The organism is Bittarella massiliensis (ex Durand et al. 2017) (assembly GCF_001486165.1).
Taxonomy (GTDB): domain Bacteria; phylum Bacillota; class Clostridia; order Oscillospirales; family Ruminococcaceae; genus Bittarella; species Bittarella massiliensis.
Genome location: NZ_LN908975.1, coordinates 397672 through 453708, shown reverse-complemented (window position 1 = coordinate 453708; position 56037 = coordinate 397672). Strand labels below are relative to the sequence as shown.

Annotated in this window: 54 protein-coding genes, 1 pseudogene and 1 riboswitch (2 of these 56 cut by a window edge); of the genes and pseudogenes, 29 read left to right on the top strand and 26 right to left on the bottom strand. The window is 64.7% G+C overall.

What is annotated here, in order from left to right; genetic code table 11:
* On the bottom strand, window positions 1–92 hold the 5' end (the start) of the coding sequence (locus tag BN3266_RS02490; protein ID WP_059003502.1) for a thymidine kinase. The gene continues 469 nt to the left of window position 1, outside the view; the window shows 92 of its 561 coding nt (coding positions 1–92); its start codon is at window positions 90–92; its stop codon lies off the left edge, out of view.
* Between the two features lie 265 nt (window positions 93–357).
* Between BN3266_RS02490 and BN3266_RS02485 the strand changes: the two genes are divergently transcribed.
* A complete protein-coding gene (locus BN3266_RS02485) occupies window positions 358–978 on the top strand; it encodes a hypothetical protein (RefSeq protein ID WP_021658040.1) in 621 nt (206 codons plus the stop codon).
* An 82-nt stretch (window positions 979–1060) separates the two neighbouring features.
* On the opposite strand, the gene BN3266_RS02480 is transcribed toward BN3266_RS02485, so the two are convergent.
* The gene (locus BN3266_RS02480; RefSeq protein ID WP_059003500.1) at window positions 1061–2278 is read right to left on the bottom strand and encodes a cation:proton antiporter; all 1218 of its coding nucleotides are present in this window, start codon (window positions 2276–2278) and stop codon (window positions 1061–1063) included.
* Window positions 2279–2329: 51 nt separating this feature from the next.
* A riboswitch (Fluoride riboswitch) is annotated at window positions 2330–2402 on the bottom strand.
* Window positions 2403–2438: 36 nt separating this feature from the next.
* Window positions 2439–2828 (bottom strand): ACT domain-containing protein, encoded by a 390-nt coding sequence (locus tag BN3266_RS02475; protein ID WP_059003498.1) that lies wholly within the window; start codon window positions 2826–2828, stop codon window positions 2439–2441.
* A gap of 199 nt (window positions 2829–3027) precedes the next feature.
* Here BN3266_RS02475 and BN3266_RS02470 point away from each other — a divergent pair, with 199 nt between their 5' ends.
* The 5 genes from BN3266_RS02470 to BN3266_RS02450 all read left to right on the top strand — a co-directional run bounded on the left by BN3266_RS02470 (window position 3028) and on the right by BN3266_RS02450 (window position 8049).
* Window positions 3028–3948, top strand: coding sequence for an NAD(P)/FAD-dependent oxidoreductase (locus BN3266_RS02470; RefSeq protein WP_059003497.1), 921 nt, complete (start codon window positions 3028–3030; stop codon window positions 3946–3948).
* 85 nt (window positions 3949–4033) lie between these two features.
* Entirely contained in the window at window positions 4034–4348 is a 315-nt protein-coding gene (locus BN3266_RS02465; protein WP_059003494.1) for a thioredoxin family protein, read from the top strand.
* A 92-nt stretch (window positions 4349–4440) separates the two neighbouring features.
* Window positions 4441–5118: a Crp/Fnr family transcriptional regulator gene (locus BN3266_RS02460; protein WP_195891597.1), complete on the top strand. Its 678-nt coding sequence runs from the start codon at window positions 4441–4443 to the stop codon at window positions 5116–5118.
* A gap of 55 nt (window positions 5119–5173) precedes the next feature.
* Window positions 5174–7051: an aryl-sulfate sulfotransferase gene (locus tag BN3266_RS02455; protein ID WP_059003491.1), complete on the top strand. Its 1878-nt coding sequence runs from the start codon at window positions 5174–5176 to the stop codon at window positions 7049–7051.
* 311 nt (window positions 7052–7362) lie between these two features.
* Window positions 7363–8049 carry a response regulator transcription factor gene (locus tag BN3266_RS02450; protein ID WP_021658033.1) on the top strand — a complete coding sequence of 229 codons (687 nt, stop codon included), beginning with the start codon at window positions 7363–7365 and terminating at the stop codon, window positions 8047–8049.
* Between the two features lie 46 nt (window positions 8050–8095).
* Here BN3266_RS02450 and BN3266_RS14025 read toward each other — a convergent pair whose 3' ends face one another.
* Window positions 8096–9835, bottom strand: a complete 1740-nt coding sequence (locus BN3266_RS14025) for a hypothetical protein (RefSeq protein ID WP_059003489.1) — start codon at window positions 9833–9835, stop codon at window positions 8096–8098.
* 48 nt (window positions 9836–9883) lie between these two features.
* On the opposite strand from BN3266_RS14025, the gene BN3266_RS02440 reads away from it, so the two are divergent.
* On the top strand, window positions 9884–11893 hold the full coding sequence (locus BN3266_RS02440; RefSeq protein ID WP_059003487.1) for a sensor histidine kinase: 2010 nt from the start codon (window positions 9884–9886) through the stop codon (window positions 11891–11893).
* 1473 nt (window positions 11894–13366) lie between these two features.
* Here the strand turns inward: BN3266_RS02440 and BN3266_RS02435 are convergent.
* The 3 genes from BN3266_RS02435 to BN3266_RS02425 form a co-directional block, all read right to left on the bottom strand.
* Entirely contained in the window at window positions 13367–14047 is a 681-nt protein-coding gene (locus tag BN3266_RS02435; protein ID WP_242861702.1) for an HD domain-containing protein, read from the bottom strand.
* A gap of 13 nt (window positions 14048–14060) precedes the next feature.
* Window positions 14061–14432: a DUF3795 domain-containing protein gene (locus BN3266_RS02430; RefSeq protein ID WP_059003485.1), complete on the bottom strand. Its 372-nt coding sequence runs from the start codon at window positions 14430–14432 to the stop codon at window positions 14061–14063.
* Window positions 14433–14531: 99 nt separating this feature from the next.
* Window positions 14532–14789, bottom strand: a complete 258-nt coding sequence (locus BN3266_RS02425; protein WP_059003483.1) for a hypothetical protein — start codon at window positions 14787–14789, stop codon at window positions 14532–14534.
* A 166-nt stretch (window positions 14790–14955) separates the two neighbouring features.
* Between BN3266_RS02425 and BN3266_RS02420 the strand changes: the two genes are divergently transcribed.
* Window positions 14956–15678: a helix-turn-helix domain-containing protein gene (locus BN3266_RS02420; protein ID WP_059003481.1), complete on the top strand. Its 723-nt coding sequence runs from the start codon at window positions 14956–14958 to the stop codon at window positions 15676–15678.
* A gap of 80 nt (window positions 15679–15758) precedes the next feature.
* On the opposite strand, the gene BN3266_RS02415 is transcribed toward BN3266_RS02420, so the two are convergent.
* On the bottom strand, window positions 15759–16871 hold the full coding sequence (locus BN3266_RS02415; RefSeq protein WP_195891596.1) for an anaerobic sulfatase maturase: 1113 nt from the start codon (window positions 16869–16871) through the stop codon (window positions 15759–15761).
* Window positions 16872–17175: 304 nt separating this feature from the next.
* On the opposite strand from BN3266_RS02415, the gene BN3266_RS02410 reads away from it, so the two are divergent.
* Entirely contained in the window at window positions 17176–17382 is a 207-nt protein-coding gene (locus tag BN3266_RS02410) for a helix-turn-helix transcriptional regulator (protein WP_021658022.1), read from the top strand.
* 1 nt (window position 17383) lies between these two features.
* Entirely contained in the window at window positions 17384–17860 is a 477-nt protein-coding gene (locus BN3266_RS02405) for a hypothetical protein (protein ID WP_059003477.1), read from the top strand.
* Between the two features lie 95 nt (window positions 17861–17955).
* On the opposite strand, the gene BN3266_RS02400 is transcribed toward BN3266_RS02405, so the two are convergent.
* Entirely contained in the window at window positions 17956–19593 is a 1638-nt protein-coding gene (locus BN3266_RS02400; protein WP_075109649.1) for a sulfatase family protein, read from the bottom strand.
* 292 nt (window positions 19594–19885) lie between these two features.
* Between BN3266_RS02400 and BN3266_RS02395 the strand changes: the two genes are divergently transcribed.
* The 3 genes from BN3266_RS02395 to BN3266_RS02385 all read left to right on the top strand — a co-directional run bounded on the left by BN3266_RS02395 (window position 19886) and on the right by BN3266_RS02385 (window position 22805).
* The gene (locus BN3266_RS02395) at window positions 19886–20596 is read left to right on the top strand and encodes a Crp/Fnr family transcriptional regulator (RefSeq protein WP_154668941.1); all 711 of its coding nucleotides are present in this window, start codon (window positions 19886–19888) and stop codon (window positions 20594–20596) included.
* A 122-nt stretch (window positions 20597–20718) separates the two neighbouring features.
* On the top strand, window positions 20719–21477 hold the full coding sequence (locus BN3266_RS02390; RefSeq protein ID WP_059003473.1) for a glycerophosphodiester phosphodiesterase: 759 nt from the start codon (window positions 20719–20721) through the stop codon (window positions 21475–21477).
* Window positions 21478–21713: 236 nt separating this feature from the next.
* Entirely contained in the window at window positions 21714–22805 is a 1092-nt protein-coding gene (locus BN3266_RS02385) for a BMP family lipoprotein (RefSeq protein ID WP_059003470.1), read from the top strand.
* Between the two features lie 78 nt (window positions 22806–22883).
* Here the strand turns inward: BN3266_RS02385 and BN3266_RS02380 are convergent, their stop codons facing one another.
* Entirely contained in the window at window positions 22884–24521 is a 1638-nt protein-coding gene (locus BN3266_RS02380; protein ID WP_059003468.1) for a sulfatase family protein, read from the bottom strand.
* 84 nt (window positions 24522–24605) lie between these two features.
* Here BN3266_RS02380 and BN3266_RS02375 point away from each other — a divergent pair, with 84 nt between their 5' ends.
* The 3 genes from BN3266_RS02375 to BN3266_RS02365 all read left to right on the top strand — a co-directional run bounded on the left by BN3266_RS02375 (window position 24606) and on the right by BN3266_RS02365 (window position 27387).
* Window positions 24606–25319, top strand: a complete 714-nt coding sequence (locus BN3266_RS02375) for a Crp/Fnr family transcriptional regulator (protein ID WP_154668940.1) — start codon at window positions 24606–24608, stop codon at window positions 25317–25319.
* Between the two features lie 344 nt (window positions 25320–25663).
* Entirely contained in the window at window positions 25664–26755 is a 1092-nt protein-coding gene (locus BN3266_RS02370) for a BMP family lipoprotein (RefSeq protein ID WP_059003466.1), read from the top strand.
* A gap of 248 nt (window positions 26756–27003) precedes the next feature.
* Window positions 27004–27387, top strand: coding sequence for a metal-dependent transcriptional regulator (locus tag BN3266_RS02365; protein WP_059003465.1), 384 nt, complete (start codon window positions 27004–27006; stop codon window positions 27385–27387).
* 73 nt (window positions 27388–27460) lie between these two features.
* Here BN3266_RS02365 and BN3266_RS02360 read toward each other — a convergent pair whose 3' ends face one another.
* The 5 genes from BN3266_RS02360 to BN3266_RS02340 form a co-directional block, all read right to left on the bottom strand.
* Complete coding sequence (locus BN3266_RS02360; protein WP_021658007.1) at window positions 27461–28657, bottom strand: LL-diaminopimelate aminotransferase; 1197 nt, start codon at window positions 28655–28657, stop codon at window positions 27461–27463.
* 70 nt (window positions 28658–28727) lie between these two features.
* Complete coding sequence (locus tag BN3266_RS02355; protein ID WP_021658006.1) at window positions 28728–30353, bottom strand: CTP synthase; 1626 nt, start codon at window positions 30351–30353, stop codon at window positions 28728–28730.
* A 36-nt stretch (window positions 30354–30389) separates the two neighbouring features.
* A complete protein-coding gene (dapF, locus tag BN3266_RS02350; protein WP_242861701.1) occupies window positions 30390–31229 on the bottom strand; it encodes a diaminopimelate epimerase in 840 nt (279 codons plus the stop codon).
* Between the two features lie 19 nt (window positions 31230–31248).
* Window positions 31249–31818 carry an ANTAR domain-containing response regulator gene (locus BN3266_RS02345; RefSeq protein WP_059003463.1) on the bottom strand — a complete coding sequence of 190 codons (570 nt, stop codon included), beginning with the start codon at window positions 31816–31818 and terminating at the stop codon, window positions 31249–31251.
* 35 nt (window positions 31819–31853) lie between these two features.
* Window positions 31854–33107 (bottom strand): glutamine synthetase family protein, encoded by a 1254-nt coding sequence (locus BN3266_RS02340; RefSeq protein ID WP_059003462.1) that lies wholly within the window; start codon window positions 33105–33107, stop codon window positions 31854–31856.
* Window positions 33108–33665: 558 nt separating this feature from the next.
* Here BN3266_RS02340 and BN3266_RS02335 point away from each other — a divergent pair.
* From BN3266_RS02335 to BN3266_RS02320, 5 genes are all read left to right on the top strand, one after another.
* Window positions 33666–35765, top strand: coding sequence for a glutamine synthetase III family protein (locus BN3266_RS02335; RefSeq protein ID WP_075109648.1), 2100 nt, complete (start codon window positions 33666–33668; stop codon window positions 35763–35765).
* 277 nt (window positions 35766–36042) lie between these two features.
* On the top strand, window positions 36043–36189 hold the full coding sequence (locus BN3266_RS13700; protein WP_154668939.1) for a hypothetical protein: 147 nt from the start codon (window positions 36043–36045) through the stop codon (window positions 36187–36189).
* A 97-nt stretch (window positions 36190–36286) separates the two neighbouring features.
* Window positions 36287–36643 carry a DUF134 domain-containing protein gene (locus tag BN3266_RS02330; protein ID WP_059003460.1) on the top strand — a complete coding sequence of 119 codons (357 nt, stop codon included), beginning with the start codon at window positions 36287–36289 and terminating at the stop codon, window positions 36641–36643.
* Window positions 36644–36647: 4 nt separating this feature from the next.
* Window positions 36648–37499 carry an Mrp/NBP35 family ATP-binding protein gene (locus BN3266_RS02325; RefSeq protein WP_059003458.1) on the top strand — a complete coding sequence of 284 codons (852 nt, stop codon included), beginning with the start codon at window positions 36648–36650 and terminating at the stop codon, window positions 37497–37499.
* Window positions 37496–37888 carry a NifB/NifX family molybdenum-iron cluster-binding protein gene (locus tag BN3266_RS02320; RefSeq protein ID WP_059003455.1) on the top strand — a complete coding sequence of 131 codons (393 nt, stop codon included), beginning with the start codon at window positions 37496–37498 and terminating at the stop codon, window positions 37886–37888. The genes BN3266_RS02325 and BN3266_RS02320 overlap by 4 nt, the downstream gene beginning before the upstream one ends.
* 75 nt (window positions 37889–37963) lie before the next feature.
* Here the strand turns inward: BN3266_RS02320 and BN3266_RS02315 are convergent, their stop codons facing one another.
* Window positions 37964–38650 (bottom strand): phosphoribosylanthranilate isomerase, encoded by a 687-nt coding sequence (locus tag BN3266_RS02315; RefSeq protein ID WP_021657977.1) that lies wholly within the window; start codon window positions 38648–38650, stop codon window positions 37964–37966.
* 559 nt (window positions 38651–39209) lie between these two features.
* On the opposite strand from BN3266_RS02315, the gene BN3266_RS02310 reads away from it, so the two are divergent.
* From BN3266_RS02310 to BN3266_RS02300, 3 genes are read left to right on the top strand one after another with little or no spacing between them, the layout of a single operon-like run.
* Window positions 39210–39653 (top strand): NfeD family protein, encoded by a 444-nt coding sequence (locus BN3266_RS02310; RefSeq protein ID WP_059003453.1) that lies wholly within the window; start codon window positions 39210–39212, stop codon window positions 39651–39653.
* 21 nt (window positions 39654–39674) lie between these two features.
* A complete protein-coding gene (locus tag BN3266_RS02305; RefSeq protein ID WP_021657974.1) occupies window positions 39675–40580 on the top strand; it encodes an SPFH domain-containing protein in 906 nt (301 codons plus the stop codon).
* Window positions 40577–41248 (top strand): N-acetylneuraminate synthase family protein, encoded by a 672-nt coding sequence (locus BN3266_RS02300; protein WP_059003451.1) that lies wholly within the window; start codon window positions 40577–40579, stop codon window positions 41246–41248. Before BN3266_RS02305 ends, BN3266_RS02300 begins: the two co-directional genes overlap by 4 nt.
* Before the next feature lie 1199 nt (window positions 41249–42447).
* Here the strand turns inward: BN3266_RS02300 and BN3266_RS02295 are convergent.
* Window positions 42448–43467, bottom strand: coding sequence for a LacI family DNA-binding transcriptional regulator (locus tag BN3266_RS02295; protein ID WP_021657969.1), 1020 nt, complete (start codon window positions 43465–43467; stop codon window positions 42448–42450).
* A gap of 376 nt (window positions 43468–43843) precedes the next feature.
* Here BN3266_RS02295 and udp point away from each other — a divergent pair, with 376 nt between their 5' ends.
* On the top strand, window positions 43844–44626 hold the full coding sequence (udp, locus tag BN3266_RS02290) for a uridine phosphorylase (protein WP_021657967.1): 783 nt from the start codon (window positions 43844–43846) through the stop codon (window positions 44624–44626).
* A 52-nt stretch (window positions 44627–44678) separates the two neighbouring features.
* Here udp and BN3266_RS02285 read toward each other — a convergent pair.
* From BN3266_RS02285 to BN3266_RS02270, 4 genes and pseudogenes are all read right to left on the bottom strand, one after another.
* Window positions 44679–45167: pseudogene (locus BN3266_RS02285) on the bottom strand (methylated DNA-protein cysteine methyltransferase).
* A gap of 161 nt (window positions 45168–45328) precedes the next feature.
* Window positions 45329–46717: an MATE family efflux transporter gene (locus tag BN3266_RS02280; protein WP_021657965.1), complete on the bottom strand. Its 1389-nt coding sequence runs from the start codon at window positions 46715–46717 to the stop codon at window positions 45329–45331.
* A gap of 392 nt (window positions 46718–47109) precedes the next feature.
* Window positions 47110–47724: a hypothetical protein gene (locus BN3266_RS02275; protein ID WP_154668938.1), complete on the bottom strand. Its 615-nt coding sequence runs from the start codon at window positions 47722–47724 to the stop codon at window positions 47110–47112.
* A gap of 119 nt (window positions 47725–47843) precedes the next feature.
* A complete protein-coding gene (locus tag BN3266_RS02270) occupies window positions 47844–48272 on the bottom strand; it encodes a DUF1893 domain-containing protein (RefSeq protein ID WP_059003447.1) in 429 nt (142 codons plus the stop codon).
* 204 nt (window positions 48273–48476) lie between these two features.
* On the opposite strand from BN3266_RS02270, the gene BN3266_RS02265 reads away from it, so the two are divergent.
* On the top strand, window positions 48477–49748 hold the full coding sequence (locus BN3266_RS02265) for an L-cysteine desulfidase family protein (protein WP_059003446.1): 1272 nt from the start codon (window positions 48477–48479) through the stop codon (window positions 49746–49748).
* An 81-nt stretch (window positions 49749–49829) separates the two neighbouring features.
* On the opposite strand, the gene BN3266_RS02260 is transcribed toward BN3266_RS02265, so the two are convergent.
* Complete coding sequence (locus tag BN3266_RS02260; RefSeq protein ID WP_021657959.1) at window positions 49830–50048, bottom strand: helix-turn-helix domain-containing protein; 219 nt, start codon at window positions 50046–50048, stop codon at window positions 49830–49832.
* 1015 nt (window positions 50049–51063) lie between these two features.
* Here BN3266_RS02260 and BN3266_RS02255 point away from each other — a divergent pair.
* From BN3266_RS02255 to BN3266_RS02245, 3 genes are read left to right on the top strand one after another with little or no spacing between them, the layout of a single operon-like run.
* Entirely contained in the window at window positions 51064–51267 is a 204-nt protein-coding gene (locus BN3266_RS02255) for a helix-turn-helix transcriptional regulator (RefSeq protein ID WP_021657956.1), read from the top strand.
* Window positions 51264–51722 (top strand): hypothetical protein, encoded by a 459-nt coding sequence (locus tag BN3266_RS02250; RefSeq protein WP_059003443.1) that lies wholly within the window; start codon window positions 51264–51266, stop codon window positions 51720–51722. Before BN3266_RS02255 ends, BN3266_RS02250 begins: the two co-directional genes overlap by 4 nt.
* Window positions 51719–52156: a hypothetical protein gene (locus BN3266_RS02245; RefSeq protein WP_059003441.1), complete on the top strand. Its 438-nt coding sequence runs from the start codon at window positions 51719–51721 to the stop codon at window positions 52154–52156. The genes BN3266_RS02250 and BN3266_RS02245 overlap by 4 nt, the downstream gene beginning before the upstream one ends.
* A 75-nt stretch (window positions 52157–52231) precedes the next feature.
* Here BN3266_RS02245 and BN3266_RS02240 read toward each other — a convergent pair whose 3' ends face one another.
* The 4 genes from BN3266_RS02240 to BN3266_RS02225 form a co-directional block, all read right to left on the bottom strand.
* Window positions 52232–53404: a DNA glycosylase AlkZ-like family protein gene (locus BN3266_RS02240; RefSeq protein WP_154668937.1), complete on the bottom strand. Its 1173-nt coding sequence runs from the start codon at window positions 53402–53404 to the stop codon at window positions 52232–52234.
* Window positions 53401–54150, bottom strand: coding sequence for a DNA alkylation repair protein (locus BN3266_RS02235; protein ID WP_195891595.1), 750 nt, complete (start codon window positions 54148–54150; stop codon window positions 53401–53403). Before BN3266_RS02235 ends, BN3266_RS02240 begins: the two co-directional genes overlap by 4 nt.
* Before the next feature lie 198 nt (window positions 54151–54348).
* Window positions 54349–55527, bottom strand: a complete 1179-nt coding sequence (locus BN3266_RS02230; RefSeq protein ID WP_059003435.1) for a MalY/PatB family protein — start codon at window positions 55525–55527, stop codon at window positions 54349–54351.
* Between the two features lie 153 nt (window positions 55528–55680).
* Window positions 55681–56037: the 3' portion of a MarR family winged helix-turn-helix transcriptional regulator gene (locus tag BN3266_RS02225; protein ID WP_021657950.1), read on the bottom strand. Its footprint extends 153 nt past the window's final position; 357 of the gene's 510 nt are visible here — the last part of the coding sequence; its start codon lies beyond the right edge, outside the window; the stop codon is at window positions 55681–55683.

The window sequence follows — 56037 nt, the reverse complement described above, 5'->3', positions numbered from 1 at the left end:
TAGCCCTTCTCCTCGTAGTTGAACTTGGTCATCAGCGCCTGGGCCGTCTTGGAACTGCCCATGGCGCCGTATTTGAAATAGAGTTTCGGCATGCCTTCTCCCCCCGCAAAAAAGGGGCTGCCCGCAGGCTGCCCCGGCTGCCTTTCAGTATACCGTCTCCCACCCGGTTTGAAAAGACCTGTGCGCCGGAAATGGATGAAATGGACAATTTTACAAAAGGACGGTTGTACAACTCGCTCATTTTCCCCGAAACAATTGCCATCCCCCCAACATCGGTGGTATACTGCAAACGGAATAAAAACGTTTTTATAGAGAGTTCACCGAGCTCTCTGCAGCGAGAAAGGTAGGCGCATCAACATGGTCAAACACGAATTTTACGACACCTGGTCGAGCCAGAAGACCCGCCACGGCTTCGTCGCCGACGAGGTGATCTCCGCCCTACAAAAGGAGATCCGCCGGGGCAACGAGGACAACGCCATCCGCCTGGGATACGAGATGTACTGCACCAGCAAAGAGATGGAAAACCTGCTCTGGATGCGCCTGGCGGTGATTTCGGTGGAGGACATCTGCTTTGGGGAGCCCAACGCCCCCCTGATGATCGACGCCCTGGACCACCTGCGCCAAAAATTTGACTACACCCCCGGCGGCAGCCGCGCCCTCTTCCCCATCCACGCCATCCGCTACCTCTGCAAGTGCAAGAAGGAGCGCTCCAGCGACATCCTCAAAAACATCATCTTCCGCGAGTTCGACGAGGGCATCTACCCCACCATCCCCGACTATGCCATCGACATGCACACCCAGAGGGGGCGGGAGCTGGGCCTGGGCTTCGAGCAATTCCTCGACCCGGAGGGCCCCGGCAAGGTGGAGCCCCACATGGACCTCTACGACAAGGAGCTCAAGCCCATCTTGATGGAGATGCTCGCCAAAGAGGACGACGAGGCCAAAAAGGCCTTTGTCAAAAAACAGCTGGGCAAATAGCGTCTTTCGCTCCATTTTCACCCCTGTTCTCACAGCAAAAAAGCCGGGACGGCAGCCGCCGTTCCGGCCTTTTTGCGCCCTTTTAAAGGGCTTCCTCCCGCGGCCCAGACCGGTGGAGCAGGGCGCGGCAGCTGGCGTCCATCCCCAGGGCCCCCAGCGGCGCGGTCAGGAGGATGGAGAGGACGGCCACCGAGAGGACGATGTTGCCGCAGGGCAGCCCCAGGGCCAGGGGGACCGAGCCGATGGCCGCCTGCACAGTGGCCTTGGGCAGGTAGGCGATGGCGCAGAATAGCCTCTCTTTTTTGTCGAGCGGCGTGCCCAACAGGCAGAGAAAGACCCCCGCCGAGCGAAAAAGGAGCCCCAGGGCAATCAGCCCCACCGCCGCCGGCCCGGCCCCCAGGGTGTAGCGGATGTCCACCGCCGCCCCCACCAGCACGAAGAGGATGACCTCTGCCGCCAGCCAGAGCTTGCCGAATTTTTCGGCGAGGCGGCGCCCCACCAGCGGGTCGCTCTCCCGCTGCAGCACACAGGCCATGGCCATCACCGCCAATAGCCCCGAGAGGGGGATCGCTCCCGCCAGCCATCCCTCCGCCGCCACCAGCAAAAAGGAGACCCCCAGCACCACGACCACCTTGAGACTGCCCCGCACCAGCCGCCCGCGGGCAAAGGCAGCTTCAAAAAACCGGGCCAGCCCCCAGCCGACGGCGGCCCCCAGGGCGATGCCGGTGAAGATGGAGAGGGGGATGCCGGCGAAGTCCCAGGCCGAGGCGGAGCCGCCCTGGGCCATCCCCACAAAGGTGGTGAAGAGGACGATGACAAAGACGTCGTCCAGGGATGCCCCGGCGAGGATGAGTTGGGGGATGCGCTTGTCGGTGCCCAGCCCCTCCTCCATCAGCTGCACCATCTTGGGGACCACCACCGCCGGGGAGACCGCGCCCAGCACCGCCCCCAGCAGGGCCGCTTCCAGCCGGGTGACGCCCAGCAGCCGGGGGGCAAAAAGGGTGACAGCGCCGATTTCAAAGAGGGCGGGGAGAAAGGAGAGGAGGAGGGCCGGCCGCCCCACCGCCTGCAAATCCTTTAGATCCAGGGAGAGGCCGGCCTTGATGAGGATGACGATCAGCGCCATCTGCCGCAGGTCGGCAGAGACGGAGAGGATCGAGCCGTCGAGGAGGGCCAGGGCATAGGGCCCCAGCAGGATGCCGGTGACCAACATCCCGATGATGCGGGGCAGGTGTAGCCGCTGGCAGACGGCAGCCAGCGCCAGACCGGCCAAAAAGATAAATGCGAGGGAGGTGAGCATAAAAAAGTCTCCTTTTTGCGCAGAAAAAAGCCGATGGCCCTCTGCGACTATAAAATCACAGAAGTCATCAGCTTGCAAAAGCGGTTTCGGTTGCCCGGGGGAGCACTTCATTCCCCAATCTTCTCTTTGTACACAAGCATACCAGACCCGCCGGCGGCTGTCAATCGCCGGCGGGCGGCTTTTTGCCGGAAACCTCCCAACCGGCCCCCGCCAGCACCGCCAGCACATCGCGCAGCCGCTCTCCCTTGACCAGGATGTAGTCGGTGCGGTAGGTGGAGAGGGCGAAGAGGGCGATCCCCGCCCCCGCCAACAGGGAGGAGATCTGGGCGAGGATCCCCACCAGGGAGAAATCCAGTTCCCCTGCGATCCGAAAGGCCCGCCAGCCGTCCTCCCGGGCCAGGGCGTCTTTTGGCGCACACCCGGTGGGGCAGACCAATGAGCACTCCTCGTCGGTCTTCTCGGCAAAGCAGAGGGGCTGCCCCCAATCCACCGCCGAGAGATCCCGCACCTGGCAGACCGAAAGGTCGCCGTCCAACACCTCGATCGTCATCTTTCCCACCCCTTCTTTTTTGGGCGGTCAAATCCGCCTCTCGTCCCTGTCATCATACCATCTCCCCGCGCCGATTGCCAGTAAAACCGACGGCCTCGTTAGCCTGCGCTAAAGAATTCCCACCCCAATCTGCTACAATGACAGCGTCCCCTCCCCCCAGGGGAGGCGGGCGATTTTGTGTGCTGGGAGGCAATGCACTATGGCGGATTACGACGTTGCAATTGTCGGCTGCGGTCCTGCCGGAATGACGGCGGCCATCTACGCGGCCCGGGCCAACATGAAGGTGCTGCTGCTGGACAAACTGGCCCCCGGCGGCCAGATCGTCAACACCTTTGAAATCGGCAACTACCCGGGAATGGAGAAAGTCGGCGGGGCCGACCTGGCCATCTCGATGTTTGAGCACACCCAAAAGCTGGGGGTGGCCTTCGACTATGCCACGGTGGAGGAGATCCTCGACGAGGGGGAGGAGAAGACCCTCTCCTGCAAAGAGGGGCAGCGCATCTCCTGCAAGGCGATCATCCTGGCCACCGGCACCCGGCCGCGGATGCTGGGGGTCCCCCACGAACTCGACTTTGCCGGCAGCGGCATCAGCTGGTGCGCCGTCTGCGACGGGGCCAACTACCGGGACCGGGACGTGCTGGTGCTGGGCGGCGGCAACTCGGCGGTGGAGGAGTCGCTCTACCTGGCCGAACTGGCCCGCCACCTGACGGTGGTGACCCTCTTTGATTTGACGGCCGACCCCTCGGCCTGCGACAAGCTGCGGGCCCTGCCCAACGTGGATGTCCACGAGTTTTACGACATCAAGGAGTTTCTGCCCGGCGAGCACTTCACCGGCCTGCGGGCGGTCTCCACCAAAACGGGGGAGGAGTTGGTGGTGCACGCCGACGGCGCCTTCGAGTACATCGGGCTGCAGCCCACCACCGAGTCCTTCGGCTCCCTGGGGATCTTGAATGACCACGGCTACATCCTAGCCGACCGGGAGATGAAGACCGCCCGCCCGGGCATCTTCGCCGCCGGGGACGCCATCGAAAAGGGCTTGCGGCAGATCGTCACCGCCGAGAGCGACGGGGCCATCGCCGCCGAGAGCGCGGCCCGCTATGTGCGCGCCCTCACCCGCTAACAGCTTTTCAGGGGGGGCATGGCCCCTCTGTTTGCAGGTATCGAACAGGGGGCCCCACGCCCCGACTACAAAAGGAGGAACTTTTATGGCAGTCACTGTGAAAGAGATGGACGGCGCCGAACTGGAGCGCCTGATCGAAACCGGCGCCAAGGTGCTGGCGGACTTTTATTCCAAGACCTGCGGGCCCTGCAAGATGTTGGGCTTTGTCCTGGGCGATGTCGCCAAGGAGGTCGACGGGGTGGAGATCGTAAAGGTCTGCTTTGAGGAAAACCCCGAGGCCGTCAAGGCCCACGGGGTCGAGGGCTACCCCACCATGATCCTCTTTGAGGGCGGGGCGGAGAAAGCCCGCCTCAAGGGGCTGCAGCAAAAGCCCCTCATCGTCTCCACCATCGCCGGATAGCAAAACGCGCCCCAACGGCCGACCGCTCATTTTTCTTCCGCGGCTATGCTATAATGAAGAGAGATGAGAACGCCCGCAAAGGAGAGAGAGCCATGATGATGCTGGAAGACCTGATCGCCCAAAACCCCGCCCTTTTCAAAAAGGAGTACAACCACTTCTACCGGCGGGGGAGTTACCTCCTCCACCAGGGAGAGCCGCTGCAGTCCCTCTTTTTTATCCTCAAGGGCTCGGGGATCGTGGGCTGCGTGGACGAGGACGGCGGGGAACGGGTGCTCCACTACTTTCACCGGGGGGACTGCGCCGGCAAGGCCGCCCTCTACCGGGAGCGGGGCAACTCCCCCATCTTCGAGGGGGCCAGCATCGTCGCCATGACCGACTGCCTGTGCTACAAGGTGCCCCTGGAGGAGTGCGTAAATTACGCCCAGCAGCACGCCGGGGTCTTTCGCTACCTGATGGAGGTGCTGGGCCGGGAGGTCGGCCGGCTGGAGGAGAACCTGATGCTGATGCGGGAGAACAAGACCGCCGCCGTCCTCTGCCGCTTCTTTCAGGACAACGCCTACGACCAAAAGGGGGTGTTGGCCCTGGACCGGTGGTTCAACTACGAGGAGCTCTCCCGCATCCTGGGCATCCACAGCGTCACCATCTCGCGGATGGTGCGGCGGCTGATGGAGGAAGGGGTGGTCGCCCGGGAACCCCACCGCTTTTTGATTTTGCAGCCCGCCGTGCTGGAGAGTTACGCCGCGGGAAAACAGCCCCTTCACTACCTGTAACCCCAAAGAAACACCCACAATCCGCCCGCTGGGCGGTTTCAGGAGGCAGATCACAATGGAAAAGACCATTTCCTACACCCGGCAGGAACACATCATCACCCGCCAGGCCCGGGCCGAGGAGGCCCTTCTCTCCCAGCTGGACGCCGGGGACTACACCCCCGAGCACCCGCTGGTCCAGCTCAACCCCTACTTCTTCGCGCCCCTGTGCGCCCTGGTCCTCTTTCACACCGTGACCCCCTGCGAGGTGACGGTGCGGGTCCTGGGCAAGGAGCCCGCCGGGGACATGGTGCACCGCTTCCCCCGCGAGACCCGCCACGTGCTGCCGGTCTACGGCCTCTACCCCGGCTGGGACAACCAGGTGGAGATCACCCTGGAAAACGGGGAGAAGAGCCGTCTCTCCATCCCCACCGACCCGCTGCCCGACGAGGTGCCGCAGGCCACCTCCATCGACACCACCGCCGCCTACATGGGGGACAACGTGATGGTCCTCACCGCCGCCATGGCCGCCACCCCGGTGGCCTTTGACTACCGGGGGGACATCCGCTGGTACTCCACCGAAAAGCTCAACTTCGACCTCAAGCGGCGCCCCAACGGTCACCTGCTGGTGGGGACCGAGCGCTTTGTGGGGATGCCCTACTACACCACCGGCGTCTACGAGATGGCCTTCTCCGGCAAGATCTTCAAGGAGTACCGGGTGCCCGGCGGCTACCACCACGACCACTTCCCCATGGAGGACGGCAACCTGCTGATTTTGACCCAGCAGCCCGAGGCCGCCACCGTGGAGGACTGCTGTGTGCTGGTGGACAAGGACACCGGGGCGATCCTCAAGAGCTGGGACTACAAAAAGGTCCTGCCCCAGGACAAGGGCGGTTCCGGCAGCCAGGACGAGCACGACTGGTTCCACAACAACGCCGTCTGGTACGACAAAAAGACCAACTCCCTGACCTTCTCCGGCCGCCACCAGGACGCCATCATCAACCTGGACTACGACACCGGCGACCTCAACTGGATCATCGGCGACCCCCAGGGCTGGCCGGAGGAGATGCAGCGCTACTTCTTCACCCCGGTGGGGGAGGACTTTGAGTGGCAGTACGAGCAGCACGCCTGTATGGTGTTGCCCGACGGGGACATCATGTGTCTGGACAACGGCCACTACCGCTCCAAAGACCCGGCGCACTACTTAAAGGCGGCGGACAGCTACACCCGCGGGGTGCGCTACCGCATCGACACCGAGAAGATGACCATCCGCCAGGTCTGGCAGTACGGCAAGGAGCGGGGGGCGGAGTTCTTCTCCTGCTACATCTCCAATGTGGAGTACTATAAAGACGGCCACTATCTGGTGCACTCCGGCGGCATCGGCACCCTGGACGGGGCCCCCTGCGAGGGGATCCCCGCCCAGATGAAACAGGGTCCCGACGGGGACCGGGTGCAGCTTGGCTCCATCACCTGCGAGCTGGTGGACGACCGGCTGGTCTACGAGCTGCACGTCCCGGCCAACTGCTACCGGGCGGAGAAACTGCCCCTCTACTACGCCGGCGAACAGGCGGAGTTGGGGGCGGGCAAGGTGCTGGGCAGCCTGGGGGTCACCGGCGAGTTCGACACCGCCATCCCCGCCGAGGAGACCGGCGAACTGGTGCCCGAACACTACGGCGCCCGCCTGGTGGAGGAGGACGACCGCTTCACCTTCAGCGCCACCTACGAAAAGGGGGAGCTGGTGCAGCTGCTCCTCTGCGGGGAGGACGGCAGCACCCACCGCTATTTCATCAACACCGCCAAACAGTCCTTTAAGGCCATGTGCGTGGGGACCTTCCAGAAGGCAGACCCCCGGGACGTGGACAAGGTCATCAGCAAAGAGGGCCTTTCGGGGCGCTATCAGGTCAAGCTCGTCTGCGACGACAAGCTCTACGAGACCGGCGTCACCATCACCGCCTGACCAGGACTTTCGCAAACAGGGTGGGGCAGCAACGCGCTGCCCTGCCCTGTTTTTTTGCACACCGGCGGCAGAGGGCGGCGGGACAACCGCCCGCGCCTTGTCATTTATTGTGATTTCCTGTTTTTCAAAAGAGCGGGGGATATGGTATAATGGATTCCATTCTACCGGCCGGCGGCAGGGCCGTCCCTTCCCGTTCAAAGGACCGCCCGCGCCCCTCTCGCGCCGCCGCGAACAGGTGCCGTTTCCACAAACCCGCGGGGCCCCACCCAAGACGAGGGGCCCCGCCAAAAACAGATGGGGGGATCTTCTGCATGTACCGACTGCTCGCCGTCGACGACGACCCGGCTGTCTGCCGGGCCCTCTTCGACTACTTTTCCAGCCGCGGCTTCTTCGTGGCCACCGCCCTCAGCGCCGGGGAGGCGCTGCGGCTGTCCCAAACGCCCCCTCCCTTTGACTGCGCCGTGGTCGACGTGCTGCTGCCCGACCAGAGCGGGCTCAAACTCTGCCAGGCCATCAAGGAGACCGGGGCCGCCGTCGTCTTTCTCTCGGCGCTGGGGAGCGAGGATGACCGGGTGCAGGGCTTCCTCTCCGGCGGGGACGACTATCTCTGCAAGCCATACAGCCTGGCCGAACTGGAACAGAGGGTGCTGGCCCGCATCCGCGCCCGGCAGGGCACCAGGGCCCAGCAGGTCCTGCGCTTCGGCCCCGTCTGCATCCGCCTCGACCGGCGCCAGGTGGAGGTGGAGGGCCGGCCGCTGGAGCTGACCTGCAGCGAATTCGACATCCTGGTCTTTCTCGCCCAGCACCGGGACGCCCCCTACACCCAGGACGCCATCTACCGGGCCATCTGGAACCAGCCGGGGCTGGATGGCACCCACACCGTGCAGGTGCATGTGGCCCAGCTGCGCAAAAAGCTGGCCGCAGCGCTGCCCGAGCACTCCCTGATCCAGACCGTCTGGGGGAAGGGCTACCGGTTTTCCCCGCCGCCCACAGCGTAAAAAAGAGGGGGGATCGGCCCGCAAGGCCGGTCCCCCCTCTCCCACCCTATTTGCGCCGGGCCCGCCGCAACAGCAGGATGGCCGCTGTCGCCGCCCCACAGGCAGCGGCGGCTCCCGCCACCGGCCAGAGCCAACTGCCGGCAGGGCGCTCCTCCCCTGCGGGGGAGAAGACGGGCGCGGCCGCATCCTCTCCCTCCGGGGGGACCGTCTCGCCGCCGGGCTCCCCTCTCTCCTCGCCTACACTGGGTTCAGCGGGTTGTGGGGGCACCTGCTCCTCCGGGCGGGCCGAGCCGGAGACAGTGGGACTGCTGGGGGCTGTCTCCTCCTTGGGGTCGGGGCTGGGCAGAGGGGTCTCGGGGTCCTGCCGGCCCCCGCCGCCCCGGTTCCCGTCAATGTCCTCGTGCTCTTCCTCCGGCTCCTCGCTGGGCGGAAGGGGCTCTCCGTCGGGAGGCAGGGGCTCCTCGTCGGGAAAGAGGGCCTCCCTGTCCCAGGTAAAGCGGCAGGTGTTGCTGACCCCCGCCCGGGGAGAGCGGGTGATTCGCACCCGAAACTGCCACTCCCCCTCCTCCAGGTCGCAGAGGTCGATGGCCAGCCTTTCCCCGCCCTCTGCCGGGTAGGCGACGGCCCGCTCCTCCGACCAGGTGAAACCCCCGTCCCGGGAGGATTGCAGGTAGATGCCCCCAAAGGTGAGGGGGTTTGTCAGCAAGAGGGCGGGGGGATCTTTCTCCCTCTCCGGCAGGCGGACGCAGAGGTCGCCGACGGGGGCCGCGCCGGTCACCTCCACCTCGGCGGTAACGGCGACGGTGCCCCCCGGCAGCAGGCCGTCCATCCCCGGCAGTTCCACCACGCCGGGAAGGGAAAAGCTGCCGCCTGTCGCCTGCCCGTTCCAGTAGGCGTTTTCATCCCAGTGCACCGGGAAGTAGGGGGACTGATAGTTGTCCTCCTCCTCACAGAAAAGGTCGACCGGGACCGCGGTGGGCAGCCCGCTCTCGGCCAAACTGGCCCCGGGGAGGACCGATACCGGGCGGCATTCCGGCGGCCCCAACAGCTGCCAGGTCCGGCGGACGACCGGCTGGCCGGAGAGGGCCGGGTCGGGCTGGGCACTGCTGCCGCTGAGGGTGATCTCCCCCTGGCAGACGACCGACTGGGCCCCCTCCCCCTGGGCGGCAAAGGTGCAAAACTGGGCGCAGACCGGGAAGGCGGACCGCAGGGCGGCGCTGTCTCTGCCCTGAACGGAGAGCTCCGCCTGAAAGAGGTCCAGCTGTCCCTCGGCCCCCTCCCCCGCCCAGAGAAGGGCGGTGGCGCCCTCGCCCCGGGACGAGAGGCGGGTGGGCTCGCTGCCGGAGCCGATGAACACCCAGGCGGGGGCCCCCTGCCAGATGGCCACCCCGCTCTCGGCGGCAACCTCAACGCCGTACAGGCTGAAGACGCCGTCCTCCACCCGGATCATCCCGTCGGGCCGGCCCTCCCCCACAATGCGCAGCCTGCCGCCGCTCTGGCGCAGGTAGGCCGACTGGACGGGGTCGTCCATCAAGATCTGGTGGGGGCCGCAGTCGATGGTGATCTCCCCCACCAAATCGGCGGTGTCCAGGTACCACTCCCCCTCCTCCAAGAGCAAGTCCCCCCGCAGGGCAAAGGTGCCGCCGCCCACCCGGTGCTCCTCGTACCACGCCTGAAACCGCTCGTACTCCCCCTCGGCCGGCGCGGTGGCGGACGCCGTCAGCCCTCCCGCCGGGAGGAGGAGCATCAAAGCCGCCATCAGGCCGGCCAATCCCCTCTTTTTCATCTTTTCTATCTCTCCCTCTTCTCAAATACTCCGAAAGGCGGTGACATCGTGTCCCCTTCTCGCCGCGGCGCCCTCGCAAGCGCCGCCCTTCTACTGGCCCTGGCACTGGTGGGTGGGCTGTTCGCCCTGGCCTACCGCTTTGATAACAAGTATACCGCCCCCCTGGCCACCGGCAGGGTACAGGGGGCACAGCCGCTGGACGCCGCCGCTCTGCAGGCGGGGGAGCTGGCGGTCCTGACCGGTGGCTGGGAGCTCTACGACGGACTCTACACCCCGCAGGAGCTGGCCGACGGCCGGGGAGGGGCCCCGGAGCAGACCTATATCGGCCAGTACCCCGACTTCTCCCGCCGGCAGGCGGGGCGCAGCCCGTATGGGGCCGCTACCTACCGGCTGGTCCTCACCGGCGCCCAGTCGCTGCCCGCCCTCTCCCTGCAGGTGCAGGAGGTCTTTTCGGCCAGCTGCATCTGGGTGGATGGGGTGCTGCTCTGGCAGCAGGGCCAGCCCGAGGCAGAGGGCTACCGCCCCGGGGTGCAAAACGCCCTGCTCACCTTTTCGCCGGGGGCGCGCACCGAAATCGTGGTGGAGGCGGCCAACTACAGCCACTATTACAGCGGCCTCTACTACCCGCCCCTGCTGGGAACGCCGGAGGCCCTCTCCTCGGCCCTGGCCGGGCAGCTGCTCTTTTACGGGGCGATCTCCCTGGGCGCCGTGACCCTGGCCCTCTTCTCCCTGGCCGTCTGGGCGGTGGACCGGCGGGAGCGCCACTATCTCTCCTTCGGCGGGTTCTGCCTCCTCTTCGGCCTGCACGCGGCCTACCCCCTCTTCCACTGGCTGGGCGGGTTGGGCGGGCGCTGGCCCTATGTGCTGGAAGACGCGGCCTTCTTTGGGGCGGCCTTCTGCCTGTGCTCCCTGGTCTCCCGGCTGTCCCACCTGGAAACGAGCCGGGCCCAGCGGTGGCTGGCCGAGCCCCTCACCCTCTTTTTCGCCCTCTTCTCGGCTGTCTGCAACGCCTTTGTGCTGCCGCGGGCACCGGGCTTTCTCCCCCTCTACGGCGCACTGATCGACCTCTGCCGCCTCGGGGTCGGAAGTTACCTCATTATAACATCCTTCCGGGGGGTCCGCAAACAGCGCCCCTCGGGCTGGCTGGTCTACCTCGGCTGCTGCTGTTACGGGGTCGCACTCTGGCTGAGCGTGGTGCAGGCCAACCGCTTCGAGCCCATCCGCGGCGGCTGGCCGGTGGAGTACGGCGGCCTGGGGCTGGTGGTGCTGCTGGCGGCGGCCATGGTGCGGGAAAACGTTCGGATCGCCCGTCAAAACCGCGCCCTCACCGCCCACCTAGAGGAGACGGTGGCCCAGCGCACCCGCCAGCTCACCGAGCTGCAAAACCAGCGGCGGCGCTTTCTGGCCGACCTGGCCCACGACATCAAGGGCCCTGCGGCAGCCATTGCCACCTATGCCTCCCTCATCCGCCAGGGCGAGGGGAGCGACGACCGGGAGCTGGGCGAGTACCTGGACATTATCGGCCAGAAGAGCGGCGAGGTGGCCCAGCGGCTGGGGTATCTGCAGCGCTACACCGCCCAGGAACTGACCTCCGGCGGGCGGCAGCGGGTGGAGTTGGCCCCCTTCTTGCGGCGGCTCCACCGATCCCTGCTGCCGGACACCGACGCCTCGGCCATCCATTTCACCCTCGCCCCGCCGCCGGAAGGGGTCTCTGTGCTGGCCTTTCCCGACCGGCTGACCCGGGCGCTGGAAAACCTGGTCTACAATGCCATCGACTTCACCCCAGCGGAGGGAGAAATCACCCTTCGCGCCGGGGTGCGGGGGAAAAGCGCCTGGATCGCGGTAAGCGACAGCGGCCAGGGGGTGGAGGGGGACGACCTGCCCCGCCTCTTCGAGCGGCACTTCTCCACCCGGCAGGATAAAGACAGCCGGGGACTGGGCCTCTTCATCGCCCGGGAGGCGCTGCTTGAAATGGGGGGCGACCTCACCGCCTCCTCCCGCCCGGGGGAGGGAGCCACCTTCACCCTGACCCTCCCCCTCTGGCAGCCGCCGGAATAGGGTTCCCTTCGGTCCCAGTCGAACGCTTCCACTCCAATGCCTGACATCCCCTTTGCAGCAGCCCCCTTTCAGCCGGCGCGCAACGGGAAGGGGCACACCGGGACACGGACACGCCGAGACAGGAGAGCATCGAGGCAAGGGTACATCGAGGCGGAAGCAAACTGAGGCAGAGGTGCGTCGGGGGCGGCACGCCGAGGCAAAGGCACCACCAGAATGGGCGCTTTCCAGGACAGACGCGCACCGGGACGGAGACGCGTCGAGATAGGGATACGCCAAAACAGATGCGCACTGGAATGGGGACGCGCCGAGATAGGGGCATGCCAGAGCAGGAGCGCACCCAAGCAGAAGCACGCCAAGGCAGGGGCGTGCCGGTGATAGGCTTGCACCGGGGCAGAAGGCGCGTCAGGAGTAAAGTCCATGCTGAAGCAGGCGCGTGTCGGGACAGGTATACACTGGGATGAGGACACCTCGAGACAGGAATACGCCGGAACAGATGCATACTGGAATGGGGGCGCATCGAGATAGAGGCATGCCAGGGCAGAGGAGTGCACCCAAGCAGAAGCACGCCAAAACAGGGGCATGCCGGTGACAGGCTTGCACCGGGGCAGGAGGTGCTTTGGAGCAGAATCCATACTGAAGCAGGCGCGCATCGGGGCAGCTACACACTGGGGTGAGGACACCTCGAGACAGGAATACGCCGGAACAGATGCACACTGGAATGGGGGACGCATCGAGGTAGGGGCATACCAGGACAGAAATGCACTGGAGCAGAAGCACGCCAAGACAGGGGCATGCCGGTGACAGGCTTGCACCAGCAGGGGGCGCGGCAGAGTAGGGCCCATGCCGAAGCAGGCGCACACCGGAACAAATGCACACTGGAACGAGGGCACGTTGAGATGGAGATACGCCGAAACAGATGCCCCGGGACAAAGCGCACCGTGGTAGGAGCCCATCGAGACAGCGGCACGTCGGAACATGGGTACGTCAGGACAGGAGTCCATTGAGACAAGGGTGCACCCGAACAGAGGCGAGGAAGCGCCCTGCCCGGGTATCGCCCCCCTCCCGCACGGCGCAAAATTTCTCCTCGCCCCCTCTCTGCCCCCTGTGCAAAAGGGACGACAAAAAGACGCCGCTGCCCGGCAAACCGGGCAACGGCGTCTTTCTGTTTGGGGTGCTGTTTTCAACCTGGGATGCTGTCCTGTAATAGGGCATTCCTCTGCACTGGAAGTCCCCTTCAGGCCGAAATAGAAGGAACGCAGAAGGGCCGTCGGCACTTCTCCCTCCCACCATAGCAATACACGGGCACAGCGACTATACCCCCAGCCAGCGCGGAATGTGTTTCGCCCTGCCGGTATTGACGATAGGGCTGGGAGCGCATAGGGCAAACTGTTTGGAAAGGCGGACAAGCCCGCCGCAGCCCCCTGCCCAACGCGTCCGTCCACTGCCGGGTCCAAAGTCCCTTTTACAGCGGATTCAAGGCCTTTCCCAGAGCGTGGGGGGGACCCTCTCGCCGTCGCCCGCGGCGCGAGCCTCGTCCAGCAAGTTCTGGTAAAAGGCGGCGGCAGCGTCGCGGCGCTGGGCGGCCATGACCCGCCCGCGCGAGGTGTAGAGCCTGTCGCCGAGCCCCTCGAGCTTGCGGCGGTACTCGCGGAAAAAGGAGGGGGTCTTCTCCCCCTGCCCGTCGGAGATGCGGCCGTCCGGCCGCAGGGTGTAGAGGGGTTGCCCCATCTGCCCCTGGTAGAGCAGGGTGCGGGCCACCCCCATGGCTCCAGAGCTGTCGATTTTGTCGGCGTCGAAGAGGATCTTGGCCTCTAGGCTCTCGGGCGGGGCGCTGCTGCGAAAGCGGTGGGTGCGAATGCAGTCCCCCACCCGCCCGGCAAAGGCGGGTGAGAAGCCGTTTTCCCGCAAAAAACAGGCGGCCTGCATCGCACCGGCGTCGGCGTGATCGACCCGGCTGTCGGCAAACTGCGCCGGCCGACCGATGTCGTGCAACAGGCAGGCGGCCGCCAACACCTCCCGATCGCAACCCGGCTCGGTGGCGGCGATTTCCAGGGCCAGGTGCAGCACCCGGTAGATATGCTCCCTGTCGTGAGCGCTGTCCTCTGTGCAGGCGAGCATCTTCCCCTCTATCAGGTCGTACTGCGCGCGCGTCAAATGACTTCCCCCCTCACAGTCCCCGCAGATGGCGGTAGATGGCCTCCTCGTCCCCCAGGTCGTCGTAGTCGCCGGTGAGGGCGCCCGGGTGGTGGTAGCGCATCCCCGCCCGCTCATCCGCCTCGAGGCGCTTCAGAAGGGCCGCCTCTCCCCGGTCCTTGAGGAAGCGGAGAAAGGCCCTGTTGCGGGGCCTCTGCAACATCAACTCCCCGCAGGGAAACTGCTCGCACTGCCAGCAGCCGGCCAACCCCCTGTCCAGACAGCACCGGCGAAGGGTGCAGTCCGTCTCCTGTGGGCAGCCCTCTCCCCGGCAGCCGCGGCAGTCCCCTACCTCGCAGAGGCAGCAGGCCAGCCCGCAGCAGGCAAACGACTTTTCTCTCTCCATCTCTCTTCCCCTCTCTCATTCAAAAAGGGGTGCAGCCGCCAAGCCACACCCCCATCTCCCCCCTCCCGAGAAGGGGGAGCGCTTTCTCTTTGCCCGCTTTTATGCAGCGCTGCCCCTGCTGCGAGGGGCCAGTTGGGGCCGAAACGCCCTCCCTGCCGGCTGGGCGGCGGGCTGGGGGCGACGGGCAGGACGGCGGCGAGCCGGGCGCAGCAGGCTGCTCCAGCAGAGGACGGCGACCGAGGCCAGGCAGGTGATGAAGGCCTGTCCCACCGAGAAGAACCCGGCGTCAAGGGCGCCGGCGGCAAAGAAGAGGGCGGCGATAGCCAGCCCGGTGAAGATGGATCTATATGTTTTCATACGTCTCTCTCCTTCTTGTAAGCAAAGGGCATGTACAAGTTTCTTGTGTGACCCCAGTGTACCGCAAGAAACTTGTGTTGTCAATAGAAAAATCAAATTTCTTGTACTTTTTCCTTGACCGCGGCTGGGCCGCATGTTAGAATATGAACAAAAGGAGGGCTTAACAGTGGGCATTGGCAAACAGATACGGGCCGGGCGGGAGCGCCTCGGCCTCACCCAGGGCGAACTGGCCGAACAGCTTGGCATCACCAAATCCGCCGTGGGGAACTACGAAAACGAAGTCAGCCACCCCAAGGAACCTGTACTCTACAAGCTGTTTCAGGTCCTGGGGTGCGACGCCAACTACCTCTTTGCCGGGCACTACCCCGCCGGTCCCGCAGGGGTGCAGGCAGCCCTCACCGCAGAGGAGGAAGCCCTGCTCAGCGGCTACCGCCGGCTGGACGACTACAGCCGCGAACTGGTGGAGACCATCCTGCAAAAGGAGGTGGAGCGCTGCCGTCGGGCCAAAACCGCCGCCCGCCGGGCCAGCACCAAGATCATCCCCTTCTACGCCCTGCCGGTCTCGGCCGGCACCGGCGTCTATCTGGACTCCAGCGACACCGAGGACCTGGAGGTCCCCCTGACCCCCGCCTCGGCCCGGGCCGACTTCGCCCTGCGGGTCTGCGGCGACAGCATGATGCCCGACTACCTGGACGGCGACATCCTGCTGGTACGCCAGCAGGAGGCGGTGCCGGTGGGGGAGCTGGGGGTCTTCACCCTGGACGGCGAGGGCTACTTCAAGCGCTTTGGGGGCGACCGGCTGATCTCCCTCAACCCCGCCTACCCGGACATCTCCCTGGCCCGGTTCGAGCAGGTCTCCTGCAGCGGCCAGGTGGTGGGGAAACTCTGATTCTCCCCCTTCTGCAAAAAGAAAGAGCGCCTGTCCTTTCTCCCTCTCTGGGAAAAGGACAGACGCTTTTTTTGCGCTCTCTAACGCCCATCTCGCCGCACATAGGGCACCAACTTCTGCAGCCGGGGCCAGGCGTACTCCAAAAACCGGCGGGTGGCGGCGCACCAGCGGTACTCCCCCAAGCCGCCCGCGGTCTCCCGCTCCCGGCGGCAGCCACCCCCACAGAGGGGCCGCCAGCGACAGCCGCCGCAGCGGGGCGGCAGGGGCAGCGGGGCGGTGAACTCGCCCGAGCGGGGCGACTGCAGCAGGTCGGAGAGGTCGTCTTCTCCGATCTCCCCCAACTTCCACTGGGGGAGGACATAGAAGTCGCAGGGATAGACCGACCCGTCGGACTCCACCACCAGCTGGTTGGCGCAGCGCCCGCAGAGGCCGCACTCCTCCGGCGGGCGGCCGGCGGCCAGCCCCAACAGGTTTTCAAAGTAGCGCACATTGACGTACCGCCCCCGCCGCAGGTCGCTGTGCCAGCGGTCGAAGATGCGGCAGAGAAAGTCGCCGTACTGCTTTTGGGTCAGGGCCTGGGGTCCGGTGGCCGGCTGTCCCAAGGGGGCCATACAGGGGATGAACTGCAGGTAGTCAAACCCCTGTTCCCGGTAAAAGTCCCAGACCCTGTCGGCCTGTCGTGCCACCGCCGGGGTCACCACCGTCAGGATATTCACCTCGGCCCCCGCCTCGCGCAGCAGCTTGTGGGCGGCCAGTACCCGGCGAAAGGTGCCCTCCCCCCGGCTGTCCCGGCGAAAGGCGTCGTGGCTGGCGCGGGTGCCGTCGAGGGAGAGGCCCACCAAAAACCGCTCCCGGGCCAAAAAGGCGGCCCACTCGGCGTCGATGGAGCAGCCGTTGGTCTGAATGGCGTTCTCCACCCGCAGTCCCTCCCGCGAAAACGCCCTCTGCAGGGCCACCGCCCGGCGGAAGAAGTCCAGCCCGGCCAGGGTGGGCTCCCCCCCCTGAAAGGCAAAGCGACAGGCCCCCTCGGCGGCGGCCATCCCCTTTTGGACGATTGCCGTCAGGGTCTCTTCCGACATCCGCTTGCCGCTGGGGCAGCCCCCCTTTTCGGCCAAATCGGCGTAAAAGCAGTAACTGCAGCGCAGGTCGCAGGCGTCGGAGGCGGGCTTGATGAGCATACTCACAGCGGGCACGGCGCACTCCCCCCTCTCTAAAGAATGCCCCGCCAAGGGGCCACATCGCTCCCGCCGGGCGGGAACGGGTTTTCTGTCTTGCCGCCGGGTGCCCTCGCCCCACCGCCATTTGCCCAGACATCCGGGGCACAGGCGGCCGCGGCTTCTGTCTTTCATTATAGCGGATTCTCCCCCCACTGAAAACGACAGCTGTCCATTTTTTCTTTTTCAAACTATTTTTGCAAAGTGTGCTTGACATATTTTGCAAAGCGAGCTATACTAAAAATGCAAAGCGAGCTTTGCTAACAAAAAGGGAGGGCTGCCTGTGAAGAGCATCATCCGCCAGCTGCGCCGGGAGCGCAAACTCTCGCAGGAGGAGTTGGCCGCCGCCGTGGGCACCACCCGGCAGACCATCACCTCCATCGAGGTGGGGAAGTACACCGCCTCTCTGCCGCTGGCCTATAAAATTGCCCACTACTTTGGGCTGACCATCGAAGAAGTTTTTGACTTTTCAGATTGGGAGGAAAATTGAAATGGAAAAGAAACTCGAACGGATGCGCGCCACTCTGCGCCGCCGGCTGGCCTTTTTTGCCATGGGCAGCGGCTGTATCCTGCTGCTGGCCGTGCTGGCGTCGACCTGGACCCTGTCCCCTCTCGTCGGCGACACCCACTACGCCGACTTCTTCGCCGGCTTTCAGATGGGCATGCTCTTTGGGCTGGAGCTGGTGGCCATCTTCTTTGTGGTGCGCTACCTCCTCGCCCTGCGCGACGACGCCCGGCTCACCGCCCTCCTGCTGGAAGAGCAGGACGAGCGCACCCAGTACGTGGAGCAGATGGCCGGCCGGTACAGCTGGCGGTGGATGACCATCCTGCTGCTGGCGGCAGCGGTGGTGGCGGGCTATTTCAGCATCGGGGCCTTTGTGGCGCTGATTTGCGCCGCCCTGGCCGAGGCCCTGCTCACCGGCATCCTGCGCTTTCACTTCAACCGGCAGACCGGCGGGACCGACTGATCCTCGGCCGCCGCACAAAACACACAAAAAAAGAGGGGGTCGGGGCTGACAGCCCCGATCCCCTCTCGCCGTTTTCCCATCTCAAAAGGTCGGCTCTAGTAGTTGCCCTGCTCTTTGGCCCGCTCCATCAGCGCGTCGATGCGCTCTTTGGAGTAGCCCGCCCGCTGCAGGATGTCGCGGGTGTGGTTGAGGCTCAACTTGACGGTGGGCTCCTTCTCAATGGCCCAGAGCACCTCGTCGAGCATGTCGTTGAGGGCCTCTTTCTCCCCCTCTTTGACCAGCATCTTCACAAAGTTGGGGAAGTTCTCCTCCCAGTAGAGGATCGGCTGGTAGCGGGGGCGCTTCTCAAAGTCGCCGTTCACGATGCCGCCCTTCAGGCCATAGCGCGCCTCGTAGCGGATCAGCCGCTGGCGCAGCCGGTCGGCCACCGCCCGCATCTCGGGGGTGCCGCCGCCGTACAGGAGGTTTTCGGTCTCCTGCGGGTCGTTTGCCATGTCAAAGAGCTGCTCGTCGTCTCCGTAGGAGTAGACGTACTTGTACCGCTCGTCCCGCAGCATGCACCAGCGCTTGCTGTCCCTCTGGTGCTCCACGTACTGGTAACGCCGGTCCTTGACCCCCTCGCCAAAGACGCTCTCCCCCGGCAGGTCGTAGACGTCGGGGTATTCGGCCCCGGCGGCGTCCAGGAAGGTGGGCAGCACGTCGTTGAGGTCGACAAAGCGGGGATCCCTCTCTCCCGCCGCCACCTGTTTGGGCCAGTGGACGATGAAGGGGATCTTGCAGGAGGGGTCGTAGGGGAGGAATTTCTGGTAGGTGCCCAGGTCCCCCAGCATCTCGCCGTGGTCGCTGGTGAAGAGGATCAGGGTGTCGTCGTAGAGGTCCAACTCTTTCAGTTTCTCCACGATCCGCCCCACCTGGAAGTCCACGTAGGAGATGGCCGCCGCGTACATCTCCCGCATCCGCTGCACCGCCTCGGGGGTGGGCAGGTCGCCCAGGGTCTTGTTCTCCTCCGCCAGCAGGCCCAGGGGGGTCTTGGGGACAGAGGGGGCGGGCAGCTTGCCCTTGTACATCTCGGCCCACTCGTCGGGGATGTGCAGAGGGGGATGGGGGTGGATGAAACCGGTCCAGAGGAGGAAGGGCCGCCGGCCCCGCTGCTCGTCCAGGTACTGGATCGAGCGGTCGGCCACCCAGTGGGAGCCGTGCAGCTCTTCGGGCATCAGGGCCCGCTGGGGCTGCATGTAGAGGCAGTGGCGCACCCCGTTGATGCTCTGCAGGTTGCCGTACCCCTTCTCCTTCAAAAAGAGCATGTAGTCGTCGGCCTCCCTGTCGGGGGGGACCTCGTCCATGTTGAAGAAGTGGTCAAAGCCGTTCATCCGCCGCTCGGGCTGAAAGTGCATCTTTCCCACGGCGCAGGTGTCGTAGCCGTTGTCCGAGAGGATCTGGGGGAAGGTGGGCAGGTAGTAGGGCAGGGGCTTGGCCTCGGCCCCGAAGTAGTTGTCGTCAAAGCCGTGGTGGCGGTCGGTGAGCCCGGTGAGCAGGTTGTGCCGGGCGGGGATGCAGACCGGGTTGGGGGAGTAGGCGTTTTCATACACCCGCCCCTCGGCGGCCAGGGCGTCGATATTGGGCGTCTGCATGAAGTCGGCCCCGTAGCAGCCCAGATAGTCGCTGCGCAGCTGATCGCAGGTGATGAGGAGGATGTTGGGACGCCGGTCCTCCTGGTTGACTCGGTAACGCATGGTAACCATCCTTTCCATTGATTCAGATCCGCTGGCCGGGCCGGGTGGGCGCGGAGAGGCGGTCTTCGCGGGAAGCGAACAGGGCGGCGCACCGCCCCAGCTTTGCCTCCATTATAACTTTCCGCCCTCGGGTGGAAAACGACACCTGTCATCTTTGCCGCAAAAAATTTGCCGGTTCCCAGGGCAGACCGCCTGTCAAAAACGGGGGGACCTGCCCGGTATTTCTTGTATAAATCGGCCGCCTGTGCTAATCTGGTGGGGAGAGAAATCCTTTTTAAAGGAGGCGATGGAGATGGGCGAACCACTGGAGCACTGGCCCTGGGCGGCCGGCCTCTTCTCCCCCCTCCCCCCCGAGGAGAAGGGGAAGATCACCCTGGTGGAGCGGGCCGCCCGCCAGACCCTGATCGAGAAGGACAGCTTTGCCCCGCCCGACCTGTTTTTGGTGGTCAAAGGGGTGTGCGAACTGTACAGCGCCTTCTCCCTTTCGGGGGACAACGACCTGGGCTACCGCATCTGCGCCAACCAGTTCATCGGCCTGTCGGAAATCGTCAGTCCCGTCCCCATGAAGCGGACGGCGGAGGTGGTGGCCAAGACCCCCCTCTGCGCCCTGCGCATCCGGGGGGAGAACTTTCTGCGCTGGAGCCAGGTCTGCCTGCCGGTCTACAACGCCGTGATTTTTGAGAGCTTGGAGCAAAAGCACCGCCTGCAGACGCTCTACCGCAACTGCTCGGTCACCGACTCGGTGCTGGCCGGGGCCTATTACCTGGACTACCTCTACGGGGTCTACCTGGGCTGCTATCCCGAGGGCTACCAGGGCCCGGTGCGGCTGTGGGAGACCCAGTCCGAGATCGCCCAGTCCATCCGCCGGGATCCCCGCTCGGTGGCCCGCATCATCCAAAAGTTGCGGGAGGCCGGCTGCATCGGGGTGGAGCGGGGAAAGGTGGTCATCACCTCCGCTCAGCGGCAGACCCTGCGCCGCTTCATCGAGGAGCGCTCCCTCTAAAAAAGGGGAGCGCCCCCTTTTGCCAAAAAGCCGACAGCTGTCCTATTTTAGAAGGGGCTGTCCTGCTACACTGAAAGAAAGCCCGCCCACAGGCGGGAAAGCGAAAGGAGCGCGAAGGCAACATGACCCTCTTTGAAGAGATCGCCCAGAGCCGGGGCAAACGGCTGTTGGTGGGGGGCCACCGGGGACACCTCTCCCGGGTGCGGGAAAACACCCTCGAAAACTTTGCGGAGGTGGCAGGGCTGGGCCTCTCCCACATCGAGATCGATGTCCAGCTCTCCAAGGACCAGGTGGCCATGGTCTACCACGACCTGGACCTGGGCGAGCGCTCCCCCCTGCAGGGGCGGGTGGCCGACTACACCGCGGCCGAGCTGAAGGCGGCCTTCTCCATCAACACCTTGGATGAGTGCCTGGCCTGGTGCCGGGAGCGGGAGCTGCCCGCCGCCCTGGAAATCAAGTGCGAACTGCTGCAGATGGCCCCCACCATGCCCCGCCTGGCCGAGGAGATCGCCCGCTCGGTCGAGACGCACGACTTTGCCGAATACAGCTTCGTCTTCGGCACCGACTACCGCACCCTGCGCCAGATCAAGCGGCTGCTGCCAGCAGTCCACCTGGGGCTGATCGTCCCCTTTGTCCCCGCCGACCCGGTGCGGCTGATGGAGGAGATGGAGGCCGAGATCTATCTCTGCTACATCGACAACCTCTGTCCCGATCTGGTGGCGCAGCTGCACCGGGCGGGCTACCTGGTGGACGGCTCGGTCATCAACAGCGAGGGGCGGCTTCGCCAGGCCCTGGCCCTGGGGGTCGACCTCATCGAGTCGGACCACCCAGAGGAGATGCTCCCCCTCTGCCGGCAGTTGGAGGCGCAGACAAAACGGTAAAAAAGCGGGCCCGCCGCAGGGGGCCCGCTTTTCTATGGAGACAGACACCTTTTCCAGAAACCGGGAAATCACAGGCATCAAGGGCGCGCCCCCTCCCCTTTTCTTTTACAAAATAGACATTTGTCATATTTCCCCTCAAAATCGCCGTGCTATACTAAAACCAGTAGCAGCCGGAAGGGTCCGCTCGCCAGAGGGGCCGCCGGCTTTGGATACGACTTTCAAAAGGAGTGTGTATGATGAAAAAGATTGGAGCCGTTTCGCTGGCCTGCCTGTTGGCGGCCTCCGCCCTCCTCTCCGGTTGCGGCAAGTCCGACGACAAGGGGGACGCCACCTCCAGTGGCGGCAGCGAGTACAAGAGCATCGGTTACGTCTGCAGCGCCCTCGGCGACAAGTCCTTCACCGACCTGTCCTGGTCGGGCATCCAGCGGACCGCCAGTGACCTGGGGATGACCGCCAAGGCCATCGAGTGGGGGACCGACAAGTCCAAGATGGAGCCCTGCATCCGCGACGCCGCCGAGAGCTATGACATCGTCCTCTTCAACGGCAACGAGTACGTGGAGATCCTGCAGCGCATCCACACCGACTACCCCGACGTGAAGTTCATCGCCACCGACATGACCCCGACTTTGGAGTGGGACATCCCCAACCTCTTCGGCGTCAACTCCAAACAGCACCAGGGCGACTTCCTGGCCGGGGCCCTGGCCCAGAAGATGTCCAAGACCGGCACCATCGGCCTGGTTGCGGGCACCGACACCGTCTCGATCAACGACTTTATCATCGGCTACGTGCAGGGTTCCCTGCAGGCCAACCCCAGCGGCAAGGTGGCCCACTCCTTCATCGGCAGCTACACCGACACCGCCAAAGCCAAAGAGCTGGCCCTGGTGCAGATCAACCAGTCCAAGGCCGACATCATCCACCAGGTGGCCGGCGGCGCCGGGCTGGGCGTCTTTGAGGCCTGCAAGGACAACGGCATCTGGGGCATCGGCGTGGACGCCGACCAGCGCGAGTTCTTCATCGACAGCAAGGCCGATCTGGCCGACGTCATCCTCACCTCGATGATGAAGCGCAACGACATGTCCATGGAAAAGGCCATCCGCGACACCGTGGCCGGCACCGCCGAGTACGGCAAGCTGAACATGTGGGGCGTGGCCGAGGGCGTCACCGTCCTGGCCAAAAACGACTTCTACAAGGCCAATGTCCCCCAGGAGACCCAGGACTACATCGACGATCTGGAAAAGAAGATCGCCTCGGGCGACCTGGTGGTCAAGACCGTCTACGGCATGGAGCAGGACGAGTTCGTCTCCATCCGCGACAGTGTCAAGCCGTAAACCCCCTCTAAAACCTCCCCTTCACCCATAAAAAAAGGACTTCGGATTTTTTCCGAAGTCCTTTTTCTCTGTGCAATGTCAGCCGTTGCCCTGCGCCTTGGCCCGCTCCATCAGCGCGTCGACCCGCTCTTTCGCGTAGCCCGCCCGCAGCAGGATGTCCCGGGCGTGGGTCTGGGCCGGTTTGGAGGTGGGCTCCTTTTGGATGGCCCAGAGCACCTCGTCGAGCATGTCGTCCAGCTCCCCTCTCTCCCCCTCCCTGACCAGGGAGCGGACAAAGGGGGGAAAGTTCTCCTCCCAGTAGAGGGACGGCTGGTAGCGGGGGCGCTTTGCAAAGTCGCCGTTCACGATGCCGCCCTTCAGGCCGTAGCGCGCCTCGTAGCGGATCAGCCGCTGGCGCAGCCGGTCGGCCACCGCCCGCATCTCGGGGGTGCCGCCGCCGCACAGGAGGTTCTCGGTCTCCTGCGGGTCGGCCGCCATGTCGAAGAGCTGCTCGTCGTCGCCGTAGGAGTAGACGTACTTGTACCGCTCGTCCCGCAGCATGCACCAGCGCTTGCTCCCCTGCTGGTGTTCGGCGTACTGGTAGCGCCGGTCCTTGACCCCCTCGCCACAGACGCTCTCTCCCGGCAGGTCGTAGACGTCGGGGTACGCGGCCCCGGCGGCGTCCAAAAAAGTGGGGAGGATGTCGTGGAGGTCGACAAAGCGGGGGTCCCTCTCCCCGGCCCCCACCCGCTGCGGCCAGCGCAGGACAAAGGGGACCTTGCAGGAGGCGTCGTAGGGGAGAAATTTCTGGTAGGTGCCCAGGTCCCCCAGCATCTCGCCGTGGTCGCTCGTGAAGAGGATCAGGGTGTCGTCGTAGAGGTCCAACTCTTTCAGTTTCTCCACGATCCGCCCCACCTGGTGGTCGCAGTAGGAGACGCAGGCCGCATAGAGCTCCCGCATCCGCTGGAGGGAGGCGTCGTCGGCCAGGTCGCCCAGGGTCTTGTTCTCCTCGGCCAGCAGGCCCAGGGGGGTCTTGGGGACCGCCGGGGCGGGCAGTTTGCCCGCGTACATCTCGGCCCACTCGTCGGGCGCGTCAAAGGGCGGGTGGGGGTGGATAAAGCTGGTCCAGAGGAGGAAGGGCCGCCGGCCCCGCTGCTCGTCCAGGTACTGGATCGAGCGGTCGGCCACCCAGCGGGAGCCGTGCAGCGCCTCGGGCAGCAGGCTGCGCTGGGGCTGCATGTAGAGACAGTGGCGCACCCCGTGAACACTCTGCACCCGGCCGTAGCCCTGCTCTTTGAGAAATTGCAGATAGCTGTCCGCCTCCCGGGAGGAGGGGCCCTCCTCCATGGCGAAGAAGTGGTCGAACCCGCTGGCCCGCCGCTCGGGCTGAAAGTGCATCTTCCCCACGGCGCAGGTGTCGTAGCCGCTGTCCGAGAGGATCTGGGGAAAGGTGGGCAGCTTGTAGGAGAGGGGCGGGGCGTCGGGGGCCCAGCGGTTGTCGTAAAACTGGTGGTGCCGGCAGCCCAGGCCGGTGAGCAGCCCCATGCGGGCGGGGATACAGACCGGGTTGGGGGAGTAGGCATTTTCATACACCCGCCCCTCGGCGGCCAGGGCGTCGATGTGAGGCGTCTGCATGAAGTCGGCCCCGTAGCAGCCCAGGTAGTCGCTGCGCAGCTGGTCGCAGGTGATGAGGAGGATGTTGGGGCGCCGGTCCTCCCGGTTGACGCGAAAGCGCATGAAGGTTCATCCTTTCCATTGTATTGACCCGCCGCCTGTGCTATCCTAAAAGACAGGAATACAGGAGAGTGGAGGCGGTGATCGGTGACACATTTGCTGGAGCAGTGGCCCCAGGCGGCCCCCTTTTTTGAGGGGTTGCCCCAGGAGGAGCAGGAGAAGATCGAGCTGTGCCAGATCGGCCCGGGGGAGCTCCTCATCGAGAAGGACAGCTTTGCCCCGCCCGACCTGTTCTTTCTGGTCCGGGGGGTGTGCGAGCACTTTCGCGCCTTCGCCGAGAGCGGCGACAATGACCTGACGGGCATCCGCCTCTTCGCCGGGCAGTTCATCGGGGTGGCGGAGATCCTCTCCCCCCAGCCCATGAAGCGGCGCAACCAGGTGCGAGCCAAGACCCAGGTCTCGGCCCTGCGCATCCGCGGGCAGGACTTCCTGCGCTGGAGCCAGATCTGCCTGCCGGTCTACAACGCCATCCTCCTCTACATCATCGAGCAAAAGCACGACGACCAGCGCCTCTACCGGGAGTGCAACGTCAACAACTCCCTGCTGGCGGGGGCCCGCTATCTCAGCTTCCTCTACTCCATCTACCGCGACTGCTGCGAGCCCGACGAGAAGGGGGCCATCCGCATCCTCGAGACCCGCTCGGAGATCGGCCGCTACATCGGCCGCGACCCCCGCTCGGTGGACCGCATCATCCAAAAGCTGCGGGAACAGGGGTATGTGGGGGGCTCCCACCGCAAGATCACCGTCACCGAGGAGCAGCACCGGCGGCTTCTCGATCTGGTGGAGGAGCTGACCCTCTGAGGGGACACCCCCATTATAGCCGCCTCCAGAGGGGGGGAAAACGACAGCTGTCGCTTTCCCCCCGCCCCTCGCAGAGAGGGGGCGCAGGAGAGGTCCTTTTTTCCAAATCGGGCAAAAGAGGGACAGATGGCAGCGTTTTCCCTGGGCGATTTCACCGAAAAATCGAAAATCCGTTTGTTTTTTTGGGGGAAGCGACAATTGTCGTTTCCCCCCTTTTGCGGCCATGCTACACTGATTTCAGCAATTGGGGACACAGGATTCGCCGACAGGGCCCGTCTGGCGAGCGCTCGCCCCCTCCGCCAAATCGAACACTTTGAGACATGAGAAAAAGGAGCGACATCGCAATGAAAAAGACTGGAGCCATCGCCCTGGCGTGCCTGTTGACCGCCTCTGCCCTGCTCACCGGCTGCGGCCAGTCCGGCGAGGGCGGAGACGCCTCTTCCGCCAGCGGCAGCGAGTACAAAAGTGTGGGCTACATCTGCGCCCAGCTGGGCGACAAATCCTTCAACGACCTCTCCTGGTCGGGGGTGCAGAAGGCCGCTCAGGAAATCGACCTGAACGCCAAGTGCATCGAGTACGGCACCGACAAGTCCAAGATGGAGCCGGCTGTCCGCGACGCGGCCGAGGGCTACGACATTGTGGTGATGAACGGCAACGAGTTCTATGAGATCCTCGACCGCATCTACACCGAGTACCCCGACACCAAGTTCATCGTCACCGACCTGACCCCCACCACCGAGGTGAACATCCCCAATGTCTTCGCTGTCATGAGCAAGCAGCACGAGGGCGAATACCTGGCCGGCGCCCTGGCCCAGAAGATGTCCAGCACCGGCACCATCGGCCTGGTGGCCGGCGCCGACACCGTGCCCATCAACAACTTCATCATCGGCTACATCCAGGGCTCTCTGGAGGCCAACCCCAGCGGCAAGGTGGCCAACTCCTTCATCGGCGGCTTCACCGACACCGCCAAGGCCAAAGAGCTGGCCCTGGTACAGGCCAACCAGATGGGGGCCGATGTCATCCACCAGGTGGCCGGCGGCGCCGGGCTGGGCGTCTTTGAGGCCTGCAAGGACAAGGGCCTCTGGGGCATCGGCGTGGACGCCGACCAGCGCGAGTTCTTCATCGACACCAAGCCGGAGATCGCCGACGTCATCCTCACCTCCATGACCAAACGCAACGACATCACCATGGCCAAGGCCATTAAAGACACCGTCGAGGGCACTGCCGAGTACGGCAAGCTCTACAAGTGGGGCCTCAAGGAGGGGATCACCGTCCTCGCCGAGAACGACTACTACAAGGCCCAGGTCCCCCAGGAGACCCAGGACTACATCGGCGGCCTCTCCGCCAAGATCGCCTCGGGCGAGATCGAGGTGAAGATGGTCTACGGAATGGACCAGGACGAGTACGTCACCTTCCGTGACAGCGTCAAACCGTAAATTCCCTTTTCAACTGCCTCTTCCAAAAAATCCATAGAGGGCGGCGGCGCTCGGCTTCCTCAAGGCCGGGCGCCGCCGCTTGCCGTCTCCCCCCGGCGAGAGGGGAAAACCAAACTCCTCCGGCCAGCGATTGCGGCGCGGGGGAGAATGTGTTAGAATACCTTTATAAGCGGCCTCGAGCCGCCCCCGGCCGTCTTCTGCCCGGGGCCATCTCTCCGCCCTGCGGGCGGATCTTTGGGAGGTGCACCGTGAAACTGCAAGAGTCGGGTGAAAACTACCTGGAGACCATCCTCCTCCTCCGCCAGCGGCAGGGGCACGTCCGCTCCATCGACGTGGCCACCGAACTGGGCTTCTCCAAGCCCAGCATCAGCCGGGCCATCGGCATCCTCAAATCCGCCGGCTACGTGCAGGTGGGGGAAGGGGGCAACATCCTCCTCACCGAGTCGGGGCAGCAAAAGGCCGAGGCGGTCTATGAGCGCCACCGGCTGATTTCCCGCTACCTGGTCCTCACCCTCGGCGTCCCGGCGGAGATCGCCGACGCCGACGCCTGCCGCATCGAGCACATCATCAGTCAGGAGTCCTTTGACCAGATCAAGGCCTTCGTCGCCCGAGAGGACGGCGAGGGGCGTTGACCTTCCTTTTATCATTTACAGAGAGGGGTCCTTTCCCGGCGGGAAAGGGCCCCTCTCTTCTTTTTACCAGGTTTTACCCGGCTAGTCCCCTGGCCCGGTAGAGCTCCTGCAGGGCCGCAATGGCCTGACAGGTCTCCTCTCGGCTGCCAAAGCCGGTGAGGCGAAAATACCCCTCGCCATTTCTGCCAAACCCGGCGCCGGGCACCCCGGCCACCCCGGCCTCGCGTAGGAGCAGGTCAAAAAACTCCCAGGAGCCCATCCCTTCAGGGCAGGCCATCCAGATGTAGGGGGAACAGACCCCGCCGGTAAACCAGACCCCCAACTCCCGCAGGGCGGCGGCGATCAGGGCGGCGTTCTCCCGGTAAAAGGCGGTGGCCTCGCCGGTCTGCCGCCGCCCCTCGGGGGTGAAGACCGCGGCCGCCCCCCGCTGCACCACATAGGAGACGCCGTTAAACTTGGTGGTCTGGCGGCGCAGCCACATCCGGTTGAGGGACATCCCCTCCCGCTCCAGGGTCCGGGGCACCACGGTGTAGCCACAGCGCATCCCGGTGAAACCGGCGGTCTTGGAGAGGGAGCTGATTTCGATGGCGCACTCCTTGGCCCCCTCCACCTCGTAGATGCTGTGGGGCAGGTCCCCCGTCACAAAGCTCTCATAGGCCGCGTCGAAAAGAATGACGCCCCCCCGCGCCCGGGCGTAGTCCACCCAGCTCTGCAGCATCGCGCGGGTGTAGACCGCGCCGGTGGGGTTGCCCGGGGAGCAGAGGTAGATGAGGTCGGCCTTCACCGAGGGGTCGGGCAGGGGGAGAAAGTCGTTTTCCTCCCCTCCATCCATAAAGAGGACTTTGCGGCCATCCATGGTGTTGGTGTCCAGGTAGACTGGGTAGACCGGGTCGGGGATGAGAGCGGTGTTCTCTTTAGAGAAGAGGTCGAGGATGTTCCCCAAATCGCTGTTGGCCCCATCGCTGACAAAAATCTCCTCCAGGTCCAGGGAGACCCCGAACGCGGCATAGTACTGCTGAATCCTCTCCCGCAAAAAGTCATACCCCTGCTCGGGCCCATACCCGCGAAAGGTCTCGGCCGCCGACATCTCCTCCACCGCTTTGCCGAGGGCGCCGATGACCGCCGGGCAGAGAGGCAGGGTCACATCCCCCACCCCCAGGCGGTAGATGGGTTTGCCCGGGTGGCGCCTCCTCTCTTCCGCCACCCTTTTGGTGACGGTGGAAAAGAGGTAGTTTGGCTGTAAGTTGCGGTAGTTTCCGTTGATTTGCAATGGTGTTCCCCCCTGTCGGTACAGCGCGGCATTCAAACCGCCCTCCGGTCGCTTTCTCTCTCCTGTTGGCCTATTTGTCCCCTCTCCCCCGCTCCATGGCGGCCCCCACAAAGGCGCAGAAGGCGGGGTGGGGGCGGTTGGGCCGGCTCTTGAACTCGGGGTGGTACTGCACCCCCACAAAGAAGCGGTTGTGGGGAATCTCCACCGCCTCCACCAGGCGGCCGTCGGGCGAGGTGCCGACGACCCGCATCCCCCCCTCTTCAAAGGCGGCGCGGAAGCGGGAATTAAACTCGTAACGGTGGCGATGGCGCTCCGAAACAGCGGCTTCGCCGTAAGCCGCCCGCAGGAGCGACCCCTCGGCCAGGGCGCAGGGATAGGCCCCCAGCCGCATGGTCCCCCCCTTGGAGACGACCCCCTGTTGATCGGGCATCAGGTCGATGACCGGGTAGGGGGTATCGGGGGCAAACTCGCTGGAATCGGCCCCCGCCCAGCCCAGGGCGTGGCAAGCAAACTCGATGACCGCCACCTGCATCCCCAGGCAGATGCCCAGGTAGGGGATGTCGTTCTCCCGGGCGTAGCGGCAGGCGGCGATCTTGCCCTCCACCCCCCGGTCGCCAAATCCGCCGGGCACCAGCACCCCGCTGCAACCGCCCAACAGGGCCTCGGCAGTGTCGTCGGTCACCTCTTCGGCCTCCACCCAGCGAATGGCCACCTCCACCCCGTGGGCACAGCCCGCGTGGCGCAGCGCCTCCGCCACCGAGAGGTAGGCGTCGTGCAGCCGGACGTATTTGCCCACCAGGGCAATCTCCACCTCGCCCCGGCAGGCGCCGATTCGGCGCAGCATCTCATCCCACTCCGCCAGGTCGCAAGGGGGCAGTCCCTCCAGCCCCAGCCCCCGCAGCACGATGTCGGAGAAGTGCTGTTCCTCCAGCATCTTGGGGGCCTGATAGAGCACCGGCAGGGTGATGTTTTCAATGATGCAGTCGGGCTCCACATTGCAAAAGAGGGCGATCTTCTCCCGCACCTCTTCGCCGATGGGCCCGTCGGAGCGGGTAACGATGATGTCGGGGCGGATGCCCAGGCTCATCAGCTCCTTTACCGAATGCTGGGTGGGCTTTGACTTGTACTCCTCCGACCCGGGGATATAGGGCACCAAGGTCACGTGGATGAAGAGGCAGTTCCCCGGCCCCTGTTCCTGGTCCACCTGGCGGATCGCCTCCAAAAAGGGCAGGCTCTCGATGTCGCCGGTGGTGCCGCCGATCTCGGTGATCACCACATCGGCGTCGTCGCGCTCCCCCACCGAGTAGATAAAGCCCTTGATCTCGCCGGTGATGTGGGGGATGACCTGCACCGTCTCGCCCAGATACTCCCCCCGCCGCTCCTTTTGCAGTACGTTCCAGTAGACCTTGCCGGTGGTGAGGTTGGAGAATCGGTTGAGGTTCTCGTCGATAAAGCGCTCGTAGTGGCCCAGGTCCAGGTCGGTCTCGGCCCCGTCCTCGGTGACAAAGACCTCACCGTGTTGGTAGGGGCTCATGGTGCCGGGGTCCACGTTGATGTAGGGGTCCAACTTCTGGGCCATGACCTTGAGCCCCCTGCTCTTGAGCAACCTGCCCAGAGAGGCGGCCGTGATCCCCTTGCCCAGCCCGGACACCACCCCGCCGGTGACAAATACGTACTTTCTCTTTTTCTGTTGCATCTCTTTTCCTCCCCACTCGCTCTCCGAGTCCTCTGTTTACCACTCCAGCTGGCCGCAGAAAACCGTCTCCGCCGGGCCGCTCAAATAGCACTCCCTCTCCCCCCAGCGGACTTGCAGCTGGCCTCCGGGTAGCGAGACGGCGATCTCCTCTTCCCGGCGGCAACGGCCGGCGGCGATGGCGGCCACCGCCGCCGCACAGGCCCCGGTGCCGCAGGCCAGGGTCTCGCCGCTGCCCCGCTCGTAGACCCGCATCTTGATGGCCCGCTCCCCCAGCGGCTGTACAAACTCCGCGTTTATCCCCTCGGGGAAGAGGCCGCTCCCCGCAAACAGGGGACCCAGGACAGTCAGGTCCAGTTCGTCCACACAATCGACAAAGACCACACAATGGGGGTTGCCCATGCTCACGCAGGTGATCTGCCAGCGCTGTCCCCCGATTTTGACTGGTGCGTTTACCACCCGCTCCCCCTGCAGCAGCACCGGTACCGCCGCCGGGCGCAGATCGGGCGGGCCCATCCCCACGGTGGCCCGGCGCGCAACGCCCCCCGCCACCTCCAGCTGCAACGTCTTGATACCGCTGCCGGTCTCGATGCGCAGCGCGGTCTTTTTGCAGCGCCCGCTGTCGTAGAGGTATTTCCCCACACAGCGCACCCCGTTGCCGCACATCTTCCCCTCGCTGCCGTCGGCGTTGAAGATGCGCATCCGCGCGTCGGCCACCTCGCTGGGGAGGATGAGGATGACCCCGTCGCTCCCCACCCCAAAATGCCGGTCGGAAAAGCGTCGGGCAAGTCCCGCCGGGTCGGTGACCGACTGGGCAAAACAGTCAAAGTAGAGGTAGTCGTTGCCGCACCCCTGCATCTTGGTAAAGCGGTATGTCACCGTCGGTCCCCCCAATCCCTCACTCTTTCTCGTAAGTCTGCAACACACTGCGGGCCACCTCAGCCCGGGTGAGGCGCATATCCATGGCCTGCTTTTCGAGGTAGCGGTGGGCCTGGGGCTCGCTCATCTGCAAATACTGAATCAGGGCGCACTTGGCCCGGTCCACCAGCCGAATCTCGTCGATTTTCTTCTGCAGCTCGACATTCTCCCGCCGCAGGGTATAGAGCCGCTGCCGAGCGATCTGGGCCATCCGCACCGCCTGGAAAAACAGCGGCTGGCTCATGGGTTTTGACACGGTGAACACCCCGCAGTGGCCCACCCGCTCCCCCACCTCGCCGGCGCGCTCCCTCCCCACAATCAGCACCACCCCGGCGTCGGTCCTGGCGGCGCAGTCGCAGCAAAACGGCTCCCCCGTCTCGTCCTGCAGGGGGGCGTTGCAGAGGATCAAGTCAAAGGTCTGCCGGGCGACGAGCTGCCGGGCCCGCGCCCCTGAACAGGCGCTCACCACCTGGCCATAGCCCGCCTGTTTCAGCAGGTCCGGCAGCGGTCCGCCATCGCTGGAGCGCTGCACCAACAGGGCCGTCATCATCGCTCACTCCCCCTTTCCCGCACACGACCGCCCCTTTAGCGGGGCTGCTGACCGCCAAGCAGACTGTCCACGACCCCCTGGGGGAGCGCTGCCCGCACAAAGGCGCTCTCCCTGGCCAGCTGCGCGGCGGCGGCAAAGTCCTTGGGCAGGGGGCGTACCCCCCGCAAAATTTCTTCTGGGGCGGTGTAGAGGTTGTGATCGCAGGGGGGGCAGAGGGCCTTTTTCTCCCGCACCCCCTCGGCCCCGGCGCGCAGCAACAGGGCAAAGGCCAGATAGGGGTTGCAGGCCGGGTCGGGGGAGCGCAGCTCCATGCGGGCATAGGGGCCGGCCGCCGCCGGAATGCGGATGAGCTGGGAGCGGTTCTGGTGGGACCAGGAGAGGTATCCCGGCGCCTCGCAGCGGCCTAGCCGCTCGTAGGACTGGGGCAGAGGGTTTAAAAAGGCGGTGATCTCCTCCACCCGGTCGAGGATCCCGGCGAGAAAGGCCTCCGCCTCTCGGCTGTGCCCCTCGCCCTGGGCCCGAAAGAGATTGACCCCGTCCCGGTGCAGCGAGAGGTTGACGTGCAGCCCGCTGCCGCTGGCGTCGGGCAGGGGTTTGGGGGCAAAGCTGGCGCAGAGGCCGTTTTGCGCCGCCACCACCCGCACCACCGAGCGAAAGGTGGTGAGGTCATCGGCCGCCCGCAGGGGGTCGGCGTACTTAAAGTCCACCTCATTTTGCCCCGGCCCCTGCTCGTGGTGGGAGCTCTCGGGGAGGATGCCCATTTCCTCCAGCGTCAGACAGATCTCCCGGCGAATATTTTCCCCCCGGTCGAGTGGCGCCATATCCAGGTAGCCCGCCCGGTCAAAGGGGATCTTGGTGGGCGCGCCGTCCTCCCCCTGCAAAAAGAGGTAGAACTCGCACTCAGCTCCCACCTTGGCAGTGTAGCCCATCTCAGCCAGTGCCCCTTCAGCTTGGTGGAGGAGGTAGCGCCCATCCCCGGCAAAAGGCCGCCCGTCCGGATGGCGGATGTGGCAGAAAAACCGCACCACCCGCCCCTGCTGCGGCCGCCATGGCAGAATGGCCATCGTCCCCGGGTCGGGGAAGAGGAAGAGATCCGACTCCTCCACCTGCAAAAAGCCCCGCACCGCCGAGGCGTCAAAGGAGATGCCGGAGGAAAAGGCCCTCTCCAATTGGTCGGCCATGATGGCAATGTTTTTCGGCCGCCCAAAGACGTCGCAAAACGCCAGCCGAATGAACTTGACGTCGTTTTCCTCCACAAATTGGAGGATCTCTCCCACGGTGTAATCCACTGCTACTCCGTCCTTTCCCTGTTTGGCGGGCCCTGTCCCGCCCATCTTGCCCTGTGTCCGCCCTCTCCTCGGCCACAACCCAAAAAAGCGTCCACCGGAGAAGGGGCCCTCGTCCCTTCCACGGTGAACGCCTTTGTTCACTTACTGGTGCAAGTATAGCCGATGAAAAAGCCAGTTGTCAACCCGTTTTTTGGGCCGATCTGCCCACTGGATAAATTTTTTTGCGCCCCCACCAGGGTCCCTATATCGGTCGGGCCCCTCCGTTTGCCCCGCTCTCCCGCCGAAAAAAGGGCGGCCGGGGTGTTGACAACCGCCCCGGCCAGGGGTATACTGGCCGGCATAGAGAAACAGCAAAGGCGCTGCAGGCCCCGACGGGCCGGCAGCGCTTTTTTTGTCTGGGTCTCGAAAAAGCAGGCGCCGGGGCGGGGCCTCTCGCCCTGCCCGGCCGACCTGAGACAGCACCCCACTGCCCGCCGCTGCCCCCGTTCGAGGTGCGCGGTGGCAGGCAAAAAGAGAAAGCAGGGCGGAAAGCACCGCCCACACGAGGAGGGATCGACTGTGAACACTGTGAGAGAGGTTTTTGGCAGCATGGTCTTTGGTAACGAGGTGATGCGGGAGCGGCTCCCCCGGGAGACCTATCTGGCCCTGCGGCGCACCATTCGTGAGGGGCGCAGCCTGGGGCGTGAAAACCAGGCGCTGGCCGACGTGGTGGCCAGCGCCATGAAGGACTGGGCCGTCGAGAAGGGGGCCACCCACTACACCCACTGGTTTCAGCCCATGACCGGCATCACCGCCGAAAAGCACGAGAGCTTTCTCGCCCCCACCGGGGAGGGGGCGGCCATCCTGGAGTTCTCAGGTAAGGAGCTGATCCGGGGAGAGCCCGACGCCTCCAGCTTCCCCTCTGGGGGGCTGCGGGCCACCTTTGAAGCCCGCGGCTACACCGCTTGGGACCCCACCTCCTACGCCTTTATCAAGGACGACACCCTCTGCATCCCCACGGCCTTCTGCTCTTACGGGGGGGAGGCGCTGGACAAAAAGACCCCCCTGCTGCGCTCGATGGAGGCCCTCAGCTGCCAGGCGGTGCGGGTGTTGCGGCTCTTCGGCGACCAGACCACCCAGCGGGTGAGCACCTCGGTCGGGGTGGAGCAGGAGTACTTTCTGGTGGACGAGCGGCTCTACGACCGACGTCCCGACCTCAAGTACACCGGCCGCACCCTCTTTGGCGCCAAGGCCCCCAAGGGGCAGGAGCTGGACGACCACTACTTCGGCGCCCTCAAGGCCCGGGTCAAGGGCTTTATGGAGGAGCTGAACACCGAGCTCTGGAAGCTGGGGGTCTACGCCAAGACCGAGCACAACGAGGTGGCCCCCTCCCAGCACGAGCTGGCGCCGATCTACACCACCGCCAACATTGCCGCCGACCACAACCAGCTGACCATGGAGACCATGAAGAAGGTGGCCCGCCGCCACGGCTTTGTCTGCCTGCTGCACGAAAAGCCCTATGCCGGGGTCAACGGCTCGGGCAAGCACAACAACTGGTCCCTCCGCACCGACGGCGGGCAAAACCTGTTGGACCCCGGCGACACCCCGCGGGAAAACGCCCAGTTTCTCCTCTTTCTCTGCGCGGTCATCAAGGGGGTGGACGACTATCAGGACCTGCTGCGGGCCTCGGTGGCCACGGCGGGCAACGACCACCGGCTTGGCGCCAGCGAGGCGCCGCCGTCCATCCTCTCCATCTTCCTGGGCGACGAGCTCACCGCCGTGCTGCAGGCCATTGAAAGGGGGGAGCGCTACGACGGGGGCGGCCGGGGCGAACTGAAGGTGGGGGTGCACGTGCTGCCCAGGATCCCCCTGGACAACACCGACCGCAACCGCACCTCCCCCTTTGCCTTCACCGGCAACAAGTTTGAATTTCGCATGCCCGGCAGCGCCCTCTCCATCTCGGGGCCCAACACCATCTTAAACGCCATCGTCACCGAGAGCCTCGCCCAGTTCGCCGACGAGCTGGAGGGGGCCGAAGACTTTGACCAGGCCTTGGCCGAGCTGTTGGCGCGCACCGTCAAGGAGCACCGGCGAATCCTCTTCTCGGGCAACGGCTACAGCGACGACTGGGTGGAGGAGGCCCAGCGCAGGGGGCTGGCCAACCTGCCCTCAGCGGCCGACGCCATCCCCTGCTTTTTGCGGGAGAAAAACATCTCCCTGCTAGCCAAACACAAAATTTACAGCGAGGTGGAGCTGCGCTCCCGGGTGGATATCCTGTTGGAAAACTACGCCAAGGTGCTCTCCATCGAGGCCCAGACCATGTTGGAGATGGCCCGGCGGGATATCCTCCCCGCCGTCAGCCGCTACACCGGCCAGCTCTGCGCCGCAGTGAACGCCAAGCGCGCCGTCTCCCCCGCCCTCTCCTGCCGCTGCGAGGAGAAGATCATCGACCGGCTGGCCGCCCTCAGCGGCTGCTTTGCAGAGGTCGTCGAAACCCTAGAGGAGGCGCTGCTGGAGACCAAGAACTGCGCCGACTTGGAGGCCTGCGCCCGCCACTGCCGGGAAAAGGTCTTTCCCTCCATGCAGAAGTTGCGGGCCGTCACCGATGAGATGGAGACCCTCACCGCCGCCGACTGCTGGCCCTACCCCTCCTACGGGCAGCTGCTCTTCTCCGAGTAGCGCGCCCCTTCCCGCCTCTTCTGTTCCGGCGTTCTGCCCCACTTCCCTCCACGGGCGGCGAGCGGCGTCCACCCCATTCCAGCTGTCCCCGCCTTTCCCGACAGCTAGCAGCCAAGCACCCCGACAGGGCGGAGCTCCCCTCCCCCTCGCCGGGGTGTTTTTTGCCCTTTTTCCCCGGCAGGGGCGCCGAACAGTGGCAATTGTGCTATACTGAGGGAGAATTCAAACCGCCGTCGGGCCTCTGCTGCCCGCCGCGCCGCGAAAGGAGTGCTTTGCCGTGTATCCGACCCTGCTCACCCTCTCCCCCCTCACCGGGGACACCACCACTACCCCCACCGGGCTCTACATCGCCCTGGGGGCGGCGGCCGTCCTCCTCATCGCCCTGGGGGTCTTTGCCGTCCTGCGCCGCCGCCGGGACAAATAGCCCTTGACGCCCCCTTTGGGGTGCGGTATAATACTGCCGTATTGTGCATTTGCACAAAATAAATGTTTCAATCACTTTGCCAAAAGGGGGAGCTGCTGTGGCGCGCATCAAGAAATGCAGAGAGGTCTGCTTCGTTCCCCGGTGCAGCCAGTTCTCCCCGCCCCATCCCCAGGGGAGCGTCCGCCTCAGCGTCGAGGAGTTGGAGGCGCTCCGCCTGTCGGATCTGGAGGGGCTCGACCAGCAGCTCGCCGCCGCACAGATGGGCGTCTCCCGCGGCACCTATCAGCGCATCCTCACCGCCGCCAGGCGGCAGGTGGCCGAGGCGGTGGTGGGGGGAAAGGCCCTGCTCATCGGCGGCGGCAGCTACCGGCTGCGCTGCCGGGCGCTGGAGGGCCAGCCCCACCCCTGTTGCCAGCTGTGCGGCAAAACGGCAAAAGAAGATGGAGAGGAATGATTTGATGGCAGAGCAATGCACCCACGACTGCAGCAGCTGTTCCCAGTCCTGCTCCTCGAGAGAGCAGGCGGGTCCCGCCAGCTTTTTGGAGAAGCCCCACGAGCTGTCCTCGGTCAAACACGTAGTGGCGGTGGCCAGCGGCAAGGGGGGCGTGGGCAAGTCCTTCGTCACCTCGATGCTGGCCGTCGGCCTGGCCCGGCGCGGCTACAAGACCGCCGTGCTGGACGCCGACATCACCGGCCCCTCGATCCCCAAACTCTTTGGCATCCACGAGCAGGCCCAGTCCGACGGGCTGGGCATCTACCCCGCCCTCACCGGCCAGGGCACCCAGGTGATCTCCATCAACATGATGCTGGACACCGAGACCACGCCGGTCATCTGGCGGGGGCCGGTCATCGCCGGGGTGGTCAAACAGTTCTGGACCGACGTCATCTGGCGGGACGTGGACTTTCTCTTTGTGGACATGCCTCCGGGCACCGGCGACGTGCCCCTGACGGTCTTTCAGTCCCTGCCGGTGGACGGCTGCTTGGTGGTCTCCACCCCCCAGGACCTGGTGTCGATGATCGTCTCCAAGGCGGTGAACATGACGTCCGCCATGCACATCCCGGTGCTGGGTCTGCTGGAAAACATGAGCTACCTGACCTGCCCCGACTGCGGCAAGCAGATCGAGCTGTTCGGCCACAGCAAGGCCGAGTCGGTGGCAAACCAGTTCTCCCTGCCCTTCCTGGGCCGGCTGCCCATCGACCCGGCGGTGGCCGCCCTCTGCGACGAGGGCCGCATCGAAGAGGTGCAGCTCCCGGCGCTGGACATCGCCTGCGACGCCGTCGAGGCCCTGATGGGAGGCGAGGAGAAGTGATCATCGCCATCCCCACCCTGGACGGACAGGTCTCCCACCACTTCGGCAAGACCCGCGACTTCACCCTCTTCACCGTCGAAGAGGGGAAGGTCGTCTCCACCCGGCAGATCCAAAACCTCATTCACAGCCACGACCTCCTGGGCGACCTGCTCAAGGAAAACGGGGTCGAGCTGGTCCTCTGCGGCGGCATGGGCCAGGGTGCCCAGAACAAACTGACGGCCGAGGGCATCGCCTTTATCGGCGGCTGCGAGGGCCCCATTGAGGCGGTCGTGCAGCGCTACCTCGACGGGCAGCTGCAGTTCGCCCCCCTCCCCTCCTGCGGCTGCGGCGGCCACCACGAAAAAGACGGCCACCCCCACGACGGCTGCCAGGGCGGTTGCCACCACTAGATTTTTTCTGCACACAGACAAAAAAACTCCCCGTGCCTTTGGCACGGGGAGTTTTTATTTGCTGTATCGGGAAAACTAGATGCCCAGCTCCTTGGCGGCAGCCTGCGCGTTCTCGCAGAAGGCGCGCACCTTGTCGATGTCCTTCTTGCCGATGTGGCTCTTCTCGCAGTTGGTCTTGGTCAGGGAGTCAACTCCCCAGGGCTTGACGGCGCGGACGGCGTCGGCCACGTTGTCGGGCCCCAGGCCGCCGGCGATGATGACCGGGCAGGAGGCCTGCTCGACAATGGCCCTGTCCCAAGCCCAGTCGTGGGTGATGCCGGCAGCGCCGGTGCCGATGACCCCGGGCACCACCGAGTCGAGGATCAGCATGTCGCAGAACTTGCTGAAGGCGACCGCCCGCTCAATGGCCTCGGGCCCGCTCATGGGAACGGCCTGCATGATCTTCAGCCAGGGGTATTTGGCCTTCCAGGCAGCCACCTGCTCGGGGGTGGCGTCGTCCTCGGCGCCGGAGACATGCAGCACGTCGGGGTGCAGCTTCTCGATGATCTCGATCTGCTCCTCCGGGGTGTCGTCGATGGTCAGGGCCACCTTGACGGCCCGGTCGCCCACGGCGTCAAAGATGGCCTTGCACTTGGCCATGGCCTCGTCTTTGCTCATGCCGGAATTCTTGGCGGTGGGGTTGACACCGATGTGGTCGGCGCCGGCCTCGACACAGGCCAGGGCCTCTTCAGGGGTCTGCATGGAATAAATTTGGGTGATCATGGGGCGTTCCTCCTTCAACTCTCGAACGGATGGCGGTTCTCACTTGTTGCCTCTATTGTACCACCGGGCAAACGGCCTTTGCAATCCGCTTTCTGCCGAAATTGGAGGGCGCAAAGGGGCAAAAAAGGCCGGTCATATCGCCAGTTTCTCCATCTTGCCGGGCAAATCGCGGCCTTTTGAGAAAACTGCCAAAAGAGGGGCCGTTTTCCCCCACAAAATAGACCGGCTGCGCTGCTTGCCCCCTCCTTTTGGGGGATTCGGCCAATTTGTGGGGGCAAAATCGTTTTTCCGGCCAAACTGTGGTATAATAATCGCAACGCAGTCGTTGTGCTGAGAGGGCCGGGCAGAGGGTACAACCTCCGTTTGCCCCCGCCCCACAGCCAAATCCCCACGCGCTCTGCGCCCGGGAAAGCACGACCGCAAACGGCCGGGGCGCCGCGGCAGCGGGCAGCTTTTGTCCGCCCCGCTCCCCGCCCCCGACGGCCGATCTCACCCGCCCCGCCGGCGCCCTTTTGGCCGCCGGCGCCGCCCGTCACCTTGCAAAGGAGGTTCTCTGCTTATGATCTACGCTGTGGGATGGCTGGTCGCCATCGCCGTCTTCGCCATTGCCGAGGCGGCGACCGTGGCCCTGGTGTCCATCTGGTTTGCCGCCGGCGGGGTGGCCGGCCTCATCACCTCTCTGTTCACCGAGTCCCTGTGGGTGCAGCTGCTGGTCTTTTTCGTGGTCAGCGGGCTGCTGCTGGCCGCCACCCGCCCCCTGTGTAAAAAGTTCTTGAGCGGCCGGGCCCAGCGGACCAACGCCGACATGGTCATCGGCAAAGAGGGGACCATCACCCAGGCCGTGGACAACCTGGCCCCCAGCGGGCGGGTCTTTGTCTGCGGGCAGAGCTGGGCCGCCCGCAGCGAGGGGGGCGAGACCATCCCCCAGGGCGCGGTGGTGCAAGTCTGCCGCATTGAAGGGGTCCGGCTGTTTGTCCGCCCCGCCGACGGGGGATCCCGCTAACCAAAACGAGGAGGAGTCACAATGCAATACGTCCTGCTGGGGCTTGTCGCCCTGATCCTGATCATCCTGGTCGCCAACATCCGGGTGGTGCCCCAGGCCAACGCCTATGTCGTCGAGCGCATCGGCGCCTACCGGGAGACCTGGGCCACCGGCCTGCACTTCAAGATCCCCTTTGTGGACCGGGTCGCCAAGAGGGTTTCCCTGAAAGAGAAGGTGGTGGACTTTGCCCCCCAGGCGGTCATCACCAAGGACAACGTCACCATGCAGATCGACACGGTGGTCTTCTTTCAGGTCACCGACCCCAAGCTGTTCACCTACGGCGTCGACAACCCCATGGCCGCCATCGAGTTTTTGACCGCCACCACCCTGCGCAACATCATCGGCGACCTGGAATTGGACAACACCCTCACCTCCCGCGACGTCATCAACACCCGCATCACCACCATCCTCGACGAGGCCACCGACAAGTGGGGCATCAAGGTCAACCGGGTGGAAGTCAAGAACATCGTGCCCCCGGCCGAGATCCAGGATGCCATGGAGAAACAGATGAAGGCCGAGCGCCAGCGCCGCGAGTCCATCCTGCGGGCCGAGGGCGAGAAGCGCAGCCAGATCCTGGTGGCCGAGGGCGAGAAGGAGTCGGCCATCCTGCGGGCCGAGGCGGTCAAGGAGCAGAAGATCCACGAGGCCGAGGGCGAGGCCGAAGCCATCCTGATGGTGCAGCGGGCCTATGCGGACAGTCTGCGCCTGCTCAACGACGCCAATCCCGGCGACAAGGTCATTGCCCTCAAGAGTCTGGAGGCCTTTGAAAAGGTGGCCGACGGGCGGGCCACCAAGATCATCATCCCCTCCGAGATCCAGTCCATGGCCGGGCTAGCCGCCTCCCTGAAAGAGCTGGTCATCGACGGCGGGGAGCAGCAGGCCCAATGAGCCGCTGTATCCTGCTGGCCGACGCCACCCGCGGCTGCCACAGCGAGGAGGACGCCCACTTCTTCATCCGCGCCGCCGCCGAGGCGGGGGTCAACGGCATGCTCCTCCCCTTTGCCGTCGCCGGGCCCCACTATACCCAGTTAAAAGAGGAGGCAAACGCCCTGGGCATCCTCCTGCTGGTCCTCCCCGAGAAAGCCGAGCACGCCCAGCGCCTGGCAGAGCTGGGCATGCCCCTCTGGCAGCTGGGGAGGGCCGCCCTGGACGACACCCCGCTGCTGAAGGCGGCGGGCGCCAGCGGGGCCCCCGTCCTCCTCTGCGCCGAGGACGCCCCCACCGACCTGCTCCGCCAGGCCCTGGTCGCCCTGCACGGCGCCGGCAGTGGCCCGGTCACCCTGCTGCACGGCGCGCCCGCCTTTCCCGCCCCGCCGGAAGAGGCCAACCTGCGGGCGATGATCGTCCTCAAAGGCCGGTTTCAAGAGGGGGTCGGCTACTACGACGGCACCGGCTACGACGTGGTGCCGGTGATGGCCGCCGCCATGCGGGCCGACGTGGTGGAGTTCCCCCTGGACCGCCAGTCCGCCCAGGGGATGCGCGACCCCGACCAACTGGCTGCCGCCGTCTACACCCTCCGCCTGGCCGAACAGGCCCTGGGCAGCGGGGAGCGGTGATCCTTCCCGAAGATAGAAAGAGCTGTTTGACCGGTTCAAACAGCTCTTTTTTGCGCCCTGCCATCCCTCCGCCTCCCGGCAGCCAGCTCCCGCGACCACTTCTGTCGGGGTTGGGGGGCGGTGCAGAAGCAGGCCATTTCCGCCCCCCTTCGCCCCAACCAAAAGTACCGGCCTCCCATAGGAGGAGAGATTGCACCGTCTCCCCCAAAGTCTCAAGGAGGGGACGGCACTCGCCGTCGGCAAAGCGCCCGCTCTCCAGCAGGGACCCCAGGCCGCTACCCCTGTCGCCATCGCCAACTTGTCGGGGGGCACAGCTGTACCGCGCCCCATCCTGCCGCAGTCCTCCATCCGGCAGGATAAAGCGCCGGCAAAGCGGGTCGGCGGCGCTCCCCCGGGCAGGGCTGGGAAAGAGGACAGCCCCCCGTCCCGCGGCGGAATGCCAGACACATCCCCCTCCCCTTGGCGGAGGAAATCACGGAGCAGACGGAGTACAGCAGGGCATTTGCCAATCCCCGCTCGACGGAGCTGTCCTCCCGCTCCATCTGTCGCACCGCCTCTCCGTCCCGGAGGACCAACAGCTCGTTTAAAGTCGGGCGCCAGCCGTCCAGAAAAGGGCCCTCTCACACGCATTCGCCATCGTCCCCCTCTTTTAGCTCCCACCAATGGTCTTTGCCGGTGTAAGTCTGGGGTGGAGGAGGCCCCTCCCACAGAACCTGGGCCAACTGTTTCCACTCTCCCTCCCGCGGCAGTTCCAGCGGGACCCCCACAACTCTCATCAAAATAGAAACGCATCCGCTTCATCGGCTCCCGGCCGCTCAACCTCTCGCCGATTTAGTTAAAGTAAAAAAGCGCCAACAGCCCTTCCCGTGCGGGCAGATACTCCCAGAGAAAGAGGTAGGGGGAGTCGCAGAAGGTGCGGCTGCGCTGTCTCCCCCGTATCTCCACGCGCCCGACAGCTCGCAGGCGGCACTGATTTTGCACCAGTTCCCCCTATCTGGTCGGGGGTAAGCGCCAGCCCCTGGGGCGCGATTGTCCGGTCGCAGGCAAGAGCCTCTGCCCTTCCCTCCTCCCTCATGGCCAGCCCCGACCGCAAAACCAACTGCCGATTCGCCGCACCCCCTCCTCAGAAGCAAGTCCTAAATGTAAAAAGACGACCACCCAAAGGCAGTCGTCTTTCTCTTTCGGCAGCTCCGTCGCCGCTATTTCCTGTTTAGGTCCTTGACCGAGCCCTGCTCGATGAGCCGGGTGCGCATCACCATCTTCTGCCCCAGGTAGCTCTTCTCCGAGGCAATCTTCTCCAAAAGCATCTCGGCGGCCTTCTCCCCCATCTCGTAGGTGGGGCGGGCCACATAGGTGATTTTGGGGGTGGTGTAGTGCACCAGGTCGTTTTCGTCAAAGCCCAGCAGGGAGATGTCCTCGCCGATGGCCACCTTGGCCTCGTGCAGCACCTCGATGCAGCCCTTGCAGATGAGGTTGTTGCTGCAGAGGATGGCGGTGACCCCCGCACCGGCGCTGTTTCTCTCCAATATCTTCTGGGTGGCGCGGCGGCCGTCGGCCACGAACCAGTCGCCCACGTAGACGTTGTCCTCGTCGATGGGGATGCCGTGCTCCTCCATGCAGCTGCGAAAGCCCTGTAGCCGCCCCAAGCCGGTGGTGAACTCCAGCGGGCCGGAGATATAGGCGATCTTGCGGTGCCCCTTTTTGATCAGGTAGTCGCAGGCGCGGTGCATCCCACCCATGTTGTCGATGACCACCTCGTCAAAGTCGTCGGCCCCCAGGCCCCTGTCCACCAGCACCACCGGCTTGCGCCCGCCCAGGTAGATGCGCCCATCGGTGCAGGTGATGGCGATGATTCCGTCCACCAGGGGGCTGACCACCGAGCGGATGAGCCGCTCCTCATCGGCCACCTTGTCGTCGGTGGAGAAGACGCAGATGTTGTATCCCCGGGTCTTGCAGACCTTGTCGACCCCATAGACGATGGAGGCGTTAAAGGGGTTTTGGATCTCGGGGATGATGACGCCGATCATGTTGGTCTTGCGCTTGACCACCGACACCGCCGCGGCGTTTTGCACATAGTCGTACTCGTCGATGATCTGCTGTACCCGCTGCCGCGTTTCGGGGCTCACCCGGTCCTTTCCGTTGAGCACCCGAGAGACGGTGGACACTGCCACCCCCGCCTTCTGCGCGATGTCCTTGATGGTAATCTGTTTGGTCTCCACTCTTCACTCCACCTTTACGGGGCCAGCGCCCCTCACATTCCGCCGGCAGCCGACCCCAGGGGCCCGACAGACAATATCAAAACGTTTCGCCGCCACGAGCGCAAGCGTTTTCCATCTCTTTATAATATACTGTTGACCGCGAAGATTTGTCAATTCTTTCGCACAAATATTGTATTTTTGCCCGATTTTGCCCTTTCGCAGCCTGTATTTTTAGCGGATTGCCCTTGTCCCCCTTTCTTTTGCCTTGACTTTTTATCTAAAAAGGGCCGCGCTTCTTGGCGCATTTTCCGAATTGTGTAAACGCTTCCAACGGGTGTATAATGAAGATGTATTTCCACAAACCCGCGTTTGATTCAAATAGAAAGGTGTGTTGTGCATGCTCAGCAAAATGATCGTCGGCGACGACGGGAGGACCTACCACATCAAACTCAACGAGGAGGACGTCAAGGGCACGCAGTTTGCCATCCTGCCCGGCGATCCGGGCCGGGTGCCCAAAATCGCCGCCTTTTTGGACAACCCGCGCAAGCTGGGCGAGAACCGGGAGTACGTCTCCTACGAGGGCTTTTTGGACGGCGTAAAGGTCATCGTCTGCTCCACCGGCATCGGCGGCCCCTCCGCCGCCATCTGCATCGAGGAGCTGCACCTGTTGGGGGTGCAGAACTTCATCCGCATCGGCACCTGCGGCGGCATCGACCTCGACGTCATGGGCGGCGACGTGGTGGTGGTCACCGGCGCCATCCGCGCCGAGGGCACCTCGAAAGAGTACCTGCCCATCGAGTTCCCGGCCGTGGCCGACCTGGACATCGCCTACGCCCTGCGGGAAGGCGCCAAAAAGCTGGGCTACCGGGTGCACACCGGGGTGGTGCAGTGCAAGGACTCGTTCTACGGCCAGCACTCCCCCGACAGGATGCCCATCTCCTATGAGCTGCTCAACCGCTGGGAGGCATGGAAGCGGGCCGGCACCCTGGGCAGTGAGATGGAGTCCGCCGCCCTCTTCACCGTCTGCCAGTCCCTGGGCTGCAAGGCGGGCGCGGTGATGCACGTCGTCCAAAACCAGGAGCGGGCCGCCCTGGGGATGGAAAACCCCTACGACCACGACACCGAAAAGGCCATCAAGGCCACCATCGAGGGCATCCGCTACCTGATTGCCCACCAGTAACGAAAAAGAAGAGAGCCGGTCGCAGGTCGACCGGCCCTCTTTTTCTATCTCCCTATCCCCTCTCGTCCAGGGGAAAGAGGGCCTGCTCATAGTCCTTTACAAAGGAGCGCAGATCGGTGCGCCCCCGCCGCAAGACGGTGTGCCCCTCCCCCTCGAGGCGGGCGCGCTGCGCCTCAACGCCGCCGGGATCCTTGGGGTCGAGCTCGCCCCCGGCCTTGAGGGTGCGTCAGTAGGGGGTCTCGTCCCCCTGGCGCTGAAAACTGGCCCAGGCGGCGATGGAGACAAAGATGCCCGCCGTGATGGGGGCGGTGAAGTCGGCCCCGTTCTGGGCGGCAAAGTGCTCCCGTATGGCCCCCACCGCGATCACCCTGCCGAAGGGGACCCGCCGCATCACCCGGTCGCAGTCGATGGGCGGGGCGAAGTGCATCCTCTCCCCGCCGTATTTGGCCACCGTTTTGGGGTCGGTGACGATTTGGGTCTTGGGCATCCCCGCAGCCCTGTGCAGCATTGCGTTAAAGTCCTTTTTCCCTTCATTTTCCATCTCGTGTTCCCCCTTTGCACCCCCAGCACAGCGCATCCCTCCCCCCTCTGCAATGAGGCGGTTTGAAAATATTCTCTCTTTTTTCGACACGGCAAAAAGGAGGCGGGCAGCCGCAGCTGCCCGCCTCCTTTTGCCATTCTTTTTTTGCGGAGAAGATCCGTTTACTCCTGCGCCTGCAGGTCCTTTTCGTCCCGGGTGACCTGCTTGATCCACTTGTCGCCCCGGGTGCGGAGGTAGCCGTAAACGCCCTTGACGGCGTAGTCGCACTTGAGGATGACGAAGACCACCAGGGGGGAGAGCTTGAACCAGAAGGCCCCCGCAAAGGCGATGGGCATGGTGACCCCCCACATGATGATGGTGGTGTAGATGAGGATGTTGGTGGCGTCGCCGCTGCCCACCTGCAGCCCGGTGACATAGAGGGACTCGTAGGCAAAGGCGATCATGAAGATGGCGTTGATGACGATCATCTTGTCGGCCATGGCATAGGTCTCGGGGGCGATGTTATAGAGGGAGAGGACAAAGTTCTTGATGACCAGCAGCAGGGCGGTGGTGAACAGGCCCACTCCCATGGCCAGCACGTTGAAGGTCTTTTTCTGCAGCTTGGCCCGCTGGATGTCGCCCGAGCCGATGGTCTTGCCGATGATGACCGAAGAGGCGCCCGAGAGCCCGGCAAAGAAGACCGAGCCGATGCGGTGGAGCACCTCGGCCACCGTGTTGGCGGCGATGGTGGTGGTGCCCAGGCGGCCGAAGATGACCGAGTAGGCGGACATGCCGATGGTGAAGATCATCTCGCTGAGGAGGGAGGGGGCGGCGTAGGTCATAAAGTCCTTGAAGAGCAGCTTGTCGCGCTTGACAAAGTCGCTCAGCTTCATCCGCACCTTCTTGTTGAGGCAGAGCATGTGCACCAGCACACAGGCAAATTCGATCCCGCGGGCCAGCAGGGTGCCGATGGCCACGCCGGTGATCCCCATCTCCGGCAGGCCGAACTTGCCGAAGATGAAGCCGTAGTTGAGGAGGATGTTGACCCCGTAGGAGAGCAGGTTGATCAGCAACGGGGTGCGGGCGTTCTCGGTCGCCCGGATGGAGAGCATATAGCAGTTGCTGACGGCGAACATGGGATAGGTCAGCGCCACGATGCGCAGGTAGTCGATGCCCGCGTCAATGACCGCCTTGTCGGTGGAGAAAACGCCCATGATGGGGGCCGGGAAGGCGATGACCAGGATGGCCGTCAGCAGGGAGATGAGCACCGAGCAGCGGATGCCGATGGCGATGACCCGGCGGATGGCCTTGGTGTCCCCCTTGCCCCAGTACTGGGCAATGAGGATGGCCCCGCCCAGCGTCAGGCCGCGGAAGATGCCCGAGACGATGTTGAAGGGCTGGTCGGCAATGGCCGAGGCGGACATGGGGATCTCCCCCAGGGCGCCCAGCATGATGCTGTTGAGGGTGGTCACGCTGTACATCAGCGCCGACTGCAGCGCCAGGGGGATGGCCAGGGACAACACCGAGCCGTAAAAGCCCTGGTCCCGTTCGATCGCGATTTTTCTACTCAAATTTCTCTCCCTCTCCTATCTCTTCAAAAACTGCCCTTCCCGCCGCCGCGCGGCAAACGGGCAAAAAAAGGGCGCCGGCCCCCATTGGGAAGCGCGCGCAGGGCCCTGCCCTCGGGCCGACATTTGTAGTGTACCATATCGGTGAACATTTTCCAACGCCCGCGGCCACTCTGTTAAAAGTTTGTACACATTAGTAAAAAAACCGAAAAAATACTGTCACCCTCTCATAAAAATCACCATCTGCTCAAAAAAATCATTGTGCAAATTCACTTTCTTGCAGCAGCGCGTCAACACAGCAATGCAAAGAAGTGGGCTTTTCCGAACACCGGGGAAAAGGGCAACAAAAAAACGGCCCTGCGGCCGTCTGAAATCTTCTGCTCGGGAGGGGCCCGTTACAGGGCATGGGCCGCCGAATAGCTGCGCAGCATGCCGGTGTAGACCGGGGCGTAGAGAAGGCCCTTCAAATCGGTCGGGCGCATCAGGCTGAAATCTTTGTGAAAGCGCATGGTGCCGCTGTTTTCGAGGACATAGGCCACAAACTGCGAACAGACGAACCGGCGCTTGCACCGCTTGGCCCAGCCGATGGACATGAAAAACAGCCCGGGATAGTTGTATTTAAAGACCGACTGGTGGCGCAAAAAGAGGTCGATGATCCCCTGCGCGCGGCGGTACTGCTCCTCGCTCACCTCCAGTTGGTAGACGGTGCAGCGGGTGCCGGGCAACTCCCGGTAGACGCCGCCATCCTTCTGCTCACAGACAAAGCCGGCCTCCCAGGGGCGCTCCTTGATGCTGTTGCGGCCAAAGGAGTAGAGGCGGTCCAAGCTGGCGTCCATGGCGATGGAGACGTGGGTGTACTCCCCCCGGGTGACCATCTTCAGCACCTTGGAAAAGCGGGTGCCGGTGTGGGTGAACACCAAATAGATGTGGCGTCTGCCCGCCGGCGCTTGGCCGGACGGCAGGGTCGGGCGGGCAGGATAGGCGACAGCCGGAACGAGATCGACAGACATGGGCATCCCTCTCATACGTTTTAAAATTGCAGCTTGCTCTAAAATACCAGAAACCGCCCCCCTCTGGCAAGGGGAAAAATGTGTTTTTCACACAAATTTCAGAGACCCTGCGCCGCCTCCTACCCCCGCAGCGCGGCCAACCGGCGGCGGATGGCCGCCAGCGCCTCCTCGGGGGTGCGGCAGTCCATCACCGAGTTTTCGATGGGGCACTGGCCGGTTTTGTCCCGATTTTCGATGAAGGGGACCTCGGTCTCGCAGTCCAGCCGCATCCCCAGCTCGGCGGCCAGGTCCAGGGCGGGGCGGCTGGCCACAAAGGCGTAGCAGTCCCTCGCGCCGCAGAGGTAGGCCACAAAGACCGCCGCCTTGCCAAAGACCCGGTCGCAGATGCAGAGGCCGCCCTCGCCGCCCAGCTTGGCCTCGTAGAGGTCCAGTAGGGGGGCGATCCCGTTTTTGTGGGAGGAGAAGAGCACCCCTTCCCCCTTCCCGGCCACGCACTTGTAGCCGCGGTCGATCATCTCCTGTTTGAGTGTCTGTAATATGGTATTCATCCTGCCGCCCGCCTTTCTTTCAACTTTCTTGCAATCGGTGTAAACCGGCCGTACCGTTTTATTGTAATACAACCGCTCCCCCCTTTCAACCGGCAGTTTTACCCGCGCAAAAGGGGGATAGTCTCCCGCTGAAAAAAGGAGTATAATGGAGACAAAGACAAGCCGCCGGCCCTGCCGACGCGCGAATAGAGGGGGACGCCGATCGTGAACCGCAACATCTACGAGCAGTACATCGCCATTTTAGAGGGGGAACTGGTACCCGCCCTGGGCTGCACCGAGCCCATTGCCATCGCCCTGGCCGCCGCCAAGGCCCGCCAGGTGCTGGGGGAGGAGCCCCAGAAGATGGTGGTCTCCTGCAGCGGCAACATCATCAAAAACGTCAAGGGGGTGGTGGTCCCCAATTCCGGCGGCCTCAAGGGGATCGACACCAGCGCCGTGCTGGGCGCGGTGGGGGGCGACCCCGAGCGGGGGCTGGAGGTGCTGACCGCCGTCACCCCTGCCGACCTGCAGCGGGCCAGAGAGCTGCTGGACGCCGGCATCTGCGAGACCGAGCTGCTGGAGGGGGTCTCCAACCTGCAGATCATCGTCGAGGCCACCGCGGGGGAGCACACCTCGGTGGTGGAGATCTGCTATTCCCACACCAACATCGTCCGGGTCGAGCGCGACGGCGAGGTGCTGGTGGGCGGCGCCGACACCCCGGTGGAAGACCACCTGAGCGAGGCCTACGAACTGCTGGACCTGGCCGACATCTACACCTTTGCCGAGACGGTGGACCTGGACGACGTGCGCAAGGTGATCTCCCGCCAGATCGAGTACAACTACGCCATCGCCAAAGAGGGGCTCTCCCACCCCTACGGCGCCCAGGTGGGGCGCACCCTGCTCAGCGAGTACGGCGACGACGTCAAGATCCGGGCCCGCGCCTGGGCTGCCGCCGGCAGCGACGCGCGGATGAGCGGTTGCGCCCTTCCGGTGGTCACCAACTCCGGCAGCGGCAACCAGGGGATGACCGTCTGCCTGCCGGTGCTGGCCTATGCCCAGGAGCTGGGCGTCAGCGAGGAAAAGGCCTACCGGGCCCTGGTCCTCTCCAACCTGATCGCCATCTACCAGAAAAAGGGGCTGGGCAAACTCAGCGCCTACTGCGGGGCGGTCTCTGCCGCGGCCGCCTCCGGAGCCGCCATCACCTACCTCTGCGGCGGCGATTTCGAGGCCATCTGCCGCACGGTGGTCAACACCTTGGCCGACGTGTCGGGGGTAGTCTGCGACGGGGCCAAACCCTCCTGTGCGGCCAAGATCGCCTCGGCGGTGGACGCGGCCATCCTCAGCCACTGCATGTCCCTGCAAAACCGCACCTTTGGCGCCGGAGAGGGGCTGGTGATGAGCACTCCGGAGGAGACGGTGCAGGCCATCGGCCGGATGGGCCGGGTGGGGATGAAATCCACCGACGTGGAGATCCTCAACATCATGATCGGCAAATAGGGGGATCCTCCCCCACCGTGTAAGAGAGCGGCGCGCCCCTGCGTGGGGACGCGCCGCTCTCTCGCTGTCAAAATCCGCTCTTCAGGGGGTTTTCTCCTTTCGCGGCCTCCCCTTGGGGCGAAGCACCTCTCCAGCCGCCAGCCGCGCCTGCTTGCGGTTGTACCGGGTCACCCACCAGCGGATCTGGTCCAGGTCCAGGCCGAAAAAGTCGGCGATCTCCTGCCGGGTCATCCCCTCCTTGCGCATGGCGATGATCTCGGGCTCGATCGCCTCTAAATTGGCGTTCTTTCTCTTTCTCATCGGCTCTCCCCCCGTTTGGTTCTATTTTCCTATATTGGGGAGGGCTTGTCCATTGGCTGTTTCAACGGCTCTGCCCACCTTTGTTCGCACAAATTCGACAAAAATCGCCAAAATTCGATGGAGAGGTATCCATTTCCCTTTCCCCATCAACTCCTCCTCCCGCTCTCCCAGGGGCGGGGGTGTTCCCTCTCCTCCGCCGGTATAACAGCGTCAGAAAGGAGGACTTTTCGCAAAATTCGAGTTGCAGCGCCTCTTTCTGCTCCTCTCACCGGCCCCACCACCGCGCATTTCCCCTCTTTCGCCATTTGGCAGGCGGGTCCTTCAGCCATGCGGTGGGGACGGCAGGGACAGCAGTCCGTTTTTTGTGGGCCGGCATCGCGGTGAAAAAGGACCTATGCGCCCGTTTTTAAAAGGGCAAAATTCTCCGGGCAAGTCGTTTCGCAGCGCTCCAACGACCTGCATCCCCTCTGTCCACCTCGCGTCTCTGGCAGCGCCCCGGCTCCCTTCCCCAGGAGCTGCTCTCTGGCCGCGGCGACAAGGAGCAAAATCAAACCCACCCTCGCCCCCGCCCGAGCCGCTGAACCGTCAGCGCTCGATTCGCCGACCAACTCGTACCCGGCCAAACACCTCGCACCCGAGCTGCCAAACACTTCACTCCCGAGCTGTCGAGCACTTCCCTTCCAGTCCATCCAGTGTTTTGTACCCGAACCGCCCAAACGCCCCACACGGTTCGCCAAACACCCCACACCCCATTCACCGAGTACCCCGCACTCGAGTCATCAAACGCCCCGCACCCGATTCGTCAAGCGGCCTGCACCCGCGTCGCCAAATGCCCCGCGCCCCCATCCGCCAAACACCTTCCCCTCCAGCTCCCCCTTCCAAAAAGGCCGCCGCGCCGTACACTGTGGCGACCTTTTTTCTCTTGGAAAGCATAAAATAATTTTCTTTTAGTAAAATATACTTGACTTTATGTCCGGTAAGTTATATATTGGTGGCAGAGAAAAGAGGTGAGCAGATGGGAAAAAACGTGAAGCTCAAGGCGGCACGCGCCATGCTGGGGCTGTCGCAAAAGGACCTGGCGGAAAAGGTGGGGGTCACCCGGCAGACCATCGTCGCCATTGAAAAGGGGGACTACAACCCCACCATCAACCTCTGCCGCGCCATCTGCCGGGCGCTGGGGCAGACATTGGACCAACTGTTTTGGGAGGAAGGACAATGAGCAAAATATTTCTCTGTGAAGGGCAGTACGACGAGCGGCAGCTGCGGGAGCGGGACCGCATCGGCATGCAGACGCTGATCGCCGTCTTTCTCGCCGTGCTGGCCGACGGCCTGGTGCGGGAGGCGGGCCTTGACTGGACCAGCCCCCAGCACTCCGCCTTTTTGATCGTGGTGGGGGGCCAGTCCCTCTTCGGCTGTCTCTGCGCCCTGCGCCAGGTGCTGCCCAGGCACCCCGGCTACCACCGCCTGTTTTACTATGTCATCCCCGTCTTTGTGCTGGTGGCGCTGGTCTATTTCACCTGCGACGCCGTCTGGGGCAACTTCACCCTCACCGAAAACGGCCAGCTCGACGGCGGCGCCACCCTGTTGATGGTCCTGTTTTTGGGGGTGCAGGCCCTGATTTACCGCATCCAGTGGAAGCGGGCCCAGGCCGAAGAAGAGGGGGGAGAGCAGTGAACGGGCGGGAGTACGACGAGTACCAGCTGCAACAGCGGCAAAAAATCGCCATGCAGACCCTCCTCTTGACCCTCGTTCTCATCCTGGCCGACGGCATCGTCCGCACCGGCTGGGGCGAGTGGGCCGAACCGATGATGGAGGCCCTCCTCCTCATCGTGCTGCCGGCCCTCTACTTCCTCACCCTGGCCATCTGCAAAAACGCCTATTTCGGGCGCAGCGGCAGCTGGCTCTCCTGGGTCTATCTGGCCCTCGGCGCCCTTTTTGGGGGGGAATTTCTCTTCTCCTGGGCCGCCGGACGGGTCGCCTTTGTCAAAGACGGCCTCCTCTCCATCTCGATCCAGCCGCTGGTGATGGGGGTCTTCTTCTGCTACATCGCCGGGCTCAGTCTCATCCGGCGGGGGATCGAGCGGCGGCGGGAACAGGGGGAGAAGTGAGAGCCCCTCTCCCCCAAACAACAAATCCGGGGCGGGAAACAGCCGTTGTTTCCCGCCCCGGACTTTCTTTTCGCCCTACTCGGGCCACGCCACCGCCTTTAGCCGCAGCCCGCGAAAGGCGGCGTACCGCTCCAACCAGGCGACGGCCGCCTCCCTCTCCCCGGGGGAGAGGGGCGACCCCATCAGCCGGACCGACCAATTCCTGCCCGAGGTCTTGCCCCGCCACCAGCCCACGGCAATGCCATCCCGCAGCAGCGCCCCGGGGTTGCCCACCGTCTTCCAGAGCTGTCCTGCCAGCCCCTCTTCACAGAGCCAGCGGCGCCCCCCGTAGAGGTAGGGGTCATAGGGGGGCAGCAGCTGCACCCCCCGCGGGGTGGAGGGGCAGTCCCCCTCCGCCAGGGCCAGGGCCGGGCGTCCCAAAAAGGCGACCGGCTCCCCCACCTCTTCGGCCAGGGCCCAAAGCCGCCTGCCCTGCCGGGGGCAGCAGCCCAAAAAGGTGGCAAACTCCCCCTCGGTGGCCGGGCCGTAGAGGGCGAGAAAGCGGCGCGCCAACTCCCGCTGGCCCGGCGCGCCCAAGAGGGCGGGGTCGGCGGGGGCCAGCCGCTCCCGCCCCCAGTCCCCCGGCCAGAAGAGGGGGGAGCGCCCCTGGCGGGGGCCCAGCACCAGGTGCCCCTGCAGGGCGCAGGCCCGCAGCAAAAAGGAGACCGCCGCCTCCCCCAGCCGCTGGTCCGGCCCGTAGAGGGAGGGGCCCTCCCACCCCTCCCTCACCCCTGCGGGCAGGCGGGGGGCGATCCGGTCCGCCAGCTGCCGGTCCAGTTCGGCCTTGCCGGTCACCGGGGCGGGCAGCTCCTCCGCCGCCTGGCAGAGCAGGGGCAACAGCTGGTCTGCCCCCAGCCCCAGCCGCGCGGCCACCGGGGCAAAGCCAGGGTAGGCGTAGATCCACTCCTCCCCCTCCTGGGCGCAGAGCGCGCCGAGAAAGAGACCCCGCTGGGACGCGGGGAAAAGGTAGGGCGCGCCGCGAAAACTCCAGCAGCGGCAGAGCGCGCCGGAGGCCACCGCCTCCTCCACCCAGCCGGGGGCCAGATCCCCCACCCGGCAGAAGAGGGCGGCCTCCCCCATCCCCGGCGGACTGTCCTGCACCCCCAGGGGGAGGGCCTGCTCCACCGCCCCCTGCCCGCAAAGCGGCGCAGTCAGGTGGTGGGCGGCCAGCCGCCGGGCCACCGCCTCCGCCCGGGTGATCTCCCTCATCTCCCCGCCCCCTTCCCCCGCCGCAGGGCGCACAGCCGCGCCTTCTCCTCCGGCGCCACCAGGTAGGAATCGCGCAGCTTGGAGAGGGTTTTGTTGTGGGTAAAGTCGTCCAGCCGCCCCTCGGCGAGCAGGGCTTCCACCAGCGCGGGGAAGCGGGGCCAGGCGGTGCAGAGGAGCCAGGCCCGGGCCATGTCCACATAGTATTCCCCCGCGGGGGCCGCGGCCGCCAGCTCCACCGCCAGCGGGGCCCAGTCCCCCCACAGCAGGTAGGTCATGGCCAGCACCAGCCCCACCCGCTTCTCCCAGGGGGCGCTCCCGCTCTGCACCAGCCTCTGGCAGAGGGACCAGGTGTACGCCGGCTGGCCGGCCAACCCCTTGCAGGCGGTGCAGAAGCTGTCGCAGAGGGACCAGTTGTGCACCCGGGGGATGTACCCCTCCACCGCCGGGACCCCCTCGGGCCAGGGCAGGGAGGAGGCGCGGCCCGCCACCAGGGCGGCCACCATCCCCTCCTCGTGGCTGTCGTCTCGGGAGAGGGCGAGAAACCCCTGCCAGTCCCCCCGCGCGATGGCGCGGGCACAGGCCTGCAGCACCGGCATCCGCACCCCCAGCAGGGGGCACTGGGGGTCGTTCACGATGCGGGCGTTAAAGGCCTGGTAGCCAGGTTCGGCCCGCTCCCGCAGGTAGGCCACAAAGGCCCGGTAGTCCCGGGGTTGCCAGCGATTTAGCGCAAAGGGCGGTCTCTCCACAAAGGGCCCCTCCTCTCTCATTTTCCCCATTATCCCCCGGCAAGCAGCCTTTGTCAACGCAGCCGGGGCAGGCGGTGGGCGGGGCACCGGTTTCGCCCCCGTCTGCCGCTCGCGCCGAAAAAAGGGTACAAAAAAGAGAGCCGGGGGCCGAAAAACTCCGGCCGCCCGGCTCTCGCCGCGCAGAGGCGCTCGCTCTTTCTATTTGCCTTCCAGCACCTGGGCCATCCGCTCCATGCACTCCTTGACGATGGAGCGGGGGCAGGCCACGTTGATGCGCTCAAAGCCGATGCCCTCTTCGCCGAACATGTATCCCTCGTCCAGGGCGACCTTGGCCCGGCGGAGCATCATCTCCTCCAGCTCCTCCTTGTCCTTGCAGTACTCCCGCAGGTCCAGCCAGACCAGGTAGGTGCCCTCGCAGTCGACCATGGTGGCCTTGGGCAGCCGCTCGGCCACAAACTCTTTGCAGAAGGCGATGTTGCCGTCGATGTAGGCGTTGACCTGGTTGAGCCAGTCCTCGCTCTCGTTGTAGGCGGCGATCATGGCGGTGATGCCGAAGGGGTTGGCAAAGCCCACCGAGTTCTTGTCGCCGATGGTGTGCAGCCACTTCTCCTGGTAGTCGGGGTTTTCGATGACGATGTTGGACAGCTGCATCCCCGCCAGGTTGAAGGTCTTGCTGGGGGCGGTGCAGACGATGATCCGGTCCTTGTACTCGGGGCAGGCCTTGAGCAGGGGGATGTGGGTGACCCCCTCCCGCACCAAATCGAAGTGGATCTCGTCGGAGATGATCCACTTGTCGTACTTCTTGGCGATCTCCACCACCTTTTTCAGCTCGTCCAGGGTCCAGACCCGGCCCACCGGGTTGTGGGGGCTGCAGAGGATCATCCCCTTGACGCCGGGGTCGGCCAGCTTTTTGTCCAGGTCCTCATAGTCCATGGTGTAGCGGCCGTCCTGGTAAATCAGGGGGTTGTTGACCACCTTGCGGCCGTTGCCGAGGATGCTGTTGGTGAAGGGGTAGTAGACCGGGCGCTGGATGACGATGCCGTCCCCCTCCTCCGACAGGGCCTGGATCAGGTAGCAGATGGCGGGCACCACGCCGGGGGAGAAGAAGATGTCCTCGGCCTTGACGTCCCACCCGTGGCGGCGCTTGTACCAGCCGGTGACTGCCTCTTTATAGGTGGGGTTGTTGTACACGGTGTAGCCGAAGATCTTGCGGTCGATGCGCTTGTGCAGCGCGTCGATGATGGGGTCGGCGCAGGGGAAGTCCATGTCCGCCACCCAGAGGGGGAGGGCGGACTGGTCGTCGCCGGGCATAAACTCCCACTTGGAGCTAAAGGTGCCCTTGCGGTCAACGAGCTGGTCCAGATCGTACTGTCTCATCGCACACGTCTCCTTTTTTGGCCGCCGGGCCGGACCCGCCCCCATCCCGAGTGGGAAGGGGCCCGGCGCCGGCAACATTTAAGCTGCTTAAGTATTCTCTGTTTCCATCCTATCGCCGCCGGGAGGGTTTGTCAATCAGCCCGGGGGCAAAACTCATTTTTCGGGGATTTCGCTAAAATCCCGGCGGCTTCTTTCCACATCCTGACGGAAGGAGGCGTTGAGGTGTTCCTGCACCGCCAGATAGGTCCGCAGCTCCTCGTCGCTAAAGCCCGCCAGGTTGCGGCAGCTCCGCTGGTGGCACTCCCTGTCAAAGCGCTCGTGGTTTTCAAAGATGACCCAGCCGTGCTCGGTGAGGCCCAGGTTCTGTTCCCGGTTGTTGCGGGCGTTCTTGGCCTGGGTCACCCAGCCCTTCTCCCGCAACCGGCGCACCATCTGCGAGCAGGCGCTGGGGGTCTTTTGCAGCCTTGCCGCCAGGTCGGTGACGGTGATGCCCGGGCTGCGGCCGATGAG

Excerpts from the sequence above, each read along its gene's own strand:
- BN3266_RS02390 (WP_059003473.1), top strand. The coding sequence starts at position 20,719 with ATGACCCTCTTTGAAGAGATCGCCCAGAGCCGGGGCAAACGGCTGTTG.
- BN3266_RS02270 (WP_059003447.1), bottom strand. The coding sequence starts at position 48,272 with ATGAATACCATATTACAGACACTCAAACAGGAGATGATCGACCGCGGC.
- BN3266_RS02345 (WP_059003463.1), bottom strand. The coding sequence starts at position 31,818 with ATGATGACGGCCCTGTTGGTGCAGCGCTCCAGCGATGGCGGACCGCTG.
- BN3266_RS02230 (WP_059003435.1), bottom strand. The coding sequence starts at position 55,527 with ATGAGACAGTACGATCTGGACCAGCTCGTTGACCGCAAGGGCACCTTT.
- BN3266_RS02400 (WP_075109649.1), bottom strand. The coding sequence starts at position 19,593 with ATGCGTTACCGAGTCAACCAGGAGGACCGGCGTCCCAACATCCTCCTC.
- BN3266_RS02480 (WP_059003500.1), bottom strand. The coding sequence starts at position 2,278 with ATGCTCACCTCCCTCGCATTTATCTTTTTGGCCGGTCTGGCGCTGGCT.
- BN3266_RS02300 (WP_059003451.1), top strand. The coding sequence starts at position 40,577 with ATGAGCCGCTGTATCCTGCTGGCCGACGCCACCCGCGGCTGCCACAGC.
- BN3266_RS02315 (WP_021657977.1), bottom strand. The coding sequence starts at position 38,650 with ATGATCACCCAAATTTATTCCATGCAGACCCCTGAAGAGGCCCTGGCC.
- BN3266_RS02240 (WP_154668937.1), bottom strand. The coding sequence starts at position 53,404 with ATGAGGGAGATCACCCGGGCGGAGGCGGTGGCCCGGCGGCTGGCCGCC.
- BN3266_RS02465 (WP_059003494.1), top strand. The coding sequence starts at position 4,034 with ATGGCAGTCACTGTGAAAGAGATGGACGGCGCCGAACTGGAGCGCCTG.
- BN3266_RS14025 (WP_059003489.1), bottom strand. The coding sequence starts at position 9,835 with ATGAAAAAGAGGGGATTGGCCGGCCTGATGGCGGCTTTGATGCTCCTC.
- BN3266_RS02455 (WP_059003491.1), top strand. The coding sequence starts at position 5,174 with ATGGAAAAGACCATTTCCTACACCCGGCAGGAACACATCATCACCCGC.
- BN3266_RS02370 (WP_059003466.1), top strand. The coding sequence starts at position 25,664 with ATGAAAAAGACTGGAGCCATCGCCCTGGCGTGCCTGTTGACCGCCTCT.
- udp (WP_021657967.1), top strand. The coding sequence starts at position 43,844 with ATGCTCAGCAAAATGATCGTCGGCGACGACGGGAGGACCTACCACATC.
- BN3266_RS02325 (WP_059003458.1), top strand. The coding sequence starts at position 36,648 with ATGGCAGAGCAATGCACCCACGACTGCAGCAGCTGTTCCCAGTCCTGC.
- BN3266_RS02385 (WP_059003470.1), top strand. The coding sequence starts at position 21,714 with ATGAAAAAGATTGGAGCCGTTTCGCTGGCCTGCCTGTTGGCGGCCTCC.
- BN3266_RS02485 (WP_021658040.1), top strand. The coding sequence starts at position 358 with ATGGTCAAACACGAATTTTACGACACCTGGTCGAGCCAGAAGACCCGC.
- BN3266_RS02425 (WP_059003483.1), bottom strand. The coding sequence starts at position 14,789 with ATGAAAACATATAGATCCATCTTCACCGGGCTGGCTATCGCCGCCCTC.
- BN3266_RS02255 (WP_021657956.1), top strand. The coding sequence starts at position 51,064 with ATGGGAAAAAACGTGAAGCTCAAGGCGGCACGCGCCATGCTGGGGCTG.
- BN3266_RS02470 (WP_059003497.1), top strand. The coding sequence starts at position 3,028 with ATGGCGGATTACGACGTTGCAATTGTCGGCTGCGGTCCTGCCGGAATG.
- BN3266_RS02260 (WP_021657959.1), bottom strand. The coding sequence starts at position 50,048 with ATGAGAAAGAGAAAGAACGCCAATTTAGAGGCGATCGAGCCCGAGATC.
- BN3266_RS02395 (WP_154668941.1), top strand. The coding sequence starts at position 19,886 with ATGGGCGAACCACTGGAGCACTGGCCCTGGGCGGCCGGCCTCTTCTCC.
- BN3266_RS02310 (WP_059003453.1), top strand. The coding sequence starts at position 39,210 with ATGATCTACGCTGTGGGATGGCTGGTCGCCATCGCCGTCTTCGCCATT.
- BN3266_RS02250 (WP_059003443.1), top strand. The coding sequence starts at position 51,264 with ATGAGCAAAATATTTCTCTGTGAAGGGCAGTACGACGAGCGGCAGCTG.
- BN3266_RS02405 (WP_059003477.1), top strand. The coding sequence starts at position 17,384 with ATGGAAAAGAAACTCGAACGGATGCGCGCCACTCTGCGCCGCCGGCTG.
- BN3266_RS02355 (WP_021658006.1), bottom strand. The coding sequence starts at position 30,353 with ATGCAACAGAAAAAGAGAAAGTACGTATTTGTCACCGGCGGGGTGGTG.
- BN3266_RS02430 (WP_059003485.1), bottom strand. The coding sequence starts at position 14,432 with ATGGAGAGAGAAAAGTCGTTTGCCTGCTGCGGGCTGGCCTGCTGCCTC.
- BN3266_RS02275 (WP_154668938.1), bottom strand. The coding sequence starts at position 47,724 with ATGTCTGTCGATCTCGTTCCGGCTGTCGCCTATCCTGCCCGCCCGACC.
- BN3266_RS02450 (WP_021658033.1), top strand. The coding sequence starts at position 7,363 with ATGTACCGACTGCTCGCCGTCGACGACGACCCGGCTGTCTGCCGGGCC.
- BN3266_RS02475 (WP_059003498.1), bottom strand. The coding sequence starts at position 2,828 with ATGACGATCGAGGTGTTGGACGGCGACCTTTCGGTCTGCCAGGTGCGG.
- BN3266_RS02380 (WP_059003468.1), bottom strand. The coding sequence starts at position 24,521 with ATGCGCTTTCGCGTCAACCGGGAGGACCGGCGCCCCAACATCCTCCTC.
- BN3266_RS02305 (WP_021657974.1), top strand. The coding sequence starts at position 39,675 with ATGCAATACGTCCTGCTGGGGCTTGTCGCCCTGATCCTGATCATCCTG.
- BN3266_RS02460 (WP_195891597.1), top strand. The coding sequence starts at position 4,441 with ATGATGATGCTGGAAGACCTGATCGCCCAAAACCCCGCCCTTTTCAAA.